The sequence below is a fragment of the Leisingera coralii genome (genome assembly GCF_049056525.1).
GTDB lineage: Bacteria > Pseudomonadota > Alphaproteobacteria > Rhodobacterales > Rhodobacteraceae > Leisingera > Leisingera coralii.
The window spans coordinates 1-57,671 of record NZ_JBHUPT010000030.1 but is presented as its reverse complement, the minus strand read 5'-3'; the positions used below and the strand labels follow the sequence as shown (position 1 = coordinate 57,671).

The window sequence follows — 57,671 nt, the reverse complement described above, 5'->3', positions numbered from 1 at the left end:
CGCTCAGCCCGCGCTGCCGGCGGAAATTGCACCAACTGCCGGGACACTGCCCGAGGTAACAAGCGCGGATGGCCGCTGACGCAAGAATTCCGGGCCTCTGTCAAACCAGGTCAGCAACAGATTTCCGGAAAAGGGCCCCGCGTGGATTGGATACATGGGTGTAAAGGACGATATCCAGCGGCAGGCGGCCGTACTCTGGAGAGAGAATAACAACATCGCCGGAGATGATGTGGTTTCGAATGAGGGAGTGAGGCACCCAGGCGGCGCCGCTTCCTTCCAGAACCATCTGGGCAATTCCCACCGAGAACGCGCTTTCCACTGCCGCCGCCGCCGCCCAGGGCCGTTCAGCCCTGTGCTGGTGCAGCGACAAAATCTGCCCGAAGAAACTTTCGGCAGGATAGTCAATGCAGGGCGCATCCGGCGGCAGGATCTGGCCTTCGAGGAGTTCATGCCGCAGCGCGCCGCCAACGACGGGAAGCAGGGTGTCCCGCCGCCAGACATAGCGGTCAACGGTATCGTCAAAAGGCGCCTGCGGCAGTTCGCGGTATTCATAGCTCACAAGGACATCGCCTTCGTGGCGCAGAAACGTGGACATGGCCGCAACCTGATTTTGCGTCCGCAACCGGATTTGCCGCGGCTGGCTGCTTGTGCGGAACTTGCGGAGAAGCTCCGGGACGACCGACGCCGACAGCGAGTGCTGGGTCACCAGCACCAGCGGCTCGCCGCTGCCTTCGGCGTTTTTCAGATGCCCGTGCAATTGCCGCAGATGCGCCAGCAGCGCCCGGATCTGAGATTCGCTTTGCAGCAGTATGGGGGACAATTCCACCCGGTTGGCCTCGCGGACCAGCAAGCTCCTGCCAATCCAATGCTCCAATGCACGTATGCGCCTGGAAAAGGCTGGCTGGGTCACGTTCCTGCGCGCCGCAGCGGCAGTCAGGCTGCGCTCCTCCAGCAGGATCAGAGCATCTTCGAGAAGGCGAGTATCCACGGGCCACTCATACCAAATGTATGGGTAGACTGCAATACTTGCATTGTTCAACGGCTTTTTCAGCGGTTAGCCTTACTAGAAATACGCAAAAGGGATGTATTGATGACCACCGCAGTGACAGAAGACCCAACCGCCGGGGGCGGCAATCTCGCGCTTGTAAAGCGCGCACTTGGCAACTTTCCGCGTGTGCGGCTGGGCCACCTGCCAACCCCTTTGGAGCCCCTGGACAGATTGAGCGAAGAGCTGGGCGGGCCGCGCATCTGGGTCAAGCGCGATGACTGCACCGGCCTCGCCTCCGGCGGCAACAAGACCCGCAAACTGGAATTCCTGATGGCTGAGGCGCTGAAGCTCGGCGCCGATACGGTGATCACCCAGGGGGCCACCCAGTCCAACCATGCCCGCCAGACGGCGGCGGCGGCGGCCAAGCTGGGCCTGGATTGCCACATCCTGCTGGAGGACCGCACCGGGTCGAAGGACGAAGCCTATAATTTCAACGGCAACGTTCTGCTGGACCAGCTGCATGGCGCGACCATCTCCAAACGTGCCGGCGGTGCTGACATGAATGCCGAGATGGAAACCCTGGCCGGTGCGCTGCAGGACCAGGGCCGCAAGACCTACATCATCCCCGGCGGCGGTTCGAACCGCGTCGGTGCGCTGGGGTATGTGAACTGCGCCGCCGAACTGGAGGAGCAGGCCGCGGCGATGGGGCTGAAGATCGACGCGCTGGTCCATGCCACCGGAAGTTCCGGCACCCAGGCCGGGCTGGTGGCGGGCCTTGCGGGCCTTGCAAGCGATATTCATCTGCTGGGGATCGGCGTGCGGGCGCCGCAGGAAAAACAGGAAAGCATGGTCTTCGATCTGGCCTGCAAGACCATGGACTACCTTGGCATGGGGGCCGAAATCGACCGGGCCTCGGTGCGGGCGAATTGCGACTATGTGGGGCCAGGCTACGGGCTGCCGACCGAGGGCATGCGCGCGGCGCTTCTGAAGCTGGCCCGGCTCGAGGGGCTTCTGTTTGATCCGGTCTATTCGGGCAAGGGGGTCGACGGCCTGCTCGACCAGGTCCGCAAGGGCTATTTCGACGGCATGGATAACATCGTGTTCCTGCATACCGGCGGCAGCGCGGCGCTGTTTGGATACCCCGGCATCTTCGGCCTGCCGGGCTATCAGGACTAACGGAAGAAAACACCAGTTCAACAGGGAGAACATCATGAAATTTCTGAAACCAGCGGCCGCCTTGGCCTTCGCTTTGGCCCTGGCGGCCCCGGCCTCCGCCCAGGACCGCACGGGAACCCTGGCCAAGATCGATGCCTCGGGCGAGATTGTCATCGGGCACCGCGAAAGCTCGGTTCCATTCGCCTATCTGGATGAGAACCAGAAACCGGTTGGCTATTCGATCGACCTTTGCATGAAAGTGGTCGATGCCGTGTCTGCGGAACTGGGCAAGGAACTGTCGATCAAATACGTGCCGGTGAACCCGAAGACCCGGATCGCACTGATGGCCAACGGCACCATCGACTTGGAATGCGGCTCGACCACCAACAACCTGGCCCGTCAGGAACAGGTGGAATACCTGCCGACCACCTTCATTACCGGAACCAAGCTGATGGTGCGCAAGGGGTCGGGCATCAGCTCGGTCGCGGACCTGGAAGGCAAAGCCGTTGCGCTGTCGCAGGGGACCACCAACGAGCGCGCGGTCAAGGCTGCCATCGAAGAGCTGGGGCTGGATGTGAAGGTGCTCCCGGTGCGTGACCATGCTGAAGGCATGCTGTCGCTGGAAACCGACCGGGTGGATGTCTATGCCACCGATCATATCCTGCTGTACGGGCTGATCGCCAAGTCCAAGTCACCCGACGCATTCGAGGTTGTGGGCGATTTTCTCTCCTTCGACCCCTATGCGCTGATGGTGCGCCGCGACGACAGCGCCTTTGAACTGGTGGGCAAGAAGGCCCTGGCCGAGGTGTTCCGCTCGGGCGAGATCAACGAGATCTATGCCAAGTGGTTCGATCCGCTGGGCGTTGCGCAGACCGACCTGCTGAAGTCCGCGTTCCAAATCAACGCGCTGCCTGAATAATCTCTTTCCGCACCTGCACGGCCGGGCCTTCGCGGCTTGCGGGGCCCGGCTCCTTCATCAGGGTATACAATCATGAATTACAACTGGAACTGGGGTGTCCTCTTTGAGGAGGAATACCTGGGCTGGCTGATGTCAGGGGTGGGCTGGACCTTTGCGGTCGCGCTTGCAGCCTGGGTTCTGGCTCTGGCCGCCGGCGTGCTGATCGGTGTCGGACGCACCCTGCCGTCAAGGCCCGCTGCCGCCATCTGCACCGCCTATGTCGAGCTTTTCCGCAACGTGCCGCTCCTGGTGCAGCTGTTCCTGTGGTACTTCGTGATGCCCGAAATCGTCCCGGACGATCTGGGCCGCTGGATGAAGCGGGACATGCCGAATCCCGAGTATGTCACGGCGGTGATCGGCCTGGGCCTCTACACCGCCAGCCGCGTGGCGGAACAGGTCCGTGCCGGGATCAACGCTGTGGGCCCCGGCCTGACCAGCGCGGCCTACGCCAACGGCTTCTCCACCGCGCAAACCTACCGCTATGTGCTGCTGCCGATTTCCTTCCGGCTGATCGTGCCGCCGATGACCTCCGAGTTCCTGACCATCTTCAAGAACTCCTCCCTGGCGCTCACCATCGGGCTTCTGGAACTGACCGCGCAAAGCCAGCAGATCGCCGAATACACCTTTCAGGGGTTTGAAGCCTTCACCGCTGCGACGGTCATCTATGTGGTCATTGCGCTTGGTGCGACGGTGATCGCGCAATCGCTTGAAAAATATACCCGTATCCCGGGTTTTGTCGGAAAGGGCTGAGCCATGGGTGATTTTGATCTTTCCGTCATTTCCAGCAACCTTCCCTTCCTGTGGCAAGGGCTGCAACTGTCGCTTTGGCTGACCTTTCTGGCGGTGATCGGCGGCATCATCCTGGGCACCGGCCTGGCACTGATGCGGCTCTCCGGCATCATGCCCCTGGCTCTGGCCGCCGCCGGATATGTGAACCTGATCCGCTCGGTGCCGCTGATCCTGGTGATCTTCTGGTTCTACTTCCTGGTGCCGCTGGCACTGGGCCGCCCGATCGGAGGCTTCTACTCGGCGCTGATCGCCTTTGTCATGTTCGAGGCGGCCTATTATTCGGAAATCATCCGCGCGGGCATCCAATCGGTCCGCAAGGGGCAGGTGCATGCCGGGCAGGCCACCGGCCTCAGCTACTGGCAGATCCAGCGCTATGTGGTTCTGCCGCAGGCGTTCCGGAACATGATCCCGATCCTGGTGACCCAGGGCATCATCCTGTTCCAGGACACCAGCCTGGTCTTCGTCGTCAGCCTGCGCGACTTCATGACCGCATCCTCAATCGTGGCCCGCACCGAGGGCCGGCTGGCGGAAATGTATATTTTCGCCGCGCTTGTCTACTTCACCATTTGCTTCGCCGGCTCGCTCCTTGTCCGGCGCCTTCAGAAGGCCAAAACCGCATGATCAGCATCGAAAACATCTCCAAACGGTACGGCGACTTCCAGGTGCTGACCGATTGCACCACCCATGTCGGCAAGGGCGAGGTCGTGGTGGTCTGCGGGCCGTCCGGCTCCGGCAAGTCGACCCTGATCAAATGCGTGAACGGGCTGGAGCCGGTTCAGCAGGGCCGCATCCTGGTTGAGGATGTGGACGTCACGAAAAAGGGCACCAACCTCACCAAGCTGCGCTCGCGGATCGGCATGGTGTTCCAGCACTTCGAGCTGTACCCGCACATGAGCGTGCGCGAGAACCTGTGCCTGGGCCAGCAGAAGGTTCTGGGCCGGTCGCGCGACGAAGCCAACGCCAAGGCCGAGGCCCTGATCAGCCGGGTCGGGCTGCTGCCGCACATCGAGAAGTTCCCCGGGCAGCTGTCGGGCGGCCAGCAGCAGAGGGTGGCGATCAGCCGGGCCCTTGCGATGGACCCGATTGCGATGCTTTTCGACGAGCCGACATCAGCCCTTGATCCGGAAATGATCAACGAGGTTCTGGATGTGATGGTCGAGTTGGCGCAGGACGGCATGACGATGATGGTTGTCACCCACGAGATGGGCTTTGCCCGCAAGGTGGCGGACCGGGTGGTGTTCATGGATGCCGGCCGGGTGGTCGAGGACCGCCCTACGGAGGACTTCTTCGGCAACCCCGAAAGCGAACGTGCGCAGGACTTCCTGAGCAAGATTCTGAACCATTAGGCTTGCCCGGCAGGCTTGCGCCGGCAGCTGTCTTCGGCTTCTGGCGCAACCTGTGCACCCCCGGAAAGAAACCGGCTGGAACCGGCCGTTAGGCGGAGCGCCGGCAAGGCTTCGCCCGCGCCGCTTATTGTCGTGACCGGCCGAGGCGAATGACCGGATTGAAGCTCGCGTCTCAGCCCGGCTTTCAAGGACCGTTCCGGTGAAATCTGATGCGTCTCCGAAATGCTGCTGCTGCGGGCGGATCGGTCATTCGGATCAAGTGCGGCGGAGAATGAAGAGGCAAAGGCCGGGCCGGGTGTTTGAAAGGCCTGATGTTCGAAAGGACCGTCTGTTCCGCGGGCAAAACCCCAACAACTAAATACTATGGGGGGTTCCTGGGGGGCTTGGCCACTGGCACCCACCGCCGCCGAGGCCGGCACCCGTAAGGCTCCGCAGGTTGGGAGCCCTTGTTCGGACGGGCGGCAGCAGTGCGGGCCTGCCCGGCGCTGGATATGATCACTCGAGCCGTCCGATCCAGTCCAGAAAATACGTTGTTCCAGCCTTTCGGGCGCCCGTTGGAGTCAAGGAGCAGTAATACCCGCGTTGGGTTTTGCATTCGTGCTCGCAAGCAAGCGCCAGCGTTCCGTTCGCCAGAAACTCATCCAGTATGTGGCGCCAGCCAATGCCGACCCCCAGACCGTTCTGGATGGCCCGCAAGTAGACCATGTAGCTGAGGTAACTGTCATGGGCGGGCGGTTTGGGGGGGACAACACCGGTTTCCTGAAAGAAGCGGTTCCAGTCCTTGTTATGGTCTGAACTGTTCAAATGAAGCAGCTTTTGCTGTCCCAGCGATGGCAGGTCCATCGGTGCTCCATCACGCAAAAGACCGGGGTGGCAGACGGCAATCATCGTTTCCTTGAAGATCAGCCGGCTCTCTGCCCCGGCCAGGCCGTCTTCGCCGAACAGGATGACCGCATCGCATTTCCCGGGGTCGAAATCCGCGTTCTGATCCCGGGTGATGACCTGCAGCTTGATATCCGGAAAGGCCGCCTGAAACCCGGCCAGGCGGGGCAGCAGGTAGAGGCTGGTAAACCCGATGCTGGCGCTGACGATGATGGTTTCATCGCCGCTCCGGGCGCGCAGTGTCTCAAGCCCCTCGCGGATTGCATCAAAGCCTGCGGCGACTGCCCCGGCCAGGATTTCCCCTTCCTCTGTCAGTGTCAGGCGCGGTTTGCTTCGGAGGAAAAGGGAAACGCCCAAATCCGCCTCCAGCGCCGCGATGTGCCGGCTGACCGCGGGCTGCTGCACGTTCAGCTCTTGTGCGGCGCGCGAAAAACTCAGGCAGCGCGCCGCCGCCTCGAAGGCGTTGATCTGATGGAGAGGGATCCGGCGGGACACCATCATTCCTTTGATGAACTATATGCATTCACCATTTCCGCCTTTTTCCAAGTTTTCAACTGCGCAATGCTGAATTGAACATTGAAGAAGGAATGATCCGTGCGGAAACAGGTTCTGGCCCTGGGCGGCGATGGGATTGGCCCTGAAATCCTGGAACAGGGCCTGCGGGTTGCCCGCCATCTGGCCGCGCGCTCCGGCATCGACCTGTCGGTGGAGCATGGCCTGCTGCACGGGGCCTCATGGGAGGCTTACGGAACCTTCTGCACCCCCGATGTGCTTGCCCGGGCGCGGGCTTCGGACGCAGTCCTGGCCGGCGCCGTTGGCGGCCCGCAGTGGGACGGTATCCAGGTGCCGGGCGGGGCCGAATGCCAGGACGGGCTGATGTATCTGCGCCACCACTTGCAGACTTATCTGGGCCTGCGGCCTGCCCGCGCCTGGGGGGCGCTTCTGAACCGCACACCATTTCGAGCGGGTTTGGCGGACAGGGCCGATGTGCTGATCCTGCGCGAAATGTGCGGCGGGGCGATGTTCGCAACTGAGCGCGGGCGGCGCGACGTGAACGGACTGCGGCAGGGCTTTGACCTGACAGCCTATGACGAGGCCGAGGTTGCCCGTTTCGCCCACGGCGGGTTCCAGCTGGCGCGCAAGCGGCGCGGACGGCTGGTCAGCTGCGACAAGTCCAACGTGATGGAAAGCTACAAGCTCTGGCGCGAGGTTGTCACCGAAGTGGCCCGCCACTACCCGGATGTGGCGTTCGAGAACATGTTCGCGGACAACTGCGCCTACCAGCTGATGATGCGCCCGCATGATTTCGACGTGGTGATCGGCTGCAACCAGCTGGGCGATGTGCTCAGCGATCTGACCGCGGTTTACGCCGGATCCCTGGGCATGCTGCCCTCGGCCTGCCTGTCAGCCAATCCGGACGGCGGGCCGGTCTTCGGACTCTATGAAAGCACCGCCGGATCCGCCCCTGACATCGCGGGGCAGGGCATTGCCAATCCCGTTGGCACCATCCTGTCCATCGGCATGATGTTCACCTACAGCTTCGGGCTGCCTGCGGCCGGAAAGCAGGTCGAAGATGCGGTCGCTGAGGTTCTGCAGTCCGGGGTCATGACGCCCGATCTGGGCGGGACAGCCACAGGTGCGGCGATGACCGATGCGATCCTCGAAAGGCTTGGAGGGTGAGCGCGTTTGACTATGTCATCGCCGGCGGCGGGTCCGCCGGTTGTGCGCTGGCGGCGCGGCTGGCCGAAGACCCCGGTGTTTCGGTCTGCCTCGTTGAGGCCGGCGGCAAGGGGCGCGGCCTGTTCATCCGGATGCCCGCGGGAAACGGGTTTGTCTTTGGCAACCCAAAGCTCGACTGGGGCTACACTTCAGTCCCGCAGCCGGGACTGAACGCGCGCCGGGTCTATTTCCCGCGCGGCAAGGCCCTGGGCGGGTCCTCCATCGTCAATGGCATGATCTATATGCGCGGGGTGGCGGCGGACTACGACGCCTGGCAGCAGAGGGGGCTCGACGGCTGGTCCTATGCGGATGTGCTGCCGTATTTCCGCCGGTCCGAAGGCGCGCGGTTCCGGCGCGACGCCTGGCACGGGGCGGACGGGCCCCTGAAAACCGAGCCGGCGCGGAATTTCGGAGAGATGGAGCAGGCATTCCTCGACGCCGCCGCGGCTGCCGGGCACCAAAGGATCGACGATTTCAACGGGCCGCTCCGCACCGGCGTGGCGCGCAATGACAGCACTGTTTCAAAAGGCGTGCGGCAATCCTCGGCGATTGCCTATCTGAAGAAGCCCCCGCGCAATCTGACGATCCGCACCCGCACCCAGGTCGCGCGGGTCGTGATCGAGAACGGCAGGGCGGCGGGGGTGCAGACGCAGAGCGGAGAAGTGATCCGTGCCGCGCGCGAAGTGATCCTGTGCCAAGGAGCCATTGGCACGCCGCAGCTGCTGATGCTGTCGGGGATCGGACCCGCGGATCATCTGGCCGGGCATGGGATTAACGTGGTGGCCGATCTGCCCTCCGTGGGCGCGCATCTGTCGGATCATCCTGATGTGCCGTTGCAATACGGCTCGGACCGGCTGGATCTGAGCCACGCCAGATACCAGCGGCTGGACCGTGCGGCCAAGCTGATGGGGCACTGGCTGCTGAATGGCGGCGGCCCCGGAGGCGGGGCGTTCTTTTCCACGGTGCTGTTTCATGCCTTTGGCGACCCGGCCCTGCCTGAGCTGGAGGTTTTCATGACCCCCATGGTGGTCGAGGAAAACCTCGGCAACGGCGCCGGGGAGGGCGTGCCGGTGCTGCAACGGCTCGGACGCAAACTGCTGGTGCGCGGGCGCAAGATGGCCCGGCCGGGGGTGCAGATCGACATCAACCTCGAACGGCCCCGGTCCGAAGGCACGGTGCGGCTGGCCAGCGCGGACCCAAGGGCCCATCCGGTGATCGACCCGAATTACTTTGCCGATCCCCACGATATCGGCGTTTTGAAACGCGGGGTTGCGGTGATGCGGGAGGTGATGGCCCAAAACCCGATTGCACGGCTTGTCACCGGCGAGACCGGCGTGTGGAAAGACGCCCGATCCGACGCCGAAGTCACCCAGGCCATTCGCGAAACCGCCTATACCGGCCATCACCTGGCCTGCACGGCCCGCATGGGCGACGTGCTGGACAGCCAGCTGCGCGTGCATGGGGTTGAGGCGCTGCGGGTTTGCGATGCGTCGGCCATGCCCGCGCAAATCACTGGCAACCTCTATGCCACGGTGGTCATGATGGCGGAAAAGGCCGCCGACATGATCCTTGGCCGTGCGCCCTTGGCCCCCTGAATTCCCGATGGAGACCGCCAAATGACGATCCGAAACTTTCAGTTTTTCGTCGGCAACGCGTGGCACGACCCCGCGGAGGGCGGCTATATCGACAGCGAAAATCCCGCGAACGGGCAGGTCTGGGCGCGGGTGCCCGATTGCCGGTCCGCAGATGTCGGCCGTGCGGTGGCTGCGGCGAAATCCGCCTTCTACGACGGCCCCTGGGGGCGGATGCACCCGGCGGAGCGCGGGCGCTGCCTGCGGCGCATGGGCGATGCGGTCTCGAAACACGCCGAGCGGCTGGGATCGGTCGAGACCCAGGACAACGGCAAGCTGCCGTCGATGATCACGCCGGGGCTGCGCGAGGGGCAATGGCTGGTTGACAGCTTCCACTATTACGCGGGCATGTGTGACAAGTTCGAAGGCCGCGTGATCCCGGCCGAGGCCCCGGACATCCATAATTACGTCAAATGGGAACCCTTTGGCGTGGTGGCGCAGGTGCTGCCGTGGAACTCGCCGCTCGGGACCCTGTTCTGGAAACTGGCGCCCTGTCTTGCGGCCGGAAACACGGTGGTGATCAAGCCGTCGGAGCATTCAAGCTGTTCCACCCTGGACCTGATGGAGGTGCTGCTGGAGGCCGACTTGCCGCCGGGCGTGCTGAACGTGGTCACGGGCTATGGCCCAACCACCGCCGCGCCGATGATCGAACACCCGGATGTGCGCATGGTCAGTTTCACTGGCGGCACGGCCGGCGGGCGCGCGGCCGCGGTTGCCGCGGCCCGGCAGGTCAAACCGGTGGTGATGGAGCTTGGCGGAAAGTCCCCCCAGATCGTTCTGCCGGACGCCGATCTGGACCTGGCGGTAAACGGCGCTGCTGCGGGCATCTTCCCGCCGGGCGGCCAAAGCTGCATCTCCGGCTCGCGGCTTCTGGTGCATCGCGGCATCATCGGTGAATTCACGGAGCGGCTGGTTGAGGTCGTCAAGAAGGCCCGCGTGGGTGATCCGCTGGATCCTGCCACCCAGATCGGCCCGATGGCCAACAGGCCGCATTACGAAAATGTCCTGAAACGGATCGGGGCCGCAGAGAAAGCCGGCCACAGGCTGCTGCTGGATGGCCGCAGCGCCTGCCGGGACTCCGGATATTACATTGGCCCGACAATCTTTGCCGATGTCCCCAACAGTGCCGATCTGGCCCAGAACGAGGTCTTTGGCCCCGTCGCCAGCACCGAGGCCTGGGACGACGAAGACCAGGTCATCCATACTGCCAATGACACGGATTACGGCCTCGCCGCCGGCATCTGGACCCACGATGTGGCAAAGGCGATGCGCATGGCCGACCGGATCGAGGCCGGCACGGTTTACATCAACAACTACTTCAACGCCGCCACCCAGTCCCCCGTCGGCGGCCGCAAGCAATCGGGCTACGGGCGCGAGAACGGCTGGGACGGCATGCGGTGCTTCCTCCAGACCAAATCCGTCTGGCTTTCCACCAGCCCCAGCCAGCCTGATCCCTTTGCCTGAATTCGCGAGGTCTGACAAATGGAACGCAAGCGCAACGCCGCCTGGAACCACCACCCCGATCTGCCGATCCCGGTTTCGCCGATCCTGAACTGGCCGCCAAGGCCCCTGGCCTGGCTGAAGTGGCTTTCGGCCTATTGGCTTGCGCTGAGTTCCGTCACGGTCGAGCTGTTTCTTGCCTGGGCTGTCTACCAGTGGTTTCAGCCCGGCTGGGAGGAGATGCAGAGCCTTGCGCCCGCGTGGATGCTGCAAATCTGGCTGCGCAATTTCCTGTTGCTGGTGCTTGTCGCCGGGGGCCTTCACCTGTGGTTCATCACGCTCAAGGGCCAGGGAAAAAAGCTGAAATTCGACGGCCGCGATCAAGCGGCGGACAACGGCCACTTCACGTTCCGCAATCAGGTCCGCGACAACATGTTCTGGTCGATCGCGTCCAGCCTGACCTGCTGGACATTATATGAGACCGGCTATTTCTGGGCGGCTGCGAATGGGATGGTGCCGCAGATCACCCTGGCGTCAAATCCCGTCTGGTTCCTCGCCTGGCTGGTGATCATTCCGGTCTGGTCCAGCTTTCACTTCTACTGGGCGCACCGCCTGCTGCACTGGCCGCCGATGTACCGCCTGGCCCACTCGCTGCATCACCGGAACATCAACATCGGCCCTTGGGCCGGCATTTCGATGCACCCGGTCGAAGCCGTCCTGTACTTTTCGACGCTGCTCATTCACTTCATCGTGCCCTCGCACCCGATCCACTTCCTGTTTCATTGCTACGTGAACGGCCTCAACCCGTGTGTGTCGCATTCAGGCTTTGAAAAAATCAGCGTGAAGGACAGGAACCGTTTCAACGCGGGCGACTTTTTCCACCAGCTGCACCACCGCTATTTCGAGTGCAACTACGGCACCGCCGAGATGCCATGGGACGTGATCTTCGGCTCGTTCCACGATGGCAGCGAAGACGCCACCCGCATCACCCGTGAACGCAAGAAGCGCATGCACGCCCACGGCAAGGACAGGATGCCCGCAGCACAGGACAAGGTGTCATGACCGCGGTTTCCCGGCTGGCGGCCTTTGCGGTTTCGGCAGCGCCGGATGCCGGGCTGAAACAGGTGATTGCCCCGGCGGTCGCGGATTGCTTCGGCTGCATCCTGGCCGGGGCCGGCAGCAGCGTTGCCCGCCGGGTGACGCAGGCGCTGGCCGCATTCGGTCCGGGCCCGGTCCCCCTCTACGGCACCAGCGATACGCTCAGCGCGCCGATGGCCGCGCAAATCAACGCCGTCGCAGGCCATGCGTGGGACCTCGATGACTGGGAGGAACCGGGGAACACGCACCCAACGGTGATCCTGCTGCCAGCCCTGCTGGCGGCCAGCCATATCCGCAGGTCCGGCGGCGCGGATCTGTTTGCCGCCTATGCCGTCGGGGCCGAGATCATCATGCGCCTTGGCGAGGCCGTGTCGCTGGACCACTACGCGCGCGGCTTTCACTCCACGGCAACTCTTGGCGTCATTGGCGTTGCGGGCGCAGCAGCCCGATTGCTGCGCTTGACAGAGGAGCAGACAGCGCATGCCCTTGCGTTGGCGGTGTCCCAATCCGCCGGTTTCACGCTGCAGTTCGGCTCCAATGCCAAACCCCTTCAGGCAGGGTGGGCTGCACGGGGCGGGCTGGAGGCCGCGCTGCTTGCCGCGCAAGGCGTCACGGGTCAGCCTCATGTCCTGGACCATGCACGCGGCTTCGCGGGGCTCATGGCCGATTTTGATCCCCGGCGGTTCTCGCAGGCATTGGACAGGCTTGGCGCCCCCTGGGCCTTGGACGAATACGGGCTCGTCCTCAAACCCTGGCCGTCCTGCGGATACACACACCGGCTGATGACGGCGGCGCTGGAGTTGCGCCCCGCCCTTGCAGGGCGGCTTTTCGGGATAACGTCGATCCGCGCCAGCATGCCCGATTTTCACGCGGCGATCCTACCCTTTGACCGCCCGCGCACGCGGACTGAAGCCCTGTTCTCTGTCCCTGCCTGCATTGCCCAAATGCTCGTGTCCGGGAACCTGACCCTTGACGACAGCGCCGGCGCATTCTGGGAACAGCCGGAGACTGCCCGGCTCATCAGCCTGACGATGGTTGCTCCTGAGCCGGCCAAAAGGCCTGAAATGAACTATGATCCGCGTCAGCCGGATCAGCTGACGATCAGTCTGGCGGGCGGAGAGGTGTTGCAATCCGCCTGCGCCTACCCGCTCGGGGCTGCGCAAAACCCCATGACCCCGGACCAGCTGGACGCGAAATACCGGGCTCTGACGGGGCACCCCGAAGACACCTTCACCAGCCTTCTCCAATGGCCGGATGCACCGGACATTGCCGCATTTTTCCGGAGGATTTCCGCATGACCCACCGCAAACGCTCAGGCGGCCGCGCCGCACGCCGGCAAATCCGCGGCGGCGGTGCCGGATCCGGCCCGACCCCGGCAATCTGGCCCGGGATCGAAGGCGGCCGGTTCGCGCCCTTGTCCCGATCCGAAATCGGCATGATCGACCAGACCGCCATGCGCATCCTCGAAGAGATCGGCGTCAAAGGCGCCACGCAATCCTGCATCGGCACGGTTTGCGCCGCGGGCGGCACCCTGAGCGAAGATGGCCGCCTGCTGATGCCTGAAACCCTGGTGCGCGAGGTTCTGAAAACCGCAGGCCGGGGGTTCAAACTGCATGGTCTGAAGCCGGAGTTCGATATCGACCCGTCCGGCAGCCGCACCCATTTCGGCACATCCGGCGCGGCGGTGCATATCATCGACAGCGAGACCGGCAAGATCCGCGACAGCACCCTGCGCGATCTCTACGATATGGCGCGTCTTGCGGACCAGTTGCCCAATATCCACATGTTCCAGCGGACCGTTGTTGCCCGGGACATCACCGACCCGCGTGAGATGGATCTCAACACCGCCTATGCCTGCATGAAAGGCACCGCAAAGCCCACGGGCACCTCTTTCGGCTCGGCCGGGGTGATGGAAGAGGCGGTGCAGATGATGGCAATGGTCACCGGCGGTCCGGATGCCTTGCGCGCCCGCCCGCCGATGTGTGTTTCCACCTGTTTCATCGTCCCGCCGCTGACCTTTGCCGAAGAAGCGCTTGGGGTGATCGAATGCGCTGCCAGATACGGCATCCCGCTCAAACTGGTTTCGGCGGGGCAAGCGGGTGCGACCAGCCCCGCCCCGCTGGCAGGGGCCGTGGCGCAGCAGACCGCCGAGGTGCTCGCCGGTGTCGTCTATGTCAACCTGCTGAACCCGGGCCACCCCGCCACCTTCGGCGCCTTGCCCTTTGTCAGCGATTTGCGCACCGGTGCGATGTCGGGCGGCAGTGCCGAGCAGGGCCTGCTGATGGCGGCCTGTGCCCAGATGGCCCGGTTCTATGACATCCCCTGCGCCGTAAGCGCGGGGATGACCGACAGCAAACTTCCCGATTTCCAGGCGGGTTACGAAAAGGGCTACACCGAGTTGCTGGCCTCCCTGGCCGGGGCAAACCTGATCTATGAGGCGGCCGGCATGTACGGCTCGCTCCTGGGGGCATCGCTGGAAAGCTTCGTTCTGGACAATGACCTGATCGGGTCGGTCATGCGCGCGACCCGGGGCTTCGAGGTGAGCGATGAAACGCTGTCCCTCGAAACCATACGGGATGTCTGCGTCGGCGGGCCGGGGCACTTCCTAGGCCATGACCAGACGATCAACCGCATGGAAAGCGACTATTTCTACCCGGCAATGGCGGACCGGCGCACCCCCCAGGAATGGGCGGGGGCATCCAACAAGGACCTTCTTGAACACGCCCGGGCGCGCACCAGGGAAATGCTGGCCCAGCCCGCGCCCGCGCACATCCCTGACGAGGTGGATCAAGCCATTCGCCGGCATTTCCCAATTCGCCGGCTTGGAGATGGCCTGGAACCGGTCCTGGTGCAAAGCTGACATTTGCCGCCGCAGCAGTTTGGGGCGGGTTGAGCTGTGTAAGATCATTGGCATGTTGCCGGGGAATGACCGGCCGCCTGCCAGAAGCGGCAGGACCGCCAGAGCCCCCGTTTGCCGGTGTCCCCGCCAGACCGCCCGCATCGGGGGAGCTGACAAGCTCCTGAAGCTCCGCTTAGCCGGCCGCTGCTGTTTTCCCGAAGCAGCGTTTCCATCCCCCCTGCCTTGCCTGCCTTGCCTGCCTTGCCAAAGCCGGAGGCAGCACACCGCCTCCGGAAAATGTGTCATTCAAGCAAGCCCTGCTCGCGGTAGTACTTCAGGGCTCCGGGGTGGATCGGCGCGGACAGGCCGGCCGACACCATTTCCTCTTTGGTCAGGCTGGCAAAGGCCGGATGGAACTTCCGGAAGTCATCGAAGTTGTTGAAGATCGACGAGACCAGCGCATAAACGGCCTCATCCGGGACCCTGGCGGAGGTGACAAGCGTCGCGCCGACGCCGAAGGTCGCAACGTCACCATCGGTGCCGCGGTACATGCCGCCGGGGATGGTGGCGGAACGGTAGTAGGCGTTGCCGCTGATCAGGCCTTCCACCGCCTCGCCGGTCACCGGCACCAGCTTGGCGGCGCAGGTGGTTGCCGCTTCGGTCAGGTTGCCCGAGGGGTGGCCTGCGGTGATGATGAAGGCATCAATCTGGTTGTCGCAAAGCGCGCTGGACTGCTCGGCCGACTTCAGCTCAGCCGCCAGGGCGAAGGTGTCCTTGGTCCAGCCCTTGGCCTCCATCAGCACCTCCATGGTGCCGCGCTGGCCCGAGCCGGGGTTGCCGATGTTGACGCGCTTGCCCGCCAGGTCGTCGAAATGCTCGATGCCCGCATCGGCCCGAACCATCACGTTGAACGGCTCCGCATGGACTGAGAACACCGCCCGCAGGTCCTCGAAAGGCCCTGTCGCTGCAAACTTGGAGGTGCCGTGCAGGGCGTGGAACTGCCAGTCTGACTGGGCGACGCCGAATTCCAGCTCGCCTTCCCGGATGGTGTTGATGTTGTAAACCGAGCCGCCGGTGGATTCGACGGTGCAGCGCACGCCGGTTTCCTTGCGGTTCTTGTTCATCAGGCGGCAGATCGAACCGCCGGTGGGATAATAGACGCCGGTGACGCCGCCAGTGCCGATGGTCACGAACTGTTCAGCCTGGGCCGCCGCCGTTCCGAAGGCCATGGTCAGTGCGGTTGCAAGGATCAGGTTCTTTCTCATCGTTTCCTCCCTTTGAGAATGATTGCCTATGTTGAAGCTGCGCGCCGTTTCCCGGCGCAAATGGCCAGCAGGAACCCGCCGCACTCCGGTGGTTCGCCAGAGTGCGCTTCACTCAGCCACGGGCCGCAGGTTCCTGTTATGTCAGTTTGGCTGCAGCTCCTCCTGGTATCCGAAGAGCGCAGGCTGCCCGCCGGTGTGCAGCATGACGACCTTCTGCCCTTTCCGGATCACGCCTTCCTCGAGCAGGCCCAGAAGCCCGGCAAAGGTCTTGGCGGTATAGACCGGATCCAGGAAGATGCCCTCGGTGCGGGCCATCAGGGTCAGCGCCTCGCGGGCGCTGCTGCCAACCCGCCCGTAGCCAGGCGCCAGCGCGCCGTCCCAGACGTTGATGCTATCCATCACCAGCGCCGGATCGAACTTCATCAAATCCGCCAGTTTGCCCAGCACCTTCTGCATCCGGGCGTGCTGCTGGTCCTGATCGCGGCGGACGCAAATGCCGTAGACCGGCGCGGTTTGCCCGGACAGCCGCAGGCCGGTCAGGAAGCCGCCATGGGTCGAGCCGCTGCCCGACGGAACCACTGCCGCGTCGAAATCTCCAATCTGATCATTCAGCGCTGCCCCGCCGGGCACATACCCAAGCGCGCCAAGCGGCGGATGATTCATGCCCAGATGGATCACATAGGGTGTGCGCCCCGCCGCCCGCAGCCGGTCGGCGCGTTCGTGCAGCGCATTGTCGGCACCGGCTTCATCCTCGCCCAGGGGGTAGCTCATATGCTCGGCTCCCAGGATCTGCGCCAGAAGCACGTTGCCGGAGCGGTAGTAAAGACCGCCCATGCCCGGCACCCGCTCCTCCAGCTGCAGCACCGATTGCATGCCCAGCTTTGCAGCCGCGGCAGCCGCTGAGCGGACGAAGTTCGATTGCACCGCGCCGGTGATCAGAATGGTATCCGCCCCCTGCTGCTGCGCTTCGCCGAAATAGAACTCCAGCTGGCGGGTCTTGTTGCCGCCAAAACTGAGGCCGGTCAGGTCGTCCCGCTTGATCCACAAATCAATTCCAAGGCAGTCCGACAGACGCTCCAGCCGCTCAACCGGCGTTTCCCCTGTCATCAATCTGACGCGCGGAAACTCCGCAAGCTTCGCAGCAATGTTCATCCGTTCAGTCATTTCTTGTCATCCGATCAGATAGGCACGCCGGAACAGGGCGGCACAGGCGAAAATGGAGATTACGCGGATTGCAAGCGTGATGGCGGCTTGCGGCAGATGAGGGCCGATCAGGCGGCCCAGCAGGCTGCCGAGAACGGCCGCCGCCGCGAACTGCCAGAGCCAGGGGGCACGGGCAAAGGCGGCCCAGTCCGACAGGCAATGCAGGGCAAAGGCTGTGCCATAGGCGGCCAGCGCCACCGGCTGCACCAGCTTGCGGGCTTCCTGGGCGGTCCGCCCGGACGCCAGCAGGCCCAGAACCATTAGCGGCCCGGGTGTCGCGGCCCAGACCGTGGCCAGCCCCGACAGGCCCGAGATTGCCCGGAACCCATGCCGGCCGGCAGGGCTGCTTTGCTTTTTCAGCGATGAGGCTACGCCGATCAGAAGAAGGATGGCGGTCAGCGACAGGACCGTGCGCTCTGACAGATAGGGATAGATCAGCAGCCCCAGCACGATCCCTGCGAGGCATCCAGACACGGCATTCCGGATCAGGGGCTTGTCCCGCAGCCACGCCTGACGGTCGGTTGCGAGAGCCGAGACCATCGTGTTCAGCATCAGCAGCACAGGGACCGCCGTGGCGGTTCCCAGCAGCACCATCATCACCGGCGCGGCCACGATGCTGAAACCGACCCCGACCGCCGCCTGAATCCCGGCGCCGGCAGTGATGGCAAGCAGCAGTACGGCGAAGTCGGCGGGCACGGCGGTCTCCTTGTCGCAGGTCCTGCCGGGCAAGTTAGTGTCACTCGATGTGGATGAAAAATCATCTTACTGTATTTTTTGATACTCAAATGTTATCAGTCCGCATGCGTATCACTGCCCGCCAGATCGAACTTTTCCAGATGGCCTACCGCCACCGCTCGACCCGCAAGGCAGCAGACGCCCTGCATATTTCGCAACCCGCGATCAGCAGGGTCGTGGCAGAACTGGAAGCCGAAATGGGAGTGGCGCTGTTTGACCGGTCGGGCCGCAAGTTCGAACCCACTGCGGCTGCGCACAGCCTGCAGCAGGCGGTGCAGAAACACTATCAGGGCTTGGGCCGGATTCGGGAAACCGCCATGCAGATCGCCTCCGGAACGGGCGGGCATCTGCGGGTCGCGACGGTGCCGGCGGTGGCGGACACCCGCGTTGCCGTCGCGGCAGGAAGACTCATGGCGGAATTTTCCGCCCTACGGATCGATGTCGATGTCCTGAACGAACGCGCCGGGCTTGCGGCGTTGCGGGAAGGCCGCGCCGATTGCGTAATTGTCTCCTCTGACCCGGGAGATCCCAATCTCACGTGCACCCGGCTGACAGATATCCAGCCTGTCGCAATTCTGCCCCATGATGATCCCATGGCCGGAGCACAGTCCATTTCGGCGGCCGAACTTGCCGCCATCCCGCAGGTCATGCTGACGCCCTACAGCCCCTTCCGCCGTGCCGTCGAGCATATGTTCGACCGGGAAGGCGTGTCGTTTCACATCCGTGCGGAAGGGCAGACACAGACTGCGTTAATCGGCATGGTCGCACAGGGTGCAGGCCGCGCCATTGTCGACAAGGATATTCTGGCGGCTGCCAATAAAGCCAATGTTTCTGCCGCAGCTCTGACTTCAGAACTCAGCTGGCCGATCCGCCTGATCACCCTGTCCGCCTCCCAAGATATTCCTGGACTTCGGAGATTTACCAAGGAGCTGCTTCAGTTCTGACAAGTTCTGCCGGGTTTACGTTTTCTTCTTCTATGGCCGTGTATCGACAATTCCGACAGGCGCGCTGCATGCGGCCAAGTTCGAATGCGATTGACTCATGCGCGACTGTTCTCGTGCTAGAAAGAAGGCCGGAAATACCTCATGGCAACACCAGATTGGGTCGACGGCCTTGTGGCCAATAAAATTGGCACTGAGGGCAATGACAAGATGGACGGCACAACCGGCGACGACACGATCGACGCCGGCGCGGGCCAGGACACGGTTGCCGGCGAGGAAGGCAATGATGTCATTGATGCGGGAGCCGGCAATGACACTGTCTATGGCGACATGGGGGATGGCTTTGACCAGGGTTTGGACGCCTCTCCCCTGGTGCTGGACATCAATAATATCCAAAGCATCTCTCATGACGGTTCGTCGGGAACCGCGGGCAACTATGCCATCTTCAGCGATATCGCGACCCTGGAGGACGGCAGCAAGGTCTGGGGCAGGCTGGTGCTGGTGGAGAAATCCAACCCGAACATGTCGGTGGAGTTCGGCTACACCGCGGGGGCGGAAATCCTGCTGGACGGTGATGACCCGGGCGACCAGGCCGCATTCCGGCTGGAGTTTTTCGATCCTGACACCGGTGAGCCGGTTTTCCTGAACTCGACCGCCACCTTCAACGACATCGATGACAACAGCGGTTATGGCGATGCCGAAGCGGTCATCATCGACGGCAACAGCTTCACCTCCTTCGGGGTGGCGCAGGACACATCGCTCGGCACCGCGGTTGACGGCAGCATGGTAACCGCCACCGGTTCCGAGCTGAACAGCTACACCGATCAGGATGCATGGTTTTCGGCCGGGTTCGAGGACCGGTGTTCGATCGAGTTCACCTTGCAGACACGCGAAGGCCTGGCGGGGTTCACCCTTTCCGGCAGCACGATCGACGATCCGGTCGTCACACCGATTGAACAAGGGGCCGACACCATTCTGGCCGGCGCAGGCAACGACGTGGTCTATGGCCAGGGCGGGGATGACTCCCTGTTCGGCGAGGAGGGCGACGACAGCCTGGACGGCGGCGACGGCGACGATGTCATCGAGGGCGGCGCGGGCGCCGACACGCTGATCGGCGGCGCGGGCGGCGACACCCTGGCCGGGGGCGACGGTGACGACTACATTGAAGGCGGCGCGGGCAATGACAGCCTGACCACGGGTCTTGGCAACGACACCCTGATCGGCGGCGAAGGCGATGACACGCTGAAGAACTCGGCGGGGGACGACAGCCTGGTCGGCGGCGTTGGCAATGACAGCATCGTGGCAACCGACGGCAACGACACGCTGGACGGCGGTGCGGGCAATGACACTCTGTACGGCGGCAATAACAACGACCTGCTGATCGGCGGTGCGGATGCGGACCTGATGTACGGTGAGGCCGACGCCGATACGTTCGAGATGTCCGATGGCTTCGGCAATGACACGCTGGAAGGCGGCGAGGCCGGAACCGACTTCGACACGGTTGACCTGACTGCTGTCACCTCGGGTCTGACCGTCACCTATACGGGCGGCGAGGCCGGCACGATCACCGGCGGCACAGACACCATCACATTCGCCGAGATCGAGGCGCTGAACCTGACGGATCAGGCCGACGTGGTGGACGCGGCAGACGACAGCGCAGGCGTGGCCATTGATGCGGGCGCCGGCGATGACACGGTCACCTTTGGCGCCGGCAATGACTCGATCACCAGCGGCAGCGGTTATGACGAATTGATCCTGACCGGATCCGGCGGCATCGACACCGTCAGCGATTTCAGCATCGGCGATGATGACAGTGATGGTTTCTTCAATGATCAGCTGGACGTGTCCGGCCTGACCGGCGGCACCGGGCCTGACGGAGCCATCCGCGCCTGGGATGTTTCTGTCACCGACGACGGCTCAGGCAATGCGCTGCTGGCCTTCCCCAGCGGTGAAAAGCTGGTGCTGGAGGGCGTTGCCCCGTCCCAGATCTCCACCGCCCCGCAGCTCTATTCCGCGGGCATCCCCTGCTTCACACCCCATGTCAGGCTGCTGACAAAGCGTGGAATGGTACCTGCCGGGCAGATCAGAGCGGGCGATCTGCTGCAAACGGCGGACAACGGCTATCAGCCGGTGATCTGGACAGGCAAACGCACCTTGAGTGTTTTCGAGCTGGAACAGCGCCCTCACTTGAGACCGTATTGCCTCCGGCAGGGCGGCCTGCTGTCCCCGGAGCGGCCGATGCTGCTGTCCCCCCAGCACCGCCTGCTGGCCGAAGGCCGCGCTTTTGAAGGGGAATTCCGCTTTGATGAGAGTTTCCTCTCGGCAAAACTGCTGGCTGAAGCCGATCAAGCCTGCACCCAGCTGGCCAATGCGGCCGGGCCGGTCACCTATGTGCACCTCATGACCGGGCGGCATGAGGTGATTTTTGCGGAAGGCATTGCAACAGAAACCTTTTGGCCCGGCCCTGAGGCTGTCCGGGGTCTGTGCGCTGCAGGAAAACGAGAGCTGTTCAGTTTGTTCCCGGAATTGGTTGCCGCTCATGGCCTGGAAGGAGAACGCGGGCGGCAGTATGTTCGCAGAGTTTACGGAAACCTTGCCCGCCAGTGCATCAAGCGGCGTGATCTGCGGCATCTGCGTGCCGCCTGATTTCAATCGGTTCCGGATCCTTGAGACGGCTGTTCACGGAAAGTATGCCGCGCTTGCGGTGAAAAGCAGATCTTTACGGAACCGGCGGGACGCTGCCGTCCGCTGCGATGCTGCTGAATGCTTTTTGGGGCCGCTGAGCCGGCGCCGCTTGGGCCTTGGTTTCATGCGGCCCGCCATAAGCCTTGCATGAATTCCGCTGTGCCGGCCCAGGCCGGCACAGCGGAAAATGCTTCAGGTGCCGCCTTGCGGCAAGCTCGGCTGGTCCGCGCGCGACGCGCGGATGCTGTCGCGCAGGATCGCCTTGATCAGGGCAATGCACATCAGCGCCATCACCAGCGAGAACGGCAGGGCGCCGATCACCATCGCGGTCTGGATCGCCTTCAGCCCGCCGACCAGCAGAAGCGCTGCGACCACCAGGCCCAGGGCCACGCCCCAGAAGACGATATGCGGGCGCGCCTTGGGGCCTTCGTCGCCGGCCGCGTTGATGGTGTTCACGATCAGCACGGCCGAATCCGCCGAAGTAACCAGATAGGTCATCAGCAGAACCACGATCACCACTGCCATCATCCAGCCCAGCACATCGCCGAGCATGAAATTGGTCATGGCGAAAATCTTGTCGCCGTCCGATGCGCCGAAAATCACGCCATCCGCGCCGCCGGTCATTTCCAGGTCAATGGCCGTGCCGCCGGCAAAGGCAAACCAGACGAAGCACATGATGGCCGGCACGATTACCGCGCCCAGGACAAACTCGCGGATGGTGCGGCCGCGCGAGATCCGGGCCAGGAACAGGCCGACAAAGGGGGCAAAGGCCACCCACCAGGCCCAGTAGAACACCGACCAGCCGCCCTGCCAGCCTTCCAGCTTGTCTGCAGCGCCGCCGCTGCCGTCGCCGCGGTAAACGGTAAACAGCATCTCCGGCAGGGCCATGACGTATTCCCACAGCCCGACGAACAGGGCCCGGATGCCAAAGCCGGTGGCCCCGAACAGCAGGAAGAAGGCCAGCAGGAAGATCGACAGCCCCATGTTGAGGTTCGACAGCCATTTGATCCCTTTGCCGACCCCGGAGAGTGCTGACAGGGTGGAAGCGCCCATGATGATCAGCAGCGCAACGATAATGCCGGTCACCGAGGCGGTGCCCTCATCGTTCAGCAGCCAGCCGCCGATGCCGATCCGCGCCATGCCGGCCACGAATTGCTCGACCCCGAAGCCAAGCGTCTGGGCAACGCCCAGGATGGTGGCAATCACCGCAACAATGTCGATCAGATGCCCGGTCCAGCCTGACAGGCGGCTGCCGAACAGCGGCGTCAGCGAAGATCGGATGGTCAGCGGCAGCCCGCGGCGGTAGGCAAAGAATCCCAGCGCCAGCCCGGCAATCGCATAAGAGGCCCAGGCCGAGAAGCCCCAGTGCAGATAGGACCATTTGTAGGCGTTGAGCACATTGTCGGCGCCTGCCGCGGTGGCCAGCCCCTGGATCACGTCCGGATTGTTCTGAAAGTGATAGACCGGTTCGGCCACCGCCCAGGTCAGCATGCCGACCCCGATCCCGGCGCCGAACATCATCGAGAACCAGGAGAAATTCGAAAACTCAGGCACGTCGCCGTCCTGCCCGATCTTCAACCGGCCGGCAGCGGGCCACAGCGCCAGGCCGATGCAGACCAGCACAAAAGCAGCCATCACATAGATGTACCAGGAGGCGAAGTGGGACAGGATGAAGCTGTTGAAACCCGACAATACCGATCCGGCGTTCTCCGGAAAGGCCACGGCCCAAAGAACCAGCCCGCCGACCGCAAGCTTGCCGGTGACGGTCACGTCCACGCTGAACCCCGAGTAGAAGCCCTTGTCGGCCGTTTTGATTGGAAGATCCCGTAATGGCTCTTCCAGGATCCGGTTTCCGTTAGACATATTTCATCCTCCTTGCTGGTATCATTTTTTGATTTTGGGGAAGCTGGGGGGGGGGGGCGGCCGTCTGGCCGTGAAGGCGGCCTTCTTCAGGCCGCCCCGCTGGTTGTATGTCAGGCGTCGAGCGCCACTGCGCCCTTGGGCCAGCTGCAGCAGGCCAGCACATAGCCGGCCTCGGCTTCGCCCGGCTGCAGCCCGCCCATGTCCTGCATTTCGACCTGGCCCTGGGTGAGCACCACCTTGCAGTTGCCGCAGACCCCCTGCTGGCAGGCGGAATCAATCCAGACACCGGCGTTCAGCGCCGCTTCCAGCAGCGTTTCGCCCTCGGCGCAGTGGCCGCTCTTGCCGCTCAGCGAAAAGAACACTTCGCCGCCGGTGCCGGTGGCTTCCTCGATGGTGATCTTCTCGCCAAAGCTTTCTTCGTGAACCGCGGCAAACGGGATTTCGTCAGCAACCGCACGGGCCGCTTTCATGAACCCCTCCGGGCCGCACATGAAGATGCTGCGCTCGGCGTGGTCCGGCACCAGCCGCTGCATCAGCTCTGCCGATATCTGCCCGGTTTCGCCGTCAAAGGCGGGGTCATCCGCCGAATCCACCACCAGATGCACGGTCACGTTCCGGAACCGCTTGCCCAGGAACTCCAGCTGGTCGCGGAAAATGATGTCCTTCGGGGAGCGGGCGAAATGCACAAAGACCACATCCTTGGGAAGGGTCACATCGGTGATGTACTGCAGCATCGACATCACCGGGGTGACACCGGAGCCGCCCGACAGCAGCAGCGGCTTTTCGCAGGGGATATCGATCCAGTTGAAACTGCCGGAAATGTCGGCAATTTCGATTTCGGCACCGGGCCGGATCTCATCGTTCAGGTAGTTCGACACCAGCCCGCCCGGCACCCGCTTGACGGTGACCTGGATATTGTGCGGACGGGTCGGGGTGGAGGAGATCGAATAGGCGCGCACATGGGTTTTGCCGCCGATCCGGAAGCTGAAGGTCACATACTGCCCCGGCTTGAAATCAAAGCTGCGGCTCTGGGTGTCCTCGAAGACGAAGGTCTTACTGTCGTGCGTCTCGTCGATCACGGCCTTGCAGATCAGCGTTGCCGGCCCGCCCGAATAGCAGGGCTGAGAGTTTGCTGAGCTCAGGGAAAACGGGCTTTCGGTAGCGATGAGCATGGTACGGGGACCTCCACGATTGAATTCGTGGGAAGATACCCGGCACCCATCCCGGAAAAATGCATCAGAAATGCCTCTTTAATCGAAATTGTCGATGGTACGCTTCTGAATCAACTTCTGAAAGAGTGAGATAGCCTGCGCTGCAAGCGGATCATGGCGTTTGCGGCTGTGGACGATGGAGTAAAGCGGCTGCGGTATGACCGGCGCCCCTTCGACCAGCTGCAGGCCGGGGACGGTTTCCATCAGGCCGGGCACTGACAAGCTGGGCAGATAGGCGGTGCCGCCATCTGCTTTCAAGAAGTCCACCGCCAGATCATCACTGCCAACCACCGTCTGGACATGCACCAGATTCGGAAACAGTTCATCGTGCTGGCGGTCGAAATAGGAGGTGTAGGCCACCTTGATATAGCGGGTCCAATCCACCTCGAGGAACCTGCTGCAATCGGTCGACAGCATCACATAGTTTTCCGAGCCGAACTCGGCCACATGCACGTCCGGGTACTGCTGCGGTGCGAACACGATTCCGATGTCTGCTTCCCCAGTCAGAATATCGCGCTGAATCTGCTGCGAAAAATTTGCCTCAAGATAGAGGTCCAGCTTCGGCACCTGCGCCCGGATCTGCTTGGCCCAGTCCACCAGAACGGATTGCGCCAGGCTGAACTGGACCGAAACCCTGAGCCGCGGGCGGCTGAGCCCCGGCCCCGCCGAAACATCGCGCCTGGCGAGGCTCCATGCCGCCAGCAACGACCGGCAATGTGTTTCGAACCGCCGCCCCGCGGCAGTCGGATCAGCCCCGCCGCGGCCGCGTTCGAAAAGCCGTGTGCCCAGTTCATCCTCCAGCTGCCGGATCCGGGCGCTGACGGTGGACTGGGTGACATTCAGCCTCTCGGCGGTGCGGTTGAAGTTCCGGGTTTCCAGAACATCCATGTAGGTGAGGAGCAGCTGACGGTTCATTCAATCATTATTTCCGATTAAAAGAGGTATATCAATTGCATTTATTTGCCGATCCCCGGTTCTTATCAAGGCCGCGCAGACATTGCCCACAGCCCGTCCGGCTTGGACAAGCGAGAGGAGAAGCGCATGTTTATTGTCGATTGCGACTGCCACAACTACTGGTGCAGCGCCACGGTCCTGGAACCGTATATGGAAGGCCTTTTCAAGGACATGTTCGTCCGCGGCGAGCGCACCGGCCCGCGCGGCGCCTTCCCGCACGGCCACCGACCCTGGTTCCACCCCGAAGGGTTCGCCCGTCATGACGTCAACCCGGTCGAGGAAGACGACAACTATCTGATCATGAAGGAAAAGCACCTCGATAAATACAATATCGACGTGGCGATCCTGACCGGCGATGAGCCGATCGAAGCCTCCACTCTGGCCAACCCCTATTACGCCAACGCGCTGTGCAAGGCCTACAACGACTACATGATTGACTACTGGCTGCCCAAGGACGACCGCTTCTGGGGCTCGATCGTGGTGGCGCCGCAGGATCCGCATCTGGCCGCTGCCGAAATCCGCCGCCTGGGCAGCCATCCGCGCATCGTGCAGGTTCTGGTCAGCCACGGCGCCGCGCGCCCCTACGGCGACCCGTTCTACCACCCGATCTATGAGGCCTGCGCCGAAATGGGCCTGCCGTTTGCCATGCACCTGGGCGGCCAGGGCGGCATCAACTCCACCCCGGTCGGGGCCGGCCCCTCGACCTTCTTCTGGGAAACCCACGCCATCCTGCCCCAGACCGCGATGACCCACATGGCCAGCCTGATCGCGCACGGCGTGTTCGAGAAGTGGCCGTCGCTGAAGGTGGTGATCATCGAATGCGGCGTTGCCTGGGTGCCGTCGGTGCTGTGGCGGCTGGATGCAAACTACAAGGCGCTGCGCAAGGAGACTCCGTGGCTCAAGCGGCTGCCGTCGGAATACTTCAAGGACCACATCCGCATGTCGACCCAGCCGCTGGAGCAGCCGGAGAACATCCAGCACCTCTGGGCGACGCTGGAAGCGATGGACGGCGAGAACACCCTGATGTTCGCCTCGGACTACCCGCATTGGGACTATGACGACGTGAACAAGCTGCACGTGCCGCCGGCATGGCGCGAGAAGATCTTCGGCCTCAACGCGCTGGACGTCTACACCCGCCTGCCGCGCCCGGCAGCGCAGGCTGCTGAATAAGGAGACCCTGACATGACCACCAAGCATTTTGCCTGCAAGGCAGACGAGGTTCCGCAGGAAGCGGCCAAGATCGTGACCGTCTCCAACATGCCGATCGGCGTGTTCCGGCTGGAAGACGGCTTCCATGCGCTGCTGAACATCTGCCCGCACAAGGGTGCGGCGCTGTGCGAAGGGCCGGTCTGCGGCACCACCAAGGAAACCGATTCAACCGAGTTCGTCTATGACCGCGCGGGCGAGATCGTCCGCTGCGCCTGGCACGGCTGGGAGTTCGACATCCGCTCGGGCGAGTTCCTGGTGGATCCCTCGGTCAAAACCCGCCGTTTCGACGTCTCCGTCGAAGGCGGCGACCTCTACGTCCATATCTGACCATCAGGAGCGCCAGCATGACGCAATTCCCGTGCCAGCCCGAAGCCTCCCACTATATCGGCGGGGCCTACCTGGAAGACGCCGCTGGCGCTCCGTTTGATTGCATCAACCCGGCAACGGGTGAAGTGATCGCCCGTTTGAATGGCGCCTCCCCGTCCATTATCGAACGGGCTGTGGCCTGCGCACGCGATGCGCAGGCCATTTGGGCCGCGGCTCCGCCTGCCGAACGCGGCCGCGTGCTGCGCCGGGCGGCGGATATCATCCGGGCCCGGAATGAAGAACTGTCGGTTCTGGAAACCCTGAACACCGGCAAGCCGATTTCGGAAACCCGGGTGGCTGATGCCGCAAGCGGCGCCGATTGCCTGGAGTATTTCGGCTGCCAGGCCGCAACGCTGACTGCCGACCACATCCCGCTGGGCGGCGACTGGGCCTATACGCTGCGCGAGCCGCTGGGCGTCTGCCTCGGCATCGGCGCCTGGAACTATCCGATCCAGATCGCCTGCTGGAAGGCCGCCCCGGCACTGGCCTGCGGCAACGCGATGATCTTCAAGCCCTCCGAACTCACGCCGCTGACCGCGCTGAAACTGGCGGAAATCCTGACTGAGGCCGGCGCCCCGCCGGGCCTGTTCAATGTGGTGCAAGGGCTGCGCGATACCGGCGCCGCGCTGACCACCCATCCCGGTATCGACAAGGTGTCGCTCACCGGCTCGGTGCCCACCGGCCGGGCGGTGGCCGCGGCCGCCGCGGGGCAGATGAAACACATCACCATGGAGCTTGGCGGTAAATCCCCGCTGCTGGTCTTTGATGACGCCGACATCGACAGCGCTGTGTCGGGCGCCATTCTCGGCAATTTCTACTCCACCGGCCAGATCTGCTCCAACGCTACCCGCGTGTTCGTGCAGAAGGGGATCAAGGAAGCTTTCCTGGCCCGTCTGGCGGAGCGCACCGCCAGGATCAGAATCGGCGACCCGATGGACCCGGAAACCCAGATCGGCCCGCTGGTGAGCGCCGGGCAAGCCGAAAGGGTGAAGGGGTACATCGCCGCGGCGGAACAGGAAGGCGCCACCCGCGTCACGCCGCCGCTGCCGCTGCCCGAAGGCCCGGCCTGGGTCAGCCCGGTGGTCTTTGCCGACGTGATTGACGGCATGGCCATCGCCCGCGAAGAAATTTTCGGCCCGGTGATGTCGGTGCTGGATTTCGACAGTGAAGACGAGGCTGTGGCCCGCGCCAACAGCACCGAGTTCGGCCTTGCTGCCGGGGTTTTCACCCGTGATCTCGCCCGCGGCCACCGTGTTGTGTCGCGCCTCAAGGCGGGCACCTGCTGGATCAATGCCTATAACCTGACCCCAGTCGAGATGCCCTTCGGAGGTGTCGGTCAATCCGGCATCGGGCGGGAAAATGCGCGGGCGGCGATCGAGCATTTCAGCCAGCTGAAATCCGTTTACGTCGCCATGTCCCCCTTTGAAAACGACTACTGAGCAGAGACTGCAATGCTGGCACAGCTGAACCGCGCCGCCTTCGGGCGGCCCTCTCCCCTGTTGTCGAACACCCGCTCCCTCTACCCCGGCGTCGCGCTGGCGGCGGTGATCGGGCTGGCGGCGCTGTTCCTGTCGGAGCATTACGGCGCGCCGGTCATGCTGATGGCGCTGCTGATCGGCATGGTCTTCAATCCGCTCGCCGAAGAGGCGGTTGTGGCACCGGGCATCACCTTCTCCTCCAAGGCGCTGCTGCGCGCCGGGGTGGCCCTGCTTGGGGTGCGGGTCAGCGTGAGCGATATCGCCTCTCTCGGCGTGGCCGGCTTTGGCGCGATCGCCGGGCTGCTGGGCGGCACCATCCTGCTGGGCCTGCTGCTGTCGCGCCGGGATTGGCAATCCGGCGTGCTGACCGGCGGCGCGGTGGCAATCTGCGGCGCTTCGGCGGCGCTGGCGATTTCGGCCTGCCTTCCCAAGAGCAAGGCATTGGAGCAAGAGACGCTGTTTACGGTGGTCGCGGTCACCGCCCTGTCGACGCTGGCGATGATCGTCTATCCGGTAGCGCTGGTTCAGTTTGGCTTCAGCGAGGCGCAAACGGCCTTTGTCCTGGGGGCCTCAATCCATGACGTCGCACAGGTCGTCGGAGCCGGGCTGACGGTTTCAGAACAGACTGCGGAGCTGGCCACTTTGGTGAAGATGGTCCGGGTGAGCCTGCTGCCGCTGGTGCTGTGCGTTCTGATCCTGGCCGTCTCGGCAGCGGGTAAACAGGACAGGACGCACAAGATCCCGGTGCCCGGGTTCCTGATCGTCTTCCTGGCCCTGGCGCTTGTGGCAAACACCGGGGTGATGACGGAAGAAATGGCAGATTTCGCCGCGGAGGCGTCCAAGTGGCTGCTGATCATTGCGATTTCGGCTCTTGGCGCCAAGACTTCGCTGCGCAGCCTTGCCAGCGCGGGCGGCGCAAAGGTGCTCCGGATCGGCGGGCTGACGCTGGCGCTGTTGGCAGCATCTGCCATTAGTGCCTGTTTGCTGCCCGGTCTTTCCTGAACTTTCTTCGGCGCGCATTTGCAGTCTGGGAGGTGAGCCGCCGTGTGCTCAGCGCGGTGGTCTTTCGCCCAAACGTCCTTTGGGCCGTCCCGGATCACGTCCGGACTTCTCTTCCGAACATTCGGGACGGGTTGGAACAGCGTTTACAGGTGCTGCGGCAGCGGCTGGCGTCCCCCTGCGGACCGCCGCGCCATAAAACGTTGCGCAAACCAGCTTGGGTGACCTAGCGTAAGTAGAGGGAATTTGCCGTAGAGCCATTGGGGAGAGTGTTATGGGCGCGTTTGATGTGCGTGGCGGAGAGCTGAAGAAACTCATAAAGCTGGCAAAGAAGCAGCCGGTTACTTTTGCCTACAATCCCGGCAGCGGGCCCAAAGACGACTACTTCGGCATGGACCGCCGAAAGCCTGCCAAGGTGGTGGGCAAGGCAGCAAAGGACGAGGGTGTCGGCACCAAGGCTGCCTTTGGCACCGCCACGGTCGAGGGCAAGGTCCTGTCGCTTACATGCATCAAGACCGTTCCCTCAATTGCAAAGAAGCTCAAGAAATACCTGCTGTCCGAAAAGGTCCGGCTGAACGTTCAGGTGCTGGACGAATCCGGCAAGGTGCTGGAAGCCGAGATCGAGGAGGATCTGCCGGACGATCCCGATCTGGCGGAGGAGGGCGCCAGCCAGCAAACCGCGGCACCGCAGCCGGAGGCCCGGCCGCCGGAACAGAAAGAAGAGCCGCAAAAGGACACCAGCGGGCTGCGGGATCAGCTGAAGGCGCTGGGTGGCCGGATACAGGAACTGGAACCGGACACGGCAAAGCTGTTCGGCAAGCACTACAAACAGCTGCTGGAACTGTTCAAGGCGGAACAGTTCGACCGGCTGGAGGCCGGGCTTGCCAAGGTTGGCCAGGCGCTTGACAAGCTGTCCTCGGCCCCGCCGGGCCCGGAAGAAAGCGAAGATCCGAACAAACCCAAATGGGACGCGCTGCAGCCCAAGATCCAGGTGATCTATGACAAGGCCGTTGCGGCCGCGCCCACTGCCGCCGAGAAGCTGCAGGCGGCCTGGGCGCAGGTGATTGCGCTGGCCAAGGGCGGCGAATACGGCAAGGCCATCGCGGCCGCCAAGAAACTGGTGCCGGCGCTGCAGAAACTGTCCCAGCCGGCGCCGCAGCCGGAAGCGAAGCAGGAGACCGAAGCGAGGTCCGAGGCTACGGATACGCAAAGCGAAGGCGATGAAACCGGGACCGGTAAAGAGCCCTCTGATCAAGGCAGCGGAAATTTTGAGAAGGCCAAGGAAACCCTGACACGGCGGCTCTCCTCGATGGAGAAAGCTCTGGATGTGGCGCGGCGGGTGCTGCCGGAACAGTCCTCTGCCATCGATAAGCTGAGTGCTGCCATCACCGGTCTGGAGGACGAGAAGGGGCTGGCCGCTGCCCGCAAGGCGGCCAATGACCTGCAGGGGATCGCTGATGCCGGCGCCGAGCGCGCCGCCCAGATCGCCGCGGCTCTCGAAGAGGTCGAACGGGTGCGCGGCTATATCGAGCATATGGGGCAGGAGTTTGAAACGAGCTTGGGCGACACCCCGCCGGCGCGTCTGAGCCAGCCGCTGAATACCGCCAAGGACGGGCTGTCCGGAAAAGATGAAATCGATCCCGTCAAGATCGGCCAAACGGTCGAAGAGGCCATGCGCCAGCTGGAGCAGAGCGAAAGGGACATCGCCCAGCTGCTGGCTGACAAGGCGGCCTGGGAAGCGCAGCTCGAACTGTTCGAGCCCCGGGTGAAGGCGCTGGAGAACCACAACAAGAAGGACGAAGAACCGGTCAAGGCCCGGATCAAGACGATCACTGACGGGCTGGCTGCGGCCAAGGTGCTGGCAGGGGAGCACAAGTACAAGGAGGCGCTGGACGCCTTGCCGCCCCTGGCCAAGACCTGCGCCGAAGCCGAGAAATACGCAGACGCCTGTTCGCAGTATTCAGCGCTCTTTGCGGACCGCAAGAAACGGGTCGATGATCTGCTCTCCGACTACCCGCTTGGAGACGCTTCGGTGCATGATCTGATCAAGGGCACCCTGCGCAAGATCAAGGAGGATTTCGACGCCGCCGAAGCCAAAGGGACGGCAAATCCCCCCGAATACGGCGTGGCAATGAAAACGCTGGAGCCCTTGGCCGACCGCGTGCAGCAGGCCAGGTGGCGGGCGGAACGGGCAGCCAGCTACACCAAGAAGATGAACGATGTGAAAGGGTACCTTGCCGACCGTGAAAAACACCCTGATGCATCGGAGGTCAAACTCTACCTCGGCCAGATGCGCAAGCTGATTGCGGACGCGGACATCTCCAAGACCAAGAGTTTCCTGAAATCCCTTTCAATGCTGGAGCGTGCGGACAATCTGGACAACACGCTCTATGACGCGATGAAACGGTCCAAGGATTTCAAGGCCGCCTACAAGACTGCAGAGCAGAACATCAAGGATCTCAAGGCCCATGACGGCCACGAAGGCATCACCAAGCACATCTCCGGGCTGGAGACGGATCTTGCCTCTGCAAAGGTCAAAGGCGAGGAGGCCAAGTTCCTGCATGGCCAGAAGATTTGCGAAGCGATCACTGCGGAGTTTGCCAAACTTCAGGCGATGGCACAGGACTACAAAGCCTACCTGGATGCCAAGAAGCTGCTGAAGACCGCCAAGGATGCCTGGGATGCCAAATACATCGGCAAGGTCAGCGGGCTGACTGACCAGGTTACGGCGCTGGAAGGCAAGGCCACTGATGCGGTGGCCAAGGAAGACTACAAGCTGGCCAAGAAGCATATTGATGAGGCCAAGAAGGTGGCGGACACCGCCAAGTCGGAAGCTGACATCTTTGCCCGCAACGCGGGGTATGTCGACAATGTCAAATCGACTATCGAATCCGGTTCAGGCGACTTTTCAGGGGTCATCACGTCGATTGAATCCTTCAAGACCTCCCTGGACGGGCTCGACAAGGACAATATTTTCACCACGGAGCTCACCAATGCGGTCAAGCCGGTGCAGACCGCACAAGGCAAAATCGGCAAGAGCCCGCAGGACGATGCAGGGATCAAGGCTGATCTGGAATCGGCGCGCAGCCAGCTGGCCGCTCTTTTGGACAAGCTCGTCCAGTACAGTGTCTACAAACGCGCCCGTGACGCCCACAAAACGGCTTACACGTCGGCTACGGCCAAGGACCGCGGCGAGGCGCTGAAGACAGAAACCGAGGCAATCGACAAGGTGTTCGAGGATGCCAAGCAGCAGGCAGAGACCACCAAGGATCCCGCGGCTGCAGTTACTGAAATTGCCAAACTGACGGCCTTGCTGCGGGACCTTGAGCGCAAGGCGGCGGACTATGACGCCTATGACGCTTTGCTCAAGGGCGCCATCAAGCAGCACAATGACTGGTTCGATGCCGCCAATGGCACCTATGGCAAACCCAAGGACGTGCTGGACAAGGAGTTCGCCAAATACGGCGAGCAGAAAACGGCCGCGGAAACCGATGCCAACAGCAAAAAGTGGAAGGATGCGCTGGCCAAGCTGCAAAAGGCCAAGGAGAGCGCTGATCTCTACAGGAAAATGTTTGCTGATTACATCAAGGCCGTCGACGAGAAGAAGGATGAGATAACCGACCGCCTGTCGCCGGTAGATACCGATCCGCTGGTCAAGGACGACTATGACGCGATGAAGCCGAATTTGGACAAGATCGACGCGCTGATCGCGGACCGGCAATACGACCAGGCCATCGCGCTGATCAACACCGCGGCCTGGGACATCTACCGGGCGCAGGACAAGATCACCCGCCATGCAGAGCTGAAGCCCAAGCGCGATACGGCCGGTGAAGCTGTTCAGAAACTCTTCGAGGTGCGGTGTCCGCCGGTTGAAGCGGACTATGTGCGGGCCAAGCGCCTGCTGGACCAGGTCGATGAGGAAGTCGCTGCCAACACCTACCCGAACGCGATGAAGATCGTCGATCAGATTGCGCCGATGTGCGTTGAACCGACCCGCATCGGCAAGGAGCACAAAGAGTACAAACCCGTCCGGGAAGCCGCGGACAAGGCGGTGGCCGACCTGCGCAAGGACTATCCCAAGGACGATACCGTTGCGCTGCAGCTGGAACGGCTGGACCTCCGCCTGGCCAAGCTCACCGGGGAGGAGGCCAAGCGCAAATTCGCGGAATTGAAGGCTGTGGCACAGGCGATTGCGGATGACGCGGCCAAGGTTGCGGCGGCCGCCAAGTCCCAGGCGGCTCTGAATGACATGGCCAAGGAACTGAAGGAAGCTGGCCCGACCGAGACCAAGGGCTTTGACAAGCAGCTGGAAGCGGTGCGCGGCGAGCTGCAAAAGCTGCAGGGGCATGGCGGCAAGGACTGCCAGCAGGTCAAGGACCACATGGCCCGCATCCAGCGGCTGCTGGATGAGGCGGATCATGAATTCAATGAAACCGCCGAGGTTCCCTCGGCCCGGGAAAAACTGGCCCAGGCCGCCTCCTCGGTCGCCCGTGCCTTCCTGCTGGCCGAGCAATTCGTGCAGCTGGATGCCGAAGTGAAGGCGCTGGAGAAGCGCCATGGCGAGGAGAAGGCCAAGCACACCGAACCGGCGGCGCTGAAAGGGCTGTTCGATGCTTCCGCCCGGAACATTCTTGGCGCCAAGGGGGCGGTGGGCAAAGGCGAGTTCAATACCGCCATGCAGTTTGTCAAAACAGCCGAAGAGCTCCTGGACAAGGCGGTGGGCATCGGCACGCATCACGCGGCCTACAAAACCAAGCTTGGGGAGGTGAAGCCGCGGGTCGACGCGCTGGTCAGCCACAAGGCCCATTACAGCGTTGCCGAAGAGGTGGACGAGGCCCGTCTCTACCTGTCGGCGGCCGAGGAAATGGCCGGCGAACTCAAGCCCAAGGAGGCGCTGGACAACCTCAAGAAGTGCGAGAAGATCTGCACCATCGCCGAGGTGAAGGCGGATATGCACGCCAATGAAGAGCCGGATGAGGCCAAGATCAAGAAGCTCCTGGAGACCAAGGAAGGGATGAAGGAGCTGGACGAGATGTTCGAAACCCTCGACCCGTCGGTCAAGCGCAAGGCCTGCAAGAAAGTCCTGGAAATGCGCTTTGGCATGGAGCTGAAGCAGACCACCGACAAGGCCGGCAATATCCCGGATACCGACCTTGAGGCGATGGCTCCGAATGTGACCCGGCTGTTCTCGCTGATGGCCGATCTGGATGAGGGGCACACCAGCCAGAACCCGTCGATGGCCTTGGTCCAGCGTTTCGGCACCGAAAAGGGCACTTCCTCCTTCGGCCGGAGCTACAGTTTCGCCAACAAGCGGATGACCAAGAACGTCAAGCTGCGCATCGGCCGTGCCGAGATGCCAGAGGAGACCGTCATCGGCCAGGAATGGCAGCTGGGCGAGGTGGACGAGAATTGCAAGCCGGTGGACGATACCCCGGCGCAATCCTTCAACTGGACGACGCTGCATGAAATCGGCCATGCGGTGGACGACAAATACGGCGTCATGAAACGCAACGGCTCCAGCAAGAAATACGGCGGCTGGAAGGAATACGGCGGCGACGTCAGCGAGATCGCCGACAAGGCGGCCAAACATTTCAAGTATGACAAGTCGTACATCGCTTCCTACCTGTCCAAACCGGGCGGCAACTATGCCAAGCCGGACCCCGCAGGCGGTGCCGAGGCGGATGAATGGGACCAGCGGCGGCTGGAAGCCGAAGCCTGGTGCGACTCCATCCGCTCGGACAAGACTATCTGGTACAGCGCGACCGAGACGAAACGGCTGCAGATCGGCGGCCGGGTCTATCAGGAAGCCTATTCCGGAAAATGGGTCAGCTACGAGTTTGCGGCCCGGTCGCAAGGGGTGCGCGGCTACCAGTTCCGGGCGCCAGGCGAATGGTTCGCCGACATCTATGCCGCCTTCCACAGCGGCAAGATGAACCCCAAGCACCCGGCCCGCGAGTGGCTGGAAAAAGACATGAGCAACTAAAGGGGCAAACAAATGTCAATCATGAATGATATCACCGTCACCTGCCCCTCTTGCGAGGAACAGATCACCGTTACCCTGGCCGAAAGCGTCAACGCCGACCGGCGGCCGGATCTGCGGCAGGATATTATCGAGGGCACGTTCCAGGTTGTCTCCTGCAGCAGCTGCGGCACCGAATTCATGCTGGATCCGGTGCTGAACTATCTCGACATGGCGCGCGGCCAGTGGTTTTCGGTCCAGCCGGCGCAGCGGCTTGGCGATTGGGTTGCCCTCGAAGATGAGGCCCGGGCCACCTTTGACCTGGCCTATGGCGGCCAGGCATCGGCCGAGGCGCGGGCAATCGGCGATGAACTGTCGCCGCGGCTGGTGTTCGGCTGGCCTGCGCTGCGTGAGAAGCTGCTGATCGGCGACGCGGAGCTGGAAGACAGCATCGTCGAACTTACCAAGCTGGCGATGATCCACGGCTTGCCCGGCGCGCCAATACAGGCCGGTGTCGAGATGCGGCTGGTGGACATGCAGGACGATGGCGGCCTGGTGTTCCAGTGGGCCGACATGTTCTCTGGCGATGTGCTGGAAACCCTGGTGGCGCCGCGGGCTCTGTATGACAGCATCATTGAGGCGCCGGAGGCCTGGGCGGAGATGAAAGCCTCGGTCGAGGACGGGCTGTTTGTCGACATTCAAAAGCTGTTCGTTGGCGAAGGCCGCGCAGCGGGCTGAGACGCAGGCCCCGGTGCAATCCCTGCGGCTCTCAATTGGGCCCGCAGAGATTGCATCCGAAGCCCCATGCCCCAAAGGCGCGGCACCTCAGCGCGGGAGCCACGCCTGAGCCTGATGCCGGCCTGTCGGCGCAACCTCGTGAAACGGCAAGCGGCCTTGCCGCATGAGCGCCAATTTTCCGTTCCGCCTTAAACTGATCTCCTTTCAAGATGCCTCGCTGGTCAAAAGCGGCCCAACCAATATACTTGGAAAATGGATAACCAGGTATTCTTGCTGTTCTTCGGAGGAAGTGAAGTTCGGCTATCCAAAGGCGCCGCTTCAGGGCTCGCCAAGAAATCGCAAGCTTTGCTCGCCTTTCTTTCCATGGAAGACGGCCGCCCGGCCACGCGCGAACGTGTTGCCACCATGCTGTGGGGCAATACGGGCGACGAGCGTGCCCGTCATAACCTGAGGCAAGCGCTGTCGCAAATCCGGCGGGTGCTTGGCCCCGCCGTCTGCAGTGATGGCGATACGCTGAGGCTGAACACGTCACTTTGCGATGCGGATGTTTCTGTCTTTGTTCGCAGCAAGGATTGTCATGACGTTGCTGAACTGCAGGAAGCCCTTGAGCTGTATCGGGGAGACTTCCTTGAGTCCTTTCATGTCCAGGCCGAGGAATTCGAAACCTGGGCGCGCGGCACGCGGGAAAGGCTGCGCGCGATGGCCTGTACCATGATCGACCGTTTGGCCGGCAAACTGGTTGCGCAAGGGGCCGATACCGAGGCAGAGGCGGCCCTGAGACGCAAACTTGCGATAGACCCGTGCTGCGAAATGGCGCATCGCGCCTTGATGGAACTGCTGAACCGGCAAGGCCGCCGGTCAGAAGCCATGCGCCAGTTCAAGTTATGCGGCGAGGCTTTGCAGCGGGACCTCGATACAACTCCAAGCCCGGAAACACAGGCCGTTTTTGACGCAATTTCCAATTCCGGGCTATCGGCTCTGCCGGGGACGCCCTCCCGGTCCGAGACGGCCAGTTCGACTGGCAAACCTGTTGTGGCCGTTCTGCCGTTCGAAAACCTCTCAGACGAAAGCGATTTGTACTTTTCGGATGGTATCACCGAGGATCTGACGACGGCCCTCTCCCGTTTCAGCGAGCTGGAGCTTATCGCCCGGCCATCGTCCTTCCGGTATCGCGGCCGGGCAACCCCCGAAGATGAAGTCGCGTCTGCCCTGGGCGCGTCCTTTCTGGTCAGGGGAAGCGTTCGCCGCTCAGGCGATGCGATGCGGATCAGTGTTCAGCTTTTGAGCGCCGAACGCGGCACAGCAATCTGGGCGGAGCAATACAACCGTCAAATGGGCGATGTCTTCAAGGTTCAGACAGAGATCGTTTCGACGGTTGTCTCGACGCTTGTGGGACGGGTGGAGAGCGCCCGGCTGATGCAGTCGCGCGGCTTGGATCCGCAGCGTTTGGAAGCATACGATATTCTGCTGAGAGGCAAGTATCATCACCATTTGTTCACGGCTGCCGATTGCCGGAAATGCCTTGATTTGTTCAGGCTGGCGATCAGCAAGGATCCGGATTATGCGCTGGCCCATGCCTGGCTGGCCTGCGGTCTGGGCCAGGCGATCGTTCACAAGCTGGATGACCCGGCAAGATTGGTGGATCAGTCGCAGGCGGCGGCCGAGCACGGGCTTGAACTGGACGAAAATGAAAGCGAGTGCCACCGGGTTCTGGCTCAGAACCATTTGACCAGAGGCAATGTCCGCCGGGCGCTCTGGCATCAGGAGCGCGCCTTGTTTCTGAACCCCAACGACGACCGCTCGCTGTGCGCGATGGGCGAGATTCTGACTTTTGCGGGCGAGCCGGTTGCCGGCGAAGAGTGGGTTCGCAAATCGATGCGGCTGAACCCGTACCACCCGGAGCGATATTGGAGCCACCTGGCCCGGGCGCTGTTTCATCAGCAGCGGTTTGAAGAGACGCTGCGTGTATTCGATCGCATCAGCCGCAAGCGGGCCGATGATCTGGTGTATCTTCTGGCTTCCAGCGCCAAAACAGGTTCGGAAGGAGAGTTGGAACGCGCCAGGGCAGCTGTCCGAACGTCGGGGACCAGACTGGATCCGGTCGAAATAGCACAGGGGTTTCCGCTGGTGCGCGCCAAGGATCGTGATCTGCTCCTTGGCGCGCTGAAGCTGCTGGACTGACGTTGGGCCTGGATTATGCGGCGATGGCCCTCGCCCTTTCGGCGATATGCCCGGCAAGGTCCTCGGCATCGCGGCCGACGCCGTCAATCAGGTTGGAGTACTTGCGTTTCTGAAACCGCATTCCAAGGACATAAAGGCCGGCAACCGGGCTGATGCCCTCCTTGTGCGAAATCTCGCCGCGCTCGTCCAGCACCGGAATTTTCAGCCAGGGATACTTGCGCTGATAGCCGGTTGCCCAAACGACGGAGCGGACGCGGTCTGTGCCAATGCTCCTTTGCACGGGTTCATCGGGGATCGGCACAGGCTGGATCTCACCGGCTTTGGCAGGCGGAACGTCATACCCATTGGCCTCGATGAAACCATCGATCTTGCCAAGCAGTTCGAACATCATCCTGTCTGCTTTCTCGACGCTTTGGCGCAGCGTATCGGCAAACAGGATCCGGCCGTCCTCGACACCTGCCGTGCGGCCGACCAGGCGCGCGCCCAGCTTTTGCACCGTTGACAGATCCAAATCGCGGTTTCCGGCGGACCCTACCAGCTGCGGCGGCGGATTGCCCCGTTCATCGGCGGGATCGGCTGCGGCAGCAAACCCGCCGGTCGCATCCATCCAATACAGGATATCGCGCCCGCGATACCGCCGTGGCACCCGGATATGGGTTCCAACCGATACAGTAACGGGACGGCCGGCCTTGAGGAGCTCTTCGGCGATTTGCAGACCGGTCGCCGAAGCGCCCACAACCAGCACATGCCCATCAGGCACCTGCGACGGGTTGCGGTAGGCGGAAGGAACGATTTGCACGACGTCATCCGGCAGGTTTTCCGCGAAATCGGGAACACGCGGGGTGTCGCAGAACCCGGTTGCAACAACGACGTTCTGTGCGCTCCACTCACCGCGGTCCGTCGCGACCCGGAACCTGCCGTTTTCCTGGCGCTGCACGGCTGTGACGGTGGTGCCGCATTCGATGCATGCATCATAGGAGCGAGCGTAACCCTCCAGCCTTTCAATGAAATCCGGCACAGACATGAAGGCATCCGGCGCATCGCCGTCATAGGTCCAATGCGGCAGGCGGCTCTGCCAGTTCGGGGTCAGCAGTTTCAGAGAGTCCCAGCGTTCGCTGTGCCACCTCTCACCGATCCTTCCGCGCTCCAGAATGACGTTATCAACGCCATGTTCGAACAGGCAGCGCCCCATGGCCAACCCGGCCTGGCCGCCACCGATGATGATAGTGTTGACGTGTTTCATGACTTTGCTCCTATCGGATACTGCAGATGCCTCCGATAGTGAGGTGACGCCGTCATTTGCCTGTCAGCAGACCTGCTCCACTAGCGTCTATTATTCGTCAATTTGCCCAGACTTTTGTGCAGCAAAGCCGGCCAGCACTGATGCCGCGGCGGCGGCGTACTCCCATCAGTGCTCCGCGACTGCAAATTTGCCTTGGCCAGATCAGGCTTCAACGCACATGCATCACTCTTTTGGCTTTTTCGCGTTGGGAAGCAGGTCGACTGGCAGCGGGAAGACAACTGTCGTGGTCCGGCCCGTTGCAATGTCGGTGAGCGCGTTGAAATAACGCAGCTGCATGGAATTGGGCTGCGTGGCCAGCAGTTTGCCCGCCTCGACCAGCTTGGATGCGGCCTGGAACTCGCCCGCGGCGTTGATGACCCGGGCGCGGCGGAGCCGCTCCGCTTCCGCCTGCTTGGCGATGGCGCGGACCATGCTTTCGTCGATATCCACGTGCTTGATCTCGACGTTTGCCACCTTGATGCCCCAGGCGTCGGTCTGGCGGTCGAGGATTTCCTGGATATCGGCGTTGAGCTTGTCGCGTTCGGAAAGCATTTCATCCAGCTCGTGCTTGCCCAGCACCGAACGCAGGGTGGTTTGTGCCAGCTGGCTGACGGCAGCCCGGAAGTCTGCGACGTTGATGATCGCGCGCTGCGGGTCGACGATCCGGAAGTAGATCACCGCGTTGACCTTGACCGAGACATTGTCGCGGCTGATGACATCCTGGCTGGGCACATCTTCGACAAACATGCGCAGGTCTGTCCGCACCAGCTGCTGGACCACCGGAATGATCAGCACAAAGCCCGGCCCCGAAACCCGGGTGAACCGGCCCAGCGTGAACAGCACCCCGCGTTCATACTCGCGGAAGATGTAGACTGCCGCCTGCAGGAATAGCACCAGCAGGACGACTGCCAGCAGATAGGCGACCCAATCAAAAGGAAGTGTTTCCATCTTATTCTCCCCTGGTTGCTCCCGGTCCTGATCCGGTGTCGGCCATGACATGCAGTGTGAGGTCCTTGACCGCTTTAATGCGGACGTATTGGCCCGGCTGCAGGCCGGAAAGCCCCTGCGCCTGCCAGCGTTCGCCCTCAACCCAGACAAAACCGCTGCCATCCTGCCAGTCGAGCACCCTGGCCCTGGCGCCGATCATGCGTGCTGTCCCCGATACCAGCTGCCGCCGGTAGGTGCGGATCGTGTAGCCGAGCAGCAGCACCAGCACCGCGGCGCTGGTCAGTGCCATGCTGGCGATCAGCCACCAGGAGATGCGGAAGGCGGGTGTATCGGCATCCACCAGCATGGCCGCGCCCAGCGAAAACGCGATCAGCCCGCCAAGTCCCAAGACACCGAAACTTGGCGAAAATGCCTCGGCAACCATGAAGGCCACACCGATCCCCAGGAGCGCCAGTGCTGCGTAATTCAACGGCAGCTGGTTGAGGGCAAAGAGCCCCAGGGTGAGGCAGATCGCTCCCACAACCCCGGGCACCAGGGCGCCGGGGTTCCAGAATTCGAAGATCAGCCCGTAGACCCCAAGCATCATCAGCACCAGGGCCACATTCGGGTTCGACAAAACGCTTAGAATGCGGATGACCATGTCCATTTCGATCCGCTCGACCGGCAGTCCGGCGGTGAAAATCTGCTTCCGGGATTCGCCCATCACCACGCTGCGCCCGTCGGCATCGCGCAATAGCGCGTCCAAGTCGGCGGCAACCAGATCAATGACATTGAGCTCCAGTGCTCTGGTTGCAGACAGGCTCTCGGCCTGGCGCACCGCTTTTTCGGCCCAGTCCGCGTTGCGGCCGTGTAGTTCCGCCAAACTGCGGATCAGCGCGGCCGCGTCATTGGTTGCCTTGGCCTCCAAGGCAGTCTTTGGCGCCGTTGGGCTGCGGGCCGGGCTGCCGTTGGTGTCTTTCTCCCCTTCCGGCTCCTTTACTGGATCCCGGCCGGGCAGGCCTTCTGGGAGCCCGCCGATTGCGATCGGTGTCGCCGCGCCCAGGTTGGTTCCAGGCGCCATCGCCGCGACATGGCTGGCGTAGAGAATATAGGTCCCGGCGCTGGCCGCATGCGCCCCGGGCGGTGCCACATAGGTGATCACAGGCACCTGAGACTGCAGTATCTGCGAAATGATCTCGCGCATCGCATCGGCGAGCCCGCCAGGCGTGTTGAGCTGCAGGACAACTGCCTCCGCAGGTGCGGTCCGGGCTTGTTGGAGCACCCGCTCAACGTGATGCACGGTTGCCGGGCCGATCGGGCCTTCTACCACCGTGACAAGCACGTGATTTCCGGCAGCGCCTTCACTTTCGGTCTGGGCTTTCAAGGGCTCCACTGCCGTTATGGCAAGGACGATCAGGCCAAGCAGCAGAAGCAGTCGTTTCGCAATTCCCATGCGGTTTCTCCACCGCACAATGTAGTGCGGGGAATACAAGCCTCAAATCGGCGCCTTTTGCACTTCCTGCGCAAGCCAGCCACCCTCGATGCTGTGCCAGCACCTGCCGTATTCCAACCGGTCATCCAATCCTCAGCAGTTTCCGTTTGCGGCCCCAGTCACCAGGCGGCCCTTCAAATACCCCGGGTAAAACGGTGCCGCAGTTCCGGCACAGGCCCTCATCCGTCAGGTTCCATTGCAAAAGCTGATACCAGTCGCGGCCGATCACCAGTTCGCCGCAACCCGAGCAATAGCTCGACTGCCCCTCCTCGTGGTGGGTGTTGCCGACATAGACATGCCGCACGCCGGCTGCCTTGGCGATTTCTTGCGCCCGCAACAGGGCCGCCTGCGGCGTCGGCGGCACGTCCGACATCCGGTAGTCCGGATGAAAGGCCGAGAAGTGCAACGGCACGTCCGGCCCGAGCTTATCAACCACCCATTCGGACATCTCTGCCAGTTCCGCGTCGCTGTCGTTGCAGCCGGGGATCAGCAGCGTCGTCAATTCCACCCAGCAGCTGGTTTCCTTCACGGCATATTCGATGGTCTCCAGCACGGGCGCGAGGTGCGAGGCGGTGAGTTTCCAATAGAATTCTTCGGTGAAAGCTTTCAGGTCGATGTTCGCCGCATCCATGTTTGCAAAGAATTCTTCACGCGGTTCGGGCGTTATGTAGCCGGCAGTGACCGCGACGCTGCGGATGCCTTTTTCGTGACAGGCCTGTGCGATGTCGACGGCGTATTCGTGAAAGATCACCGGGTCGTTGTAGGTATAGGCGACCGACGCCGCACCGGCCCTGTCTGCCGCATCGGCAATCATCTCCGGCGTCGCATAGTCCGACAGGCTCGCGACCTCGCGGCTCTTCGATATTTCGTGGTTCTGGCAAAACTTGCAGGCGAGGTTGCATCCCGCCGTGCCAAAACTCAGTACCGGTGTCCCCGGCAGAAAATGGTTCAGCGGTTTTTTCTCGATAGGATCGATGCAGAAGCCCGAGGAGCGGTTGTAGGTCTCCAGCACAATGCGCTGGCCCTCGCGTTTGCGCACAAAGCACAAGCCGCGCTGCCCCGGCTTAAGTGCGCAAAAGCGGGGGCACAGTTCGCAAACGAGCCTGCCATCCTCGGGACGGCCAGACCAATAACGCGCGGTTTTCACGGGCGGCCTCTCCGTTTTCTGGTGGATACTTCCTATATAGTAACAAATCGCTTTCGCAGGAGGGGCACCGCAAAAGGGGCGGGACAATGTCTGTACGCAGTTGCCGTTTCGCCGGCACGTTTTTTACCGCTGACGGTGAACAGCTCGCTGCCGAGGTCGAGGCGTTCCTCGAGGCAGCGGCCCGGACTTGCCAGGCTGGGGACGCGGCGGCGCGGGCCATTGTTGCCGCTCATGCCGGTTACCGGTATTCGGGGCGCTTTGCCGGGCTTTCCTATGGTGCAGTGACCTGGTCCCCGAGGCGTGTCGTGGTGCTGGGGCCTTCGCACCGGCACTGGTTTCAAGGCCTGGCTTTCCCTTCCCAGGACAGGTTCTCGACCCCGATTGGCGTGCTGGCCATCGACCGGCCCGCTTGTGAAGAGCTGGCGATGGCGGGCCTCGCGCATGAGGAAGATGCGGCGCATGACAACGAACACGCTATCGAAACCCAATTGCCTTTTATCCGGACACTCTGGCCGGATGCGCAGATCGTCCCGCTGGTCTGCGGCGATGTGCCGGCCGGACAGGTCGCCGCGGCAATTGATGCGCTTGCCGGACCTGAGACACTATTTGTCCTCTCCTCTGATCTCAGCCATTTCCTGAGCCAGAGCGCTGCACGGGAAAAGGACGCGGAAACCGCGCGTCTGCTGGAAAGCGGCGCAGCGGAGGAATTGACTCCTGATCATGCTTGCGGCGCCAAGTGCCTGCAGGGCTGGCTCCTGTCCCGCACTGGCCGGGAAACCAAGGCGCTGCGGCTGGGCATGGGGGACAGCTCATCGGAGACAGGCGATACGTCCAGCGTGGTCGGTTATGGCGCCTGGGCCTTCTATCCGGTGGACGCGGCAATGCTGAGCGGCAAATCCCGGGCCGAATTGCTGGACGTGGCACGCGGCGCCATTTCCAAGCGCCTGGGAACGCGCCCCGAAGCTGCGGCAATGCCGGATACAGCTTCAGCCCCGTTGCAGACGTTTGCTGCTAGTTTTGTGACACTCACCTGCGGCGGCGAGTTGCGCGGCTGTATCGGCACGTTGGAAGCGCGCCGGTCCCTGGCGGCGGACGTGGCGGAGAATGCGCTGGGTGCGGGATTCCGCGATCCGCGGTTCTCGCCTGTAACGGCCGGGGAACTGCGCAAGATCAGGATCGAGATTACCGTGCTGAGCAGAGCCCAGGAGATACAGTTTTCGTGTGAAGAGGAGGCAATCTCCCGGATTGATCCGGGACGGGACGGATTGATCCTTTCCGTTGGCGGGCACCGGGCAACCTTCCTGCCTAAGGTCTGGGAGGGTCTCAGCGAGCCGCAGGCCTTTCTCGAGAGTTTGAAGCGCAAGGCGGGTTTGCCCCGCGACTACTGGGCCGGGAACATTTGCCTGCACCGGTTCCGGGTCGAGAATTTCGGGGAAGCCCAGGCAGGTTCCTGAGCGTCCATTCGCAATGAACGGCAACAGCTTGGATGTCCTATGATCATTCCTGTCCAACCCCGGCTGATCAACGACCCCACCGGTGATCCCGGTCTCTACCTCGATTTCCGTTTCGGGCGCCGCGCGATGCTGTTCGATCTAGGGGACACGGCGCCGCTTTCGCCGCGTGAGCTTCTGCGGGTTTCTCATGTCTTCATAAGCCACACCCACATGGACCATGTTGCAGGCATCGACCGGTTGCTGCGCTTGCGCCTGCACCGTCCGCGCCCGTTGCTGATGCTCGGGCCTCCGGGGTTCGTGAGGCAGATCCAAAGCCGCCTCAACTCCTTCACCTGGAATCTCCTGGACGAAACCGCCGTGGACTTTCGCCTGACGGTTCAGTCCTTTGACGGCGATCGCATCGCCGAGATGGCCGAGTTTCGGGCCCGGGAGCGTTTCGCCCGGCGGGAATTGCCGCCGCCCGGCATCGCGCCGGGCCTGGTTCTGTCTGAACCAGCGTTCGAGATCCGTGCGGCCGCCCTGGATCATGGCATACCGTCGCTGGCATTTGCCTTTCTCGAACGCGACCGTGTCAACGTCTGGCGCAACGGGCTTGCGGAACTGGGGCTGCCGGTTGGCCCCTGGATCAATGCCGCCAAGCAGGCCATTCGCGACAACCTGCCGGACCACACCGTCATCTCAGTGCCAGGCGCCGGGACGGTTGCTCTTGGCGCGCTGCGAACCCGCGCGTTCCGTACAGGCAAAGGCCAGCATTTCGCCTATGTGACCGACGCCGCCGATACCGCATCGAACCGGTCCCGCATCATCGGGCTCGCCCGCGCAGCCGACCAGCTGTTCATTGAGGCTGCCTTCCTGGAAGCCGACCGTCCGGCTGCCGCCGCGACTTGCCACCTCACTGCGCAGGCCGCCGCCGGGATCGCCAGAGAAGCTGGCGTCAAACGCGCAATCCCTTTCCATTTTTCGGCACGCTATGGCACAGACTCCGCGCTCCTTGCCGCCGAGTTTCACGCCGCATTCGCCGCGCCCTGATCCATGTCGCGCGGGGCACGCAAATTCTTCAGTTTCTTCTCAACAGAACTGTTTCACCGTTCCGTTTAGGAAACCGAGGGCCGGGAGTGGCAGACAAACCACCGAAACCGGAAGAGATTGTCTCGAAGTTGCTGCAGGTGCCTGTGCCGCATGTGCAGCCAAAATGCGCCTTGCCAACGATACTGCAGCCACTCGTGCGTCCTTGACTAAGGTCATATCGGCAAATGCGGTGGCGCAACTAGTCTTAAACCATGATGACAGCCAGACAGCCTGAGCTCGACGTAATCAGCTTCGATCCGGTGCGGACGTTGCCTGAGGTTTTTTTCCAGAGAGTGGCCCGCAATCCGGGTGCTGTCGCATATTCTGAATTTCGCGAAAATCAGTGGGCAGATTTCACCTGGCAACAAGTTGCGCACAAAGCCGGCTTAATCCGGGCAGCACTTGATAGGGCGGGTATGGAACCCGGTGAGCGCGTGGGAATTTTGCTCCAGAACGGCGTTGATTGGGTCGCCTTCGATATTGCAGCAATGGCGAATGGGCTGATCACAGTTCCGATTTATTTACACGATAGCGCGGAAAATAACGGTTATATTCTAGCGCATAGCGGAGTGCGGCTGTGTATCATGGATACGCGGGAAAGGTGGCAGTCGCTGGCGGCGCAATGTGCGGATTGCTCCAAGCTTGAGGTGATCTGGATTCAGCAGGTGCCCGTTGGCCCGGTCCATAACGGCAGGCAGCGTATCGAGGTATTGGATGACGTCTTGCCGGACGAAGGGGCCGCTGAGGATGATATCAGATGCAGCGCAGAAGATGTTGCCACGATCATTCATACGTCGGGTACGACCGGTCTTCCCAAGGGGGTGATGCTGTCGCATCGCGCGATGCTTTGGAATGCCGACGCTGTCACGAAATTCATTCCTCCGTTGACAACCGATGTTTTCCTGTCGGTCTTGCCGCTGGCCCATTCCTTCGAGCGCACTATGGGGTATTACCTGCCTCTTGTCTCCGGTGCCCGTGTTGCCTTCTCCCGGTCAATCCAGACGTTGAGAGAGGATATCGCTGTGATCCGGCCGACCATCCTGATTGCTGTGCCAAGGCTCTACGAGAGGATATACGAGGCGATCCTGGAAAAAGCGGGCAGCAGCCCCATAACCAAAGCCCTTACCATGTTCGCCGCGGATACCGGCTGGCGCCTGTTTCAGGCAAAGCATGGCCGCGCCGCTGCGCCAAGCTGGCTGACACGAGCATTGTTCTGGCCGGTACTGAGGCGCCTTGTCGCAAAAAAGATCATGATGGCTTTTGGCGGGCGGCTCAGGGTTGCAGTCAGCGGCGGGGCGCCGCTTTCCGAAGAAGCGAGCCATTTTCTGATTGGATTGGGACTGCCTCTGATTGAAGGGTATGGCTTGACCGAAACTGCGCCGGTTGTGACGGCCACCACGATCGAAGACAGCCTGCCGGGGTCGGTTGGGAGCGCTTTGCAGGGGGTTGAGCTCAAAACCACAGATGAGGGTGAATTGCTGATCCGAACACCCAGCCTGATGCTTGGGTATTGGGATGACCCGGAGAAAACCGAACAGGCGATTGATCCCGAAGGCTGGTTCAGGACCGGGGACATTGCCGAGTTTCATGAAGGCCACGTGTTTATCAGGAGCCGCCTCAAGGAGATCATCGCGTTGTCGACTGGCAAGAAGGTTGCTCCAACGAAGGTTGAGGCAAGCATTGAGCAAAAGCCGTTGTTCGAACAAGCACTCGTCACCGGTGACGGCAAGCCCTGCCTTGCCGCGATTGTGGTGCTTAATGGTGAAGCCTGGGCGGCTTTAGCCCGGGATCTCGGGGTAGCCGAAGACGATTTGAACGCACCAGCGGCGGCAAAGGCGATCCTGTCTGAAATCGCCCGCGCGACCCAGGAACTGCCAAGCTACGCCCGCGTTCGGGCCGTTCATTCCGTTCTTGAGCCCTGGACAACCGGGAACGGTCTTCTGACACCTACTCTGAAAGCCAAGCGGCCAGCCATCGAGCAGCGGTTTAGTGATGAGATCGAAGCCATGTTTGGTGACCTGAAAGCCAAGCGCACTGAGCTGGAACTGCACGCTGGCCACTAGCTATGCTAGTTCCATACCCAGGTTGTTCTTTTGCCTAAACAGCCATTTTCCGCCAGCCATTCGATTTCGTCACGCAACATCTTTTCCAAGGATGACGGCGTGTACCCGAGTTCGTTGATTGCTTTGGAACTGTCGGCAAGCATCGTGCTTGTCAGCACCAAGGCCATGTCGAGCGTCAGCAGATTGTGCGCCCCTCTCACGTCGGCAGCTAGATGGAATGGCGCATCAATGGTTTCAGGAATTGCTTTCTCAAGGTCCGATGGAACCAGTATACCGCAAGGGCGCAGGGTGACAGGAAGGCGTGAAGAATTGGGCCTTTCAGGGCCGGGCAAGTGCTTGGGTTTCCCGCGGATGCGAAGCTTGTCCTAAGGCTGATATTCAGACAGATGGCACGCAGTGACCATCCTGTGGGGCGAAGCTGTCATTTCCCGCAGCCCGGGCGCTCCCGTGCAAGCTTCGCGCAGATAGCGGGCTTTCCCAAGTCTGACGGACGGGCCAATCTGGATGCCATTTTCGCGTTCTTTCCAACTCACTGGTTTTGCGGGGAATTATCGGTAACTCCTGAGACCTTTAGTGTTTCGTCAAGGATTTCGCCGGACCCTTTCAGTACACATCCATGGCTGCGAGGGTCCCATGAACGAGGTCATTTCATCGACTATTCAATCCCCTGCAAAGGAGCTTCAGGACGTGTGGGGCTGGTTTGACGTAAGCCAGGACGACCGGGCCCGGGTTTCCGGCCTTCTGCCGCTGGCCGAACAGAACATCGAGGCGATCCTGCAGGATTTCTACAGCCGTGACGGCGGCTATGACCACCCCAGCGGCGAGCGGTCTGCCTCCGGTATGCAAGAGGTGCAGGACGAACAGCGGCGGCATCTTCTGGAGCTGTTTGAAGCTGGCCTTGACCAGAAGTTTTTCGAGAGCCGCAAGGGCGCGGGCATTTTCAATGAAAGCTACGGTATCTCGCCAAGCTTTTACCTGGGCCTGTACACCTTTGCCATCAGCCGGATCTGTGATCTGATCCGGGAGCATACGCAAGACGGCGCGGAAGCCCAGGCGATCCAGAAGGCGCTGCGCAAGACGGCCGCCTGCCATCAGGCGATCACGATCGAAGCTTTTTCGGCAGCCCGGTCCGAGGCGATCGAACAGCGTGAACGCCAGATGAGTGAATTGCCGACACCGGCACTGCGCCTGCAGGAAGGGCTGCTGCTGGTGCCGGTTGTCGGCGTGCTCGACAGCCACCGGTCGCGGCTTCTGACCATGCAGATCCTTGATGCAATCCGGGAGCAGAGCGCCCGCGTGGTGGTGCTCGATATCACCGGGGTTGCTGCGGTGGACAGCATGGTGGCCAATCACCTGATCCAGACCATGACAGCAACCCGCCTGATGGGTGCGCAGTCCGTGCTGACCGGGATCAGCGCCGAGGTGGCGCAGGCGCTGGTCAAGATCGGCGTGACCGGTGACGCGCTGAACCCGGCAGGCGATCTTGAGCGGGGCGTCGAAACCGCTCGCAAGCTTCTGGATCGCTGAGATGGTCCGGCGCGTCCCCATCATCAGCCAGGGCGACCTGCTGATCGCTGCGGTGCAGGAAGAGCTGTCCGACAGCGACATCCAGGCGATGCAGCACAGCATTCTGACGGAGGTCTCGCGGCTGGCGGCAACCAAGGTGATCCTGGACGTCAGCCTGCTGGATGTTATCGACAGCTTTGGCACCAGGATGCTGAGCGATATCGCGGCTTCGGTCTCCTTGCGCGGTGCGCGGATCGCCATTGTCGGCATCCGGCCGGAGATCGCGATGGCAATGGTGCTTCTGGGCCTCAATCTGGAAAATATCCCCACCGCGCTGAACCTTGACCACGGTATTGCGATCCTGCGAGACGGTTCATGAATGCGCCTGTGGCGGAACCCTCAGCTGTGCTGCAGCCGGTGTCCTGTGACAGCGATGTTGTTGCAGCGCGCCAGCTGGTGCGCCGGCTGGCGGTGGAGCTGGAATTCAGCAGGCCCGACCAGGCCCTGATTGCAACCGCGGTGTCCGAACTGGCCCGCAATATCGTGAAATACGCGGACGAGGGAGAAATTGAGCTGTGCGCTGCCGCCAGCGGTGCGAAAACCGGAATCAAGGTGACGGCGCGGGACCGCGGCCCCGGGCTGGACGACGTCGAACTGGCTCTGCAGGACGGGTATTCAACAGGCAACAGTCTCGGTCTCGGGCTGCCGGGCACCCGGCGGATCGTCGACCATTTTGAGATCCGCTCGGAGCCCGGCCGCGGGCTCACTGTGACGGTGGTGAAATGGCGTTGAGCGCAGAGAGCGGCAGTATCGCTTTTGGCCCTGGCGGCTCTCAGATCGACTGGGCAGTGGCGCAGGCCGCAAAGGAGGGATGCACTGCTTGCGGCGACGGCTATTTGCTGCGGCGGGACGGCGGCAGGCTGCTGGCCGCCCTGGCGGATGGCGTGGGCAGCGGCGCGGAAGCCCGGGACGCAGCCAGCGCATGCCTGCAGGAACTGGCGGCCGGTTCTGTCCGCGGCATTGCCGAGCTGTTCGAGGCCGCCCATCGCCGCTTGCAGGGCTCCCGCGGGGCGGCGCTGGCTGTGGCGCTGATCGACCCGGATCAGGCGGCCGTCGAATGGGCCGCGCTCGGGGATGTGGAGGGTGTCATCTGCCCGTTGCGGCCGGACTGCAAAGACAGCAGCACGGTCATGCAGAAGGGCGGAACCTTGGGGGTGCATTTCCCTGGCGTTTTCTGTCAGACGCAGAAGTTTCCGCCGCAGCACGTCCTGGTTTTCGCCTCCGACGGGGTTTCGCGGCGGTTCCGGGATTCGCTTCCCCACGCGCAGGTGCCGCCCCGGGAGTGGGTGTCCTCCTGCCTCGGCACCTACGGCAAGGACTATGATGACCGCACAGTTCTGGCTGTTGCCCACCGGCGGAGGGACACATGATCGGTGTGGACGAGCCCCAGGCACAAGACGCCATGACGGTGGCGGCCCGCCGCTATAGCGCAGCCCTTGCCGCCTACATGGACAGCGGCGATGCAGAGCAGCTGGGAGAGGCCTATGAAGCCGCCCGTCTTGCCCTGGCAGCGAAAGTGCCTTTGTCCGACTTTGGATTGTTCCATTTTTCCGGGCTGCGAGAGCGTCTGCAGGCGGCAGGCGGATCAGGCGTGTGTCTTGAGCGGACCGAGGACTTCTTTCTTGAAGGGATGGCGGTCTATGACATGGCGCTGCGCGGATACGTCAGCGGCACCGCAAAACTGAGAAAGGAAGTTGCGGAACGCCGCCGGGTTGAGGAGGAGCTGCGCGACATAACCTTTGAACTGGCCCGTCAAAGGGACGAACTGGACCGCCAGGTGCAGAAGCGGACAACGGAAATCCGGCTGCGGGCAGAGGAGCTGGAACGCAAGAACCGGCAGCTGACGCAGACCAATCAGGACCAGTCCAATTTCACCTATGCGCTGTCCCACGACCTGAAGACGCCGATCAACACGATACACTGTTTTCTGGAAGTTCTGCTTGAGGATTTCCAGGCGGACCTCGCCCCGGAAGCGGCCGAACTCATCAATGATCTGATTGGCACCGCACAGCGGATGCGCCAGCTGGTGGATGACGTGCTGGATTACTCGAAAGTCGTCGGCCACCAGTTCACGCCGGAACGGGTGGACCTGAAGCAGTTGGTGCTGCAGATCCTTCAGGACATGGACGCTTTGGTGGCCAGTGCGGAAGCCGAGATCCAGGTGGGGGCTTTGCCCGCGGTTCTGGGCAGCCCGTTCCAGATCCGGGTTCTGCTGACCAACCTGCTGTCTAACGCGCTGAAGTACAGGGCGGAGGGGCAGAGAGCCCAGGTCCGGGTCGAATGTGTGCCAGTTGATGCAGCGGGCAAGGTGCGCCTATCGGTTTCCGACAACGGGCCAGGCATACCTGAGGGACAGCAGGAGAAGATCTTTGACTTGTTCAAGCGTCTGCATCGTCATGACGAACACCCCGGTTCGGGCATAGGACTGGCCCTGTGCAAGCGTGTGGCAGAAAACCACGGTGCATTGGTTCATGTCACCTCTGAACCCGGCAAAGGCGCAACCTTCAGTGTCGACCTGAGTTTGGAGTAGAAACAAATGCGTAGCCGCGAAAAAATAGTTTACGTCATAGATGATGACAGGATGGACCGGAAATTTGCAAAACGAACCATCGGCAAATCGCAACTGTTCGAAAGGGTTGAGCTGTTCGACGGGCCTATAGCTGCAATGAAGCACATCGAAGAAGGAGGAGATACGCCAGAACTGATCTTTCTTGACATAAATATGCCTCCGGTCACCGGTTTCGAATTCCTGGAGACGTATGGCGGGCAGCTCCAAGCCCTTGACCCCGTGCCTGTTGTTGTCATTGTCAGCACCACGGTTAATCCGGCTGATCTGGAACGAGCGGCCCAGTTCCCGCTGATAAAGAAGTTCCTCTCTAAACCATTGTCTCAAGAGCACATAGCGGAAGCGAATTCGCTACTAAGGCCCTTTGAGCCATGATCACGATGATCTTAAGCTGCCAGCCGTGATACCGCAGTAAGGACACGCGCGGTTGCCTGAGCGGGATTACCAGGCAGAGGGACGCATAAATGTTAGACCCTCACGCCCGGAATCCAGGCGAACTATGGCAGGCCAAGGTGGAACGAATGGTTGGGTCTGCGTGCGGCGCCGGCGCTTGCAGAACCCTGGCGGGCCGGCAGCGCCGGGTCCGGGTTTGGACCGCTATTCCTCAGCTGGGCAGCACCAGCGCCTGCTTTTTGGGAAGCCGCGCGGGTCTGCAATGTGCGGTTTGTTTGCATAGTTGCCGCCAGGAAAATCCAGGAGTGCAGGTGCAGCGAAGGCTCAAGTGAGTTGCGCATTCTTATCAGCGATAATGGGGCATCGGTCGTATTGATCCCTTGAACCAGTATTTGCTCGCCGTGTTCCCAAGTCTTTCATCTATCAGTATCGGGTTCTCTTCAGATTGCCGCTGCAAAGCTTCAATGAGGCTGTCCAGGAAGTCCCGGAACGCACGGGGCGAAACTTTCGGCGCGGCCGGACGGGATGCCGGCAGGCCCAGGATCTGGCGGTCCTGCATCCGCATGAGTTCGGGCTGACTGGTTTCTGTTACTTCACCGGGCAAAAAGCCGGAGCAGTTCTTGTGCAGATTCAGAGCTCAAGCGTGTTGCAGGTGTGGCGGAGCTTCTCGCAACTCTCGGTCACTGCGTCTGCCACGGTGGGGCTCAAGTCTTGCCAGCCGCGCATTTCCCGGCGGTTGCGCAATTGCTTGAGCGCGGGGTGGGGCATTTACCCGTCCAGGACCGCTTGCGAATATCCTTTGCGCGGCAGTGAATGCAGCCCGGATCTGACCGCCCGGGCATCAAACTCGCGTTTTCTGCAAGGCTGCTGCCATGTCCTTTGGCAGCGTTCGTTGGGGGAACAGCAGGACACGGGCATGACCTTGCGGCATTTTCGGCAACCTTGCTCGCTTGCCTTCCTGCAGAAAGCGAATTTCAAACCAGTCGCGCGAGACATCTGTGCCGATGATCCGGTCTGATGCTATCGTGTTCATACCCTCTTTCTTCTGATCCGCAGTCCAGCGTGGCCGCTTGCAACTGTTCAGGATGATGAAGAGAGGCGGTGCTGGCTCGCTGGCGAACGTGGTCAACGCCGCAAGGCTCAGATGCCAGATACCGCCCCGTCACCAGCCTCGGCCAAGGCCAGTGAGGCGGGCAAAACGGCAAAGCCGGAATACAGAAGGGTCAGGGCCGATCGATTTCGGAAGTGCAGCATGAGACGCCGTTCAAAAAGAACTGCGGCATGTCGGGCCGTTTCTTGTAGAGCGATGCGCGGATGGCGCGTCTTGAGCGCTGTTTTCCGGACACCCGCGCCAAAGCAGTGCGATATGACACGCGCCGCAAAGTCATCCCTTTGGCAATCGCACTAGCCGCTACCGTCATGTATTGGCTATGAAGCCTGACCCTGGCCCGCCAGCTTCCTCCAGACCACTGCACCGTCCTTGGATCACGCCGCGACGCAATCAGCGAAATAGTGTACCAGGCCATCGCGCCCGGTTTCCTGGACCAAGCCGTGGATGTCCGTTTCGAACCCCGGGCATTCGCGCCCGAACTCGCGATTGAATTTCAGGTACTCCACGATCTTCGTGTTGAATACCTCCCCCGGTATCAAAAGCGGGATGCCCGGCGGGTAGGGGGTCACCAGGCTTGTTGTGATACGCCCCTCAAGTTCATCGACCGGAACGCGCTGCGTGGTGCGCTGTGCGATGTGGCTGAATGCTTCGCTGGGCTTCATCGCCGGGGTCAGGTCGCTGAGGTACATTTCGGTCGACAGCCGCGCCACGTCATATTTGGCGTATTGTGCGTGAACAAGCTGACAGAGGTCGCGCAACCCCATCTGCTCGTAACGCGGTTGCGTCGCGCAGAACGCTGGCATGGCACGCCACATGGGCTGGTTTTTGGCATAATCGTCCTTGAACTGCTGCAGCGCGGTCAGCAGCGTGTTCCAGCGCCCCTTGGTGATGCCGATGGTGAACATGATGAAAAAGGAGTAGAGCCCGGTTTTTTCCACCACCACGCCATGCTCGGCCAGATATTTGGTCACGATGGAGGCCGGGATGCCCCAGTCCTCGAACCGGCCGTCCAGATTGAGGCCGGGGGTGATGATCGTCGCTTTGATCGGGTCCAGCATGTTGAAACCCGGCGCCATGTCGCCGAAGCCGTGCCAGCTGTCCTCGCCGCCTGCCTGAACCCCATCGGCATCGGTTTTCTTCAGCACCCAGTCCTTGGTGCTGCCGATGCCCTCTTCGGCCAGATCCTCCGGTCCCCAGACCTGGAACCACCAGTCATCGGCGCCGTATTCCTCGTCGACCTTGCGCATGGCGCGGCGGAAGTCCAGCGCCTCCATGATGCTTTCCTCGACCAGTGCGGTGCCGCCCGGCGGCTCCATCATTGCCGCCGCCACATCGCAGCTGGCGATGATCGAATACTGCGGGCTGGTGGAGGTGTGCATCAGGTAGGCCTCGTTGAACAGATGCCGGTCCAGCTTGGTCTCCTCGCTGTCCTGCACCAGCACGTGGCTGGCCTGGCTGATCCCCGCGAGCAGCTTGTGGATCGACTGGGTGGCATAGGTCACTGAATGCTTGGTGCGCCCGCGCTTGCGGCCCATCGCGTGATAGCTGCCATAGAACGGGTGGAAGGCCGCATGCGGCAGCCAGGCCTCGTCAAAATGCAGGTTCTCGGCATAGCCGTCCAACTGCCCCTTGATGACCTCGGTGTTGTACAGAACCCCGTCATAGGTCGACTGGGTCAGCGTCATGATCCGCGGCTTCACCGCTTCTGCGTCCGCATCCTTCAGCAGCGGGTTGGCGCGGATCTTGGCCTTGATGCTGTCCGGGTCGAACTCCGAACGCGGGATCGGGCCGATGATGCCCCAATGGTTGCGGGTCGGCTTCAGGAACACCGGAACGGCGCCGGTCATGATGATCGAATGCAGGATCGACTTGTGGCAGTTGCGGTCGACCACCACCACGTCGCCCGGTGCCACCGAGTGATGCCAGACCATCTTGTTCGAGGTTGAGGTGCCATTGGTCACGAAAAAGCAGTGATCGGCGTTGAAGATCCGCGCAGCATTGCGTTCCGAGGCGCCGATAGCGCCGTTGTGGTCCAGCAGCTGTCCCAGTTCCTCCACTGCGTTGCAGACATCCGCCCGCAGCATGTTCTCGCCATAGAACTGGTGGTACATCTGCCCGACCGGGCTTTTCAGAAAGGCCACGCCGCCGGAATGCCCCGGACAGTGCCAGGAGTAGGAACCGTCCTCGGCGTAATCCAGGAGCTTCTTGAAAAACGGCGGCTGGATGCTTTCGAGATAGCTTTTTGCCTCGCGGATGATGTGCCGCGCCACGAATTCCGGCGTGTCCTCGAACATGTGGATGAAGCCGTGCAGTTCGCGCAGGATGTCATTGGGCAGATGGCGGCTCGTCTTGGTTTCACCGTAGATGTAGATCGGCACATCTGCGTTCTTCCAGCGCACTTCCTCGATGAAATTGCGTAAGTCGACAACGGCGGGATCGAGGTCCGGGCCGGGGCTGAATTCCTCGTCATCAATGGACAGAACAAACGCGCTTGCGCGTGACTGCTGCTGTGCGAATTGCGAAAGGTCGCCGTAGCTCGTTACGCCCAGAACCTCGAAACCTTCGTCTTCGATGGCCTTGGCCATAGCACGGATGCCGGAACCTGAGGAATTCTCTGATCGGAAGTCTTCGTCGATGATGACGATCGGGAAACGGAACTTCATGCTATTCTCCTAAAGGAATCCAGCCAAGTATTACGATATAGCTTGGCTGAACCGATGCCAACTTCCATGGCGTTTCCATTAGATTGAGAGGCGTCAGATCAAATCGTCATGAGACGGGCAGAGCGGTTTCCCTGCACCCGGCAATGAGCAAACGCAGCCCTTTCGGGTACTTTCTAACCAACCCTGTTATCATCTGAATGGCTGTCGTGATTGACGTGCGTTTCCCTCTTTTGCTTGGGAATGTGGAAGACTTTCTGCGCGAAGGGGCATCGGCGTGACGCTACGAGACGATCCGGTTGTGGTGAAACAGCTTCGGTCCATGTTTGCCTCCGAGATCCGTAGGAGACGTATCCAGCGAAAGCATACTTTCTCGCATTGGCGCAGGCAGTATCGCCCATTGTGCCGTTTATGACCCGCAGAATGTTCAATGCATCTTGAGTCAGGCCCGCGGTCCTGCGTTGGGGGCAAGTCCACCAGGTGTAATCTCCAGTTCATGAGATGGATCTGAAGTGCGGGCTTTGGGGGACTTCATTTCAAAACGTATTATCCCGCAGGCTTGGTATAACGGCTGTGACGTGCTCCCCGCAGAGTCCGCGGTTATTAGTTCGCCCTGTTCAGGGTTTGGTCCTCTACTGACCGTTGGTGATACTCCCACGGGGTGAGCCCGTCGAGGCTCGTATGTGGGCGATGGTGATTGTAATCGTCACGCCAGGCCGCGATCAGCTCTCGGGCGTGGCGCAGGCTGGCGAACAAGTGCTCGTTGAGGCACTCGTCCCGGAGGCGGCCGTTGAAGCTTTCGACAAAGCCGTTCTGCATGGGCTTGCCTGGCGCGATGTAGTGCCACTCGACCTTCCGGTCTTCCTGCCATTTCAGAATGGCATTCGACGTCAGTTCGGTCCCATTATCGCTGACCACCATGCAGGGATAGCCGCGCGTTCGGGCGATATTATCGAGCTCACGGGCAACCCGCTGGCCGGAGAGTGAGGTGTCCACGACCGCGGCCAGGCATTCCCGGCTGAAGTCGTCAATGACGCAGAGCACCCGGAAACGGCGCCCGTCTGACAGGCTGTCGGACACGAAGTCCAGCGACCATCTTTGGTTCGGGCCTTGCGGGATTGCCATCGGCGCACGGGTGCCAATCGCCCGTTTACGGCCACCGCGCTTGCGCACCGTCAGGCCCTCTTCGCGGTAGATCCGATAGAGTTTCTTCCAGTTCACTTTCCAGCCCTCCCGGTTCAGCAGAATATGCAGGCGCCGATAACCGAACCGCCTGCGTTCTCCGGACAACTCTTTCAACCGCTGACGCA

Annotated in this window: 46 protein-coding genes; 29 read left to right on the top strand and 17 right to left on the bottom strand. The window is 62.1% G+C overall.

The window, feature by feature from the left end; translation table 11 throughout:
* Positions 1-100 precede the first annotated feature (100 nt).
* The gene (locus tag ACFMBG_RS11825; RefSeq protein ID WP_421054901.1) at positions 101-1,039 is read right to left on the bottom strand and encodes a LysR family transcriptional regulator; all 939 of its coding nucleotides are present in this window, start codon (positions 1,037-1,039) and stop codon (positions 101-103) included.
* A gap of 63 nt (positions 1,040-1,102) precedes the next feature.
* Between ACFMBG_RS11825 and cuyA the strand changes: the two genes are divergently transcribed.
* The 5 genes from cuyA to ACFMBG_RS11800 all read left to right on the top strand — a co-directional run bounded on the left by cuyA (position 1,103) and on the right by ACFMBG_RS11800 (position 5,236).
* Entirely contained in the window at positions 1,103-2,164 is a 1,062-nt protein-coding gene (gene cuyA / locus ACFMBG_RS11820) for a D-cysteate sulfo-lyase (RefSeq protein ID WP_421054974.1), read from the top strand.
* Positions 2,165-2,198: 34 nt separating this feature from the next.
* Positions 2,199-3,062, top strand: coding sequence for an amino acid ABC transporter substrate-binding protein (locus tag ACFMBG_RS11815; protein WP_421054900.1), 864 nt, complete (start codon positions 2,199-2,201; stop codon positions 3,060-3,062).
* Positions 3,063-3,134: 72 nt separating this feature from the next.
* Positions 3,135-3,851 (top strand): amino acid ABC transporter permease, encoded by a 717-nt coding sequence (locus tag ACFMBG_RS11810; protein WP_421054899.1) that lies wholly within the window; start codon positions 3,135-3,137, stop codon positions 3,849-3,851.
* 3 nt (positions 3,852-3,854) lie between these two features.
* Positions 3,855-4,511 carry an amino acid ABC transporter permease gene (locus tag ACFMBG_RS11805; RefSeq protein WP_421054898.1) on the top strand — a complete coding sequence of 219 codons (657 nt, stop codon included), beginning with the start codon at positions 3,855-3,857 and terminating at the stop codon, positions 4,509-4,511.
* Positions 4,508-5,236 carry an amino acid ABC transporter ATP-binding protein gene (locus ACFMBG_RS11800; RefSeq protein ID WP_421054897.1) on the top strand — a complete coding sequence of 243 codons (729 nt, stop codon included), beginning with the start codon at positions 4,508-4,510 and terminating at the stop codon, positions 5,234-5,236. Before ACFMBG_RS11805 ends, ACFMBG_RS11800 begins: the two co-directional genes overlap by 4 nt.
* Positions 5,237-5,731: 495 nt before the next feature.
* Here the strand turns inward: ACFMBG_RS11800 and ACFMBG_RS11795 are convergent, their stop codons facing one another.
* Positions 5,732-6,613: a LysR family transcriptional regulator gene (locus ACFMBG_RS11795; protein WP_421054896.1), complete on the bottom strand. Its 882-nt coding sequence runs from the start codon at positions 6,611-6,613 to the stop codon at positions 5,732-5,734.
* 99 nt (positions 6,614-6,712) lie between these two features.
* On the opposite strand from ACFMBG_RS11795, the gene leuB reads away from it, so the two are divergent.
* The 6 genes from leuB to ACFMBG_RS11765 are packed head-to-tail and all read left to right on the top strand — an operon-like array spanning position 6,713 to position 14,866.
* Positions 6,713-7,798, top strand: coding sequence for a 3-isopropylmalate dehydrogenase (leuB, locus tag ACFMBG_RS11790; RefSeq protein WP_421054895.1), 1,086 nt, complete (start codon positions 6,713-6,715; stop codon positions 7,796-7,798).
* Positions 7,795-9,432: a GMC family oxidoreductase gene (locus ACFMBG_RS11785; protein WP_421054894.1), complete on the top strand. Its 1,638-nt coding sequence runs from the start codon at positions 7,795-7,797 to the stop codon at positions 9,430-9,432. Before leuB ends, ACFMBG_RS11785 begins: the two co-directional genes overlap by 4 nt.
* A 21-nt stretch (positions 9,433-9,453) precedes the next feature.
* On the top strand, positions 9,454-10,932 hold the full coding sequence (locus ACFMBG_RS11780) for an aldehyde dehydrogenase (protein WP_421054893.1): 1,479 nt from the start codon (positions 9,454-9,456) through the stop codon (positions 10,930-10,932).
* Between the two features lie 18 nt (positions 10,933-10,950).
* The gene (locus ACFMBG_RS11775) at positions 10,951-11,970 is read left to right on the top strand and encodes a sterol desaturase family protein (RefSeq protein WP_421054892.1); all 1,020 of its coding nucleotides are present in this window, start codon (positions 10,951-10,953) and stop codon (positions 11,968-11,970) included.
* Entirely contained in the window at positions 11,967-13,304 is a 1,338-nt protein-coding gene (locus ACFMBG_RS11770) for an MmgE/PrpD family protein (protein ID WP_421054891.1), read from the top strand. The genes ACFMBG_RS11775 and ACFMBG_RS11770 overlap by 4 nt, the downstream gene beginning before the upstream one ends.
* Positions 13,301-14,866: a trimethylamine methyltransferase family protein gene (locus ACFMBG_RS11765; RefSeq protein ID WP_421054890.1), complete on the top strand. Its 1,566-nt coding sequence runs from the start codon at positions 13,301-13,303 to the stop codon at positions 14,864-14,866. The genes ACFMBG_RS11770 and ACFMBG_RS11765 overlap by 4 nt, the downstream gene beginning before the upstream one ends.
* A 281-nt stretch (positions 14,867-15,147) precedes the next feature.
* On the opposite strand, the gene ACFMBG_RS11760 is transcribed toward ACFMBG_RS11765, so the two are convergent.
* The 3 genes from ACFMBG_RS11760 to ACFMBG_RS11750 form a co-directional block, all read right to left on the bottom strand.
* Positions 15,148-16,110: a TAXI family TRAP transporter solute-binding subunit gene (locus ACFMBG_RS11760; protein ID WP_421054889.1), complete on the bottom strand. Its 963-nt coding sequence runs from the start codon at positions 16,108-16,110 to the stop codon at positions 15,148-15,150.
* Between the two features lie 141 nt (positions 16,111-16,251).
* Positions 16,252-17,217, bottom strand: a complete 966-nt coding sequence (locus ACFMBG_RS11755; protein WP_421054888.1) for a D-cysteine desulfhydrase family protein — start codon at positions 17,215-17,217, stop codon at positions 16,252-16,254.
* A 63-nt stretch (positions 17,218-17,280) separates the two neighbouring features.
* Complete coding sequence (locus ACFMBG_RS11750; RefSeq protein WP_421054887.1) at positions 17,281-18,009, bottom strand: sulfite exporter TauE/SafE family protein; 729 nt, start codon at positions 18,007-18,009, stop codon at positions 17,281-17,283.
* Between the two features lie 53 nt (positions 18,010-18,062).
* Here ACFMBG_RS11750 and ACFMBG_RS11745 point away from each other — a divergent pair, with 53 nt between their 5' ends.
* Entirely contained in the window at positions 18,063-18,992 is a 930-nt protein-coding gene (locus tag ACFMBG_RS11745; RefSeq protein ID WP_421054886.1) for a LysR family transcriptional regulator, read from the top strand.
* Between the two features lie 141 nt (positions 18,993-19,133).
* A complete protein-coding gene (locus ACFMBG_RS11740; protein ID WP_421054885.1) occupies positions 19,134-21,635 on the top strand; it encodes a Hint domain-containing protein in 2,502 nt (833 codons plus the stop codon).
* 231 nt (positions 21,636-21,866) lie between these two features.
* Here the strand turns inward: ACFMBG_RS11740 and ACFMBG_RS11735 are convergent, their stop codons facing one another.
* The 3 genes from ACFMBG_RS11735 to ACFMBG_RS11725 form a co-directional block, all read right to left on the bottom strand.
* Complete coding sequence (locus ACFMBG_RS11735; protein WP_421054884.1) at positions 21,867-23,537, bottom strand: BCCT family transporter; 1,671 nt, start codon at positions 23,535-23,537, stop codon at positions 21,867-21,869.
* A gap of 110 nt (positions 23,538-23,647) precedes the next feature.
* Positions 23,648-24,709 carry an FAD-binding oxidoreductase gene (locus tag ACFMBG_RS11730; protein ID WP_421054883.1) on the bottom strand — a complete coding sequence of 354 codons (1,062 nt, stop codon included), beginning with the start codon at positions 24,707-24,709 and terminating at the stop codon, positions 23,648-23,650.
* A 78-nt stretch (positions 24,710-24,787) separates the two neighbouring features.
* Complete coding sequence (locus ACFMBG_RS11725; RefSeq protein ID WP_421054882.1) at positions 24,788-25,663, bottom strand: LysR family transcriptional regulator; 876 nt, start codon at positions 25,661-25,663, stop codon at positions 24,788-24,790.
* A gap of 126 nt (positions 25,664-25,789) precedes the next feature.
* On the opposite strand from ACFMBG_RS11725, the gene ACFMBG_RS11720 reads away from it, so the two are divergent.
* The 7 genes from ACFMBG_RS11720 to ACFMBG_RS11690 all read left to right on the top strand — a co-directional run bounded on the left by ACFMBG_RS11720 (position 25,790) and on the right by ACFMBG_RS11690 (position 38,632).
* Positions 25,790-26,872 (top strand): amidohydrolase family protein, encoded by a 1,083-nt coding sequence (locus ACFMBG_RS11720; RefSeq protein ID WP_421054881.1) that lies wholly within the window; start codon positions 25,790-25,792, stop codon positions 26,870-26,872.
* A gap of 12 nt (positions 26,873-26,884) precedes the next feature.
* Positions 26,885-27,238 (top strand): Rieske (2Fe-2S) protein, encoded by a 354-nt coding sequence (locus ACFMBG_RS11715; RefSeq protein WP_421054880.1) that lies wholly within the window; start codon positions 26,885-26,887, stop codon positions 27,236-27,238.
* Positions 27,239-27,255: 17 nt separating this feature from the next.
* Complete coding sequence (betB, locus tag ACFMBG_RS11710) at positions 27,256-28,716, top strand: betaine-aldehyde dehydrogenase (protein WP_421054879.1); 1,461 nt, start codon at positions 27,256-27,258, stop codon at positions 28,714-28,716.
* 12 nt (positions 28,717-28,728) lie between these two features.
* Positions 28,729-29,757 (top strand): YeiH family protein, encoded by a 1,029-nt coding sequence (locus tag ACFMBG_RS11705; protein ID WP_421054878.1) that lies wholly within the window; start codon positions 28,729-28,731, stop codon positions 29,755-29,757.
* Between the two features lie 271 nt (positions 29,758-30,028).
* The gene (locus ACFMBG_RS11700) at positions 30,029-35,737 is read left to right on the top strand and encodes a hypothetical protein (RefSeq protein WP_421054877.1); all 5,709 of its coding nucleotides are present in this window, start codon (positions 30,029-30,031) and stop codon (positions 35,735-35,737) included.
* 12 nt (positions 35,738-35,749) lie between these two features.
* The gene (locus ACFMBG_RS11695; RefSeq protein ID WP_421054876.1) at positions 35,750-36,451 is read left to right on the top strand and encodes a CpXC domain-containing protein; all 702 of its coding nucleotides are present in this window, start codon (positions 35,750-35,752) and stop codon (positions 36,449-36,451) included.
* Positions 36,452-36,703: 252 nt separating this feature from the next.
* The gene (locus tag ACFMBG_RS11690; RefSeq protein ID WP_421054875.1) at positions 36,704-38,632 is read left to right on the top strand and encodes a BTAD domain-containing putative transcriptional regulator; all 1,929 of its coding nucleotides are present in this window, start codon (positions 36,704-36,706) and stop codon (positions 38,630-38,632) included.
* 13 nt (positions 38,633-38,645) lie between these two features.
* Here the strand turns inward: ACFMBG_RS11690 and ACFMBG_RS11685 are convergent, their stop codons facing one another.
* From ACFMBG_RS11685 to amrS, 4 genes are all read right to left on the bottom strand, one after another.
* Positions 38,646-39,875: an NAD(P)-binding domain-containing protein gene (locus ACFMBG_RS11685; RefSeq protein WP_421054874.1), complete on the bottom strand. Its 1,230-nt coding sequence runs from the start codon at positions 39,873-39,875 to the stop codon at positions 38,646-38,648.
* A 222-nt stretch (positions 39,876-40,097) separates the two neighbouring features.
* The gene (locus tag ACFMBG_RS11680; RefSeq protein ID WP_421054873.1) at positions 40,098-40,862 is read right to left on the bottom strand and encodes a slipin family protein; all 765 of its coding nucleotides are present in this window, start codon (positions 40,860-40,862) and stop codon (positions 40,098-40,100) included.
* 1 nt (position 40,863) lies between these two features.
* Complete coding sequence (locus ACFMBG_RS11675) at positions 40,864-42,294, bottom strand: NfeD family protein (protein ID WP_421054872.1); 1,431 nt, start codon at positions 42,292-42,294, stop codon at positions 40,864-40,866.
* 121 nt (positions 42,295-42,415) lie between these two features.
* Complete coding sequence (gene amrS / locus ACFMBG_RS11670) at positions 42,416-43,480, bottom strand: AmmeMemoRadiSam system radical SAM enzyme (protein WP_421054871.1); 1,065 nt, start codon at positions 43,478-43,480, stop codon at positions 42,416-42,418.
* An 86-nt stretch (positions 43,481-43,566) separates the two neighbouring features.
* Here amrS and amrB point away from each other — a divergent pair, with 86 nt between their 5' ends.
* From amrB to ACFMBG_RS11655, 3 genes are all read left to right on the top strand, one after another.
* Entirely contained in the window at positions 43,567-44,934 is a 1,368-nt protein-coding gene (gene amrB, locus ACFMBG_RS11665; RefSeq protein WP_421054870.1) for an AmmeMemoRadiSam system protein B, read from the top strand.
* A gap of 39 nt (positions 44,935-44,973) precedes the next feature.
* Positions 44,974-45,963 (top strand): MBL fold metallo-hydrolase, encoded by a 990-nt coding sequence (locus tag ACFMBG_RS11660; protein ID WP_421054869.1) that lies wholly within the window; start codon positions 44,974-44,976, stop codon positions 45,961-45,963.
* A gap of 254 nt (positions 45,964-46,217) precedes the next feature.
* Positions 46,218-48,065 carry an AMP-dependent synthetase/ligase gene (locus tag ACFMBG_RS11655; protein ID WP_421054868.1) on the top strand — a complete coding sequence of 616 codons (1,848 nt, stop codon included), beginning with the start codon at positions 46,218-46,220 and terminating at the stop codon, positions 48,063-48,065.
* Between the two features lie 5 nt (positions 48,066-48,070).
* On the opposite strand, the gene ACFMBG_RS11650 is transcribed toward ACFMBG_RS11655, so the two are convergent.
* A complete protein-coding gene (locus ACFMBG_RS11650; protein WP_421054867.1) occupies positions 48,071-48,397 on the bottom strand; it encodes a hypothetical protein in 327 nt (108 codons plus the stop codon).
* 301 nt (positions 48,398-48,698) lie between these two features.
* Here ACFMBG_RS11650 and ACFMBG_RS11645 point away from each other — a divergent pair, with 301 nt between their 5' ends.
* The 6 genes from ACFMBG_RS11645 to ACFMBG_RS11620 are packed head-to-tail and all read left to right on the top strand — an operon-like array spanning position 48,699 to position 52,572.
* The gene (locus ACFMBG_RS11645; RefSeq protein WP_421054866.1) at positions 48,699-49,592 is read left to right on the top strand and encodes a protoglobin domain-containing protein; all 894 of its coding nucleotides are present in this window, start codon (positions 48,699-48,701) and stop codon (positions 49,590-49,592) included.
* 1 nt (position 49,593) lies between these two features.
* Positions 49,594-49,950 (top strand): STAS domain-containing protein, encoded by a 357-nt coding sequence (locus ACFMBG_RS11640; RefSeq protein ID WP_421054865.1) that lies wholly within the window; start codon positions 49,594-49,596, stop codon positions 49,948-49,950.
* Complete coding sequence (locus tag ACFMBG_RS11635) at positions 49,947-50,363, top strand: anti-sigma regulatory factor (RefSeq protein ID WP_421054864.1); 417 nt, start codon at positions 49,947-49,949, stop codon at positions 50,361-50,363. Before ACFMBG_RS11640 ends, ACFMBG_RS11635 begins: the two co-directional genes overlap by 4 nt.
* Positions 50,354-51,001, top strand: coding sequence for a SpoIIE family protein phosphatase (locus ACFMBG_RS11630; RefSeq protein ID WP_421054863.1), 648 nt, complete (start codon positions 50,354-50,356; stop codon positions 50,999-51,001). Before ACFMBG_RS11635 ends, ACFMBG_RS11630 begins: the two co-directional genes overlap by 10 nt.
* Positions 50,998-52,161: a sensor histidine kinase gene (locus ACFMBG_RS11625; RefSeq protein ID WP_421054862.1), complete on the top strand. Its 1,164-nt coding sequence runs from the start codon at positions 50,998-51,000 to the stop codon at positions 52,159-52,161. The genes ACFMBG_RS11630 and ACFMBG_RS11625 overlap by 4 nt, the downstream gene beginning before the upstream one ends.
* A gap of 6 nt (positions 52,162-52,167) precedes the next feature.
* Positions 52,168-52,572, top strand: a complete 405-nt coding sequence (locus ACFMBG_RS11620) for a response regulator (protein ID WP_421054861.1) — start codon at positions 52,168-52,170, stop codon at positions 52,570-52,572.
* Between the two features lie 364 nt (positions 52,573-52,936).
* Here the strand turns inward: ACFMBG_RS11620 and ACFMBG_RS11615 are convergent, their stop codons facing one another.
* The 4 genes from ACFMBG_RS11615 to ACFMBG_RS11600 form a co-directional block, all read right to left on the bottom strand.
* Positions 52,937-53,194 carry a hypothetical protein gene (locus ACFMBG_RS11615; RefSeq protein ID WP_421054860.1) on the bottom strand — a complete coding sequence of 86 codons (258 nt, stop codon included), beginning with the start codon at positions 53,192-53,194 and terminating at the stop codon, positions 52,937-52,939.
* Positions 53,195-53,431: 237 nt separating this feature from the next.
* Complete coding sequence (locus ACFMBG_RS11610; protein ID WP_421054859.1) at positions 53,432-53,719, bottom strand: hypothetical protein; 288 nt, start codon at positions 53,717-53,719, stop codon at positions 53,432-53,434.
* Positions 53,720-54,075: 356 nt separating this feature from the next.
* A complete protein-coding gene (locus ACFMBG_RS11605) occupies positions 54,076-56,364 on the bottom strand; it encodes an Orn/Lys/Arg family decarboxylase (RefSeq protein ID WP_421054858.1) in 2,289 nt (762 codons plus the stop codon).
* A 600-nt stretch (positions 56,365-56,964) separates the two neighbouring features.
* Positions 56,965-57,671 (bottom strand): IS3 family transposase (locus ACFMBG_RS11600; protein WP_421054857.1); only part of this gene is annotated, 707 nt, incomplete at its 5' end.

Excerpts from the sequence above, each read along its gene's own strand:
- ACFMBG_RS11815 (WP_421054900.1), top strand. The coding sequence starts at position 2,199 with ATGAAATTTCTGAAACCAGCGGCCGCCTTGGCCTTCGCTTTGGCCCTG.
- ACFMBG_RS11810 (WP_421054899.1), top strand. The coding sequence starts at position 3,135 with ATGAATTACAACTGGAACTGGGGTGTCCTCTTTGAGGAGGAATACCTG.
- ACFMBG_RS11805 (WP_421054898.1), top strand. The coding sequence starts at position 3,855 with ATGGGTGATTTTGATCTTTCCGTCATTTCCAGCAACCTTCCCTTCCTG.
- ACFMBG_RS11800 (WP_421054897.1), top strand. The coding sequence starts at position 4,508 with ATGATCAGCATCGAAAACATCTCCAAACGGTACGGCGACTTCCAGGTG.
- ACFMBG_RS11780 (WP_421054893.1), top strand. The coding sequence starts at position 9,454 with ATGACGATCCGAAACTTTCAGTTTTTCGTCGGCAACGCGTGGCACGAC.
- ACFMBG_RS11775 (WP_421054892.1), top strand. The coding sequence starts at position 10,951 with ATGGAACGCAAGCGCAACGCCGCCTGGAACCACCACCCCGATCTGCCG.
- ACFMBG_RS11770 (WP_421054891.1), top strand. The coding sequence starts at position 11,967 with ATGACCGCGGTTTCCCGGCTGGCGGCCTTTGCGGTTTCGGCAGCGCCG.
- ACFMBG_RS11765 (WP_421054890.1), top strand. The coding sequence starts at position 13,301 with ATGACCCACCGCAAACGCTCAGGCGGCCGCGCCGCACGCCGGCAAATC.
- ACFMBG_RS11760 (WP_421054889.1), bottom strand. The coding sequence starts at position 16,110 with ATGAGAAAGAACCTGATCCTTGCAACCGCACTGACCATGGCCTTCGGA.
- ACFMBG_RS11755 (WP_421054888.1), bottom strand. The coding sequence starts at position 17,217 with ATGACAGGGGAAACGCCGGTTGAGCGGCTGGAGCGTCTGTCGGACTGC.
- ACFMBG_RS11745 (WP_421054886.1), top strand. The coding sequence starts at position 18,063 with ATGAAAAATCATCTTACTGTATTTTTTGATACTCAAATGTTATCAGTC.
- ACFMBG_RS11740 (WP_421054885.1), top strand. The coding sequence starts at position 19,134 with ATGGCAACACCAGATTGGGTCGACGGCCTTGTGGCCAATAAAATTGGC.
- ACFMBG_RS11735 (WP_421054884.1), bottom strand. The coding sequence starts at position 23,537 with ATGTCTAACGGAAACCGGATCCTGGAAGAGCCATTACGGGATCTTCCA.
- ACFMBG_RS11730 (WP_421054883.1), bottom strand. The coding sequence starts at position 24,709 with ATGCTCATCGCTACCGAAAGCCCGTTTTCCCTGAGCTCAGCAAACTCT.
- ACFMBG_RS11725 (WP_421054882.1), bottom strand. The coding sequence starts at position 25,663 with ATGAACCGTCAGCTGCTCCTCACCTACATGGATGTTCTGGAAACCCGG.
- ACFMBG_RS11720 (WP_421054881.1), top strand. The coding sequence starts at position 25,790 with ATGTTTATTGTCGATTGCGACTGCCACAACTACTGGTGCAGCGCCACG.
- ACFMBG_RS11715 (WP_421054880.1), top strand. The coding sequence starts at position 26,885 with ATGACCACCAAGCATTTTGCCTGCAAGGCAGACGAGGTTCCGCAGGAA.
- betB (WP_421054879.1), top strand. The coding sequence starts at position 27,256 with ATGACGCAATTCCCGTGCCAGCCCGAAGCCTCCCACTATATCGGCGGG.
- ACFMBG_RS11705 (WP_421054878.1), top strand. The coding sequence starts at position 28,729 with ATGCTGGCACAGCTGAACCGCGCCGCCTTCGGGCGGCCCTCTCCCCTG.
- ACFMBG_RS11700 (WP_421054877.1), top strand. The coding sequence starts at position 30,029 with ATGGGCGCGTTTGATGTGCGTGGCGGAGAGCTGAAGAAACTCATAAAG.
- ACFMBG_RS11695 (WP_421054876.1), top strand. The coding sequence starts at position 35,750 with ATGTCAATCATGAATGATATCACCGTCACCTGCCCCTCTTGCGAGGAA.
- ACFMBG_RS11690 (WP_421054875.1), top strand. The coding sequence starts at position 36,704 with ATGGATAACCAGGTATTCTTGCTGTTCTTCGGAGGAAGTGAAGTTCGG.
- ACFMBG_RS11685 (WP_421054874.1), bottom strand. The coding sequence starts at position 39,875 with ATGAAACACGTCAACACTATCATCATCGGTGGCGGCCAGGCCGGGTTG.
- ACFMBG_RS11680 (WP_421054873.1), bottom strand. The coding sequence starts at position 40,862 with ATGGAAACACTTCCTTTTGATTGGGTCGCCTATCTGCTGGCAGTCGTC.
- ACFMBG_RS11675 (WP_421054872.1), bottom strand. The coding sequence starts at position 42,294 with ATGGGAATTGCGAAACGACTGCTTCTGCTGCTTGGCCTGATCGTCCTT.
- amrB (WP_421054870.1), top strand. The coding sequence starts at position 43,567 with ATGTCTGTACGCAGTTGCCGTTTCGCCGGCACGTTTTTTACCGCTGAC.
- ACFMBG_RS11660 (WP_421054869.1), top strand. The coding sequence starts at position 44,974 with ATGATCATTCCTGTCCAACCCCGGCTGATCAACGACCCCACCGGTGAT.
- ACFMBG_RS11655 (WP_421054868.1), top strand. The coding sequence starts at position 46,218 with ATGACAGCCAGACAGCCTGAGCTCGACGTAATCAGCTTCGATCCGGTG.
- ACFMBG_RS11645 (WP_421054866.1), top strand. The coding sequence starts at position 48,699 with ATGAACGAGGTCATTTCATCGACTATTCAATCCCCTGCAAAGGAGCTT.
- ACFMBG_RS11640 (WP_421054865.1), top strand. The coding sequence starts at position 49,594 with ATGGTCCGGCGCGTCCCCATCATCAGCCAGGGCGACCTGCTGATCGCT.
- ACFMBG_RS11635 (WP_421054864.1), top strand. The coding sequence starts at position 49,947 with ATGAATGCGCCTGTGGCGGAACCCTCAGCTGTGCTGCAGCCGGTGTCC.
- ACFMBG_RS11630 (WP_421054863.1), top strand. The coding sequence starts at position 50,354 with ATGGCGTTGAGCGCAGAGAGCGGCAGTATCGCTTTTGGCCCTGGCGGC.
- ACFMBG_RS11625 (WP_421054862.1), top strand. The coding sequence starts at position 50,998 with ATGATCGGTGTGGACGAGCCCCAGGCACAAGACGCCATGACGGTGGCG.
- ACFMBG_RS11620 (WP_421054861.1), top strand. The coding sequence starts at position 52,168 with ATGCGTAGCCGCGAAAAAATAGTTTACGTCATAGATGATGACAGGATG.
- ACFMBG_RS11605 (WP_421054858.1), bottom strand. The coding sequence starts at position 56,364 with ATGAAGTTCCGTTTCCCGATCGTCATCATCGACGAAGACTTCCGATCA.